48 protein-coding genes, 2 tRNA genes and 1 pseudogene (1 of these 51 running past the window's edge) are annotated in these 57,671 nt (G+C 54.4%); 24 read left to right on the forward strand and 27 right to left on the reverse strand.

Going from position 1 to position 57,671, the window contains the following annotated elements; translation table 11 throughout:
- Positions 1–240: 240 nt before the first annotated feature.
- Entirely contained in the window at positions 241–894 is a 654-nt protein-coding gene (locus NTX59_09135) for a TetR/AcrR family transcriptional regulator (protein ID MCX5785843.1), read from the forward strand.
- A gap of 250 nt (positions 895–1,144) precedes the next feature.
- Here NTX59_09135 and NTX59_09140 read toward each other — a convergent pair whose 3' ends face one another.
- On the reverse strand, positions 1,145–2,080 hold the full coding sequence (locus NTX59_09140; protein MCX5785844.1) for a cation diffusion facilitator family transporter: 936 nt from the start codon (positions 2,078–2,080) through the stop codon (positions 1,145–1,147).
- 191 nt (positions 2,081–2,271) lie between these two features.
- On the opposite strand from NTX59_09140, the gene ispH reads away from it, so the two are divergent.
- The 5 genes from ispH to NTX59_09165 all read left to right on the forward strand — a co-directional run bounded on the left by ispH (position 2,272) and on the right by NTX59_09165 (position 9,814).
- A complete protein-coding gene (ispH, locus tag NTX59_09145) occupies positions 2,272–3,987 on the forward strand; it encodes a 4-hydroxy-3-methylbut-2-enyl diphosphate reductase (protein MCX5785845.1) in 1,716 nt (571 codons plus the stop codon).
- Positions 3,988–4,050: 63 nt separating this feature from the next.
- A complete protein-coding gene (locus NTX59_09150) occupies positions 4,051–5,328 on the forward strand; it encodes an NAD(P)/FAD-dependent oxidoreductase (protein MCX5785846.1) in 1,278 nt (425 codons plus the stop codon).
- A gap of 257 nt (positions 5,329–5,585) precedes the next feature.
- Positions 5,586–5,660: transfer RNA gene (locus NTX59_09155), tRNA-Val, on the forward strand.
- A 328-nt stretch (positions 5,661–5,988) separates the two neighbouring features.
- On the forward strand, positions 5,989–7,944 hold the full coding sequence (locus NTX59_09160; protein MCX5785847.1) for an OPT/YSL family transporter: 1,956 nt from the start codon (positions 5,989–5,991) through the stop codon (positions 7,942–7,944).
- 64 nt (positions 7,945–8,008) lie between these two features.
- Positions 8,009–9,814 (forward strand): hypothetical protein, encoded by a 1,806-nt coding sequence (locus NTX59_09165; GenBank protein MCX5785848.1) that lies wholly within the window; start codon positions 8,009–8,011, stop codon positions 9,812–9,814.
- A gap of 680 nt (positions 9,815–10,494) precedes the next feature.
- Here NTX59_09165 and NTX59_09170 read toward each other — a convergent pair.
- The 4 genes from NTX59_09170 to fabG form a co-directional block, all read right to left on the reverse strand.
- The gene (locus NTX59_09170) at positions 10,495–11,751 is read right to left on the reverse strand and encodes an alpha/beta fold hydrolase (GenBank protein ID MCX5785849.1); all 1,257 of its coding nucleotides are present in this window, start codon (positions 11,749–11,751) and stop codon (positions 10,495–10,497) included.
- Between the two features lie 181 nt (positions 11,752–11,932).
- The gene (locus tag NTX59_09175) at positions 11,933–12,907 is read right to left on the reverse strand and encodes a ketoacyl-ACP synthase III (protein ID MCX5785850.1); all 975 of its coding nucleotides are present in this window, start codon (positions 12,905–12,907) and stop codon (positions 11,933–11,935) included.
- An 11-nt stretch (positions 12,908–12,918) separates the two neighbouring features.
- Positions 12,919–14,085, reverse strand: coding sequence for a TetR/AcrR family transcriptional regulator (locus NTX59_09180; GenBank protein MCX5785851.1), 1,167 nt, complete (start codon positions 14,083–14,085; stop codon positions 12,919–12,921).
- Between the two features lie 175 nt (positions 14,086–14,260).
- The gene (gene fabG, locus NTX59_09185) at positions 14,261–15,004 is read right to left on the reverse strand and encodes a 3-oxoacyl-ACP reductase FabG (protein MCX5785852.1); all 744 of its coding nucleotides are present in this window, start codon (positions 15,002–15,004) and stop codon (positions 14,261–14,263) included.
- 298 nt (positions 15,005–15,302) lie between these two features.
- Here fabG and NTX59_09190 point away from each other — a divergent pair.
- Positions 15,303–15,381 (forward strand) — tRNA-Asp (locus NTX59_09190).
- 65 nt (positions 15,382–15,446) lie between these two features.
- Here the strand turns inward: NTX59_09190 and NTX59_09195 are convergent.
- From NTX59_09195 to NTX59_09205, 3 genes are read right to left on the reverse strand one after another with little or no spacing between them, the layout of a single operon-like run.
- Positions 15,447–16,238: a GTP cyclohydrolase, FolE2/MptA family gene (locus NTX59_09195; protein ID MCX5785853.1), complete on the reverse strand. Its 792-nt coding sequence runs from the start codon at positions 16,236–16,238 to the stop codon at positions 15,447–15,449.
- A complete protein-coding gene (locus NTX59_09200) occupies positions 16,235–17,308 on the reverse strand; it encodes a hypothetical protein (GenBank protein MCX5785854.1) in 1,074 nt (357 codons plus the stop codon). The genes NTX59_09195 and NTX59_09200 overlap by 4 nt, the downstream gene beginning before the upstream one ends.
- The gene (locus tag NTX59_09205) at positions 17,292–18,521 is read right to left on the reverse strand and encodes an acetate/propionate family kinase (GenBank protein MCX5785855.1); all 1,230 of its coding nucleotides are present in this window, start codon (positions 18,519–18,521) and stop codon (positions 17,292–17,294) included. Before NTX59_09205 ends, NTX59_09200 begins: the two co-directional genes overlap by 17 nt.
- 109 nt (positions 18,522–18,630) lie before the next feature.
- On the opposite strand from NTX59_09205, the gene NTX59_09210 reads away from it, so the two are divergent.
- Positions 18,631–19,539 carry a LysR family transcriptional regulator gene (locus tag NTX59_09210; protein MCX5785856.1) on the forward strand — a complete coding sequence of 303 codons (909 nt, stop codon included), beginning with the start codon at positions 18,631–18,633 and terminating at the stop codon, positions 19,537–19,539.
- Between the two features lie 131 nt (positions 19,540–19,670).
- Entirely contained in the window at positions 19,671–19,994 is a 324-nt protein-coding gene (locus tag NTX59_09215; GenBank protein ID MCX5785857.1) for a hypothetical protein, read from the forward strand.
- 155 nt (positions 19,995–20,149) lie between these two features.
- On the opposite strand, the gene msrB is transcribed toward NTX59_09215, so the two are convergent.
- From msrB to NTX59_09240, 5 genes and pseudogenes are all read right to left on the reverse strand, one after another.
- Positions 20,150–20,659 (reverse strand): peptide-methionine (R)-S-oxide reductase MsrB, encoded by a 510-nt coding sequence (gene msrB, locus NTX59_09220; protein ID MCX5785858.1) that lies wholly within the window; start codon positions 20,657–20,659, stop codon positions 20,150–20,152.
- Positions 20,660–20,817: 158 nt separating this feature from the next.
- Positions 20,818–21,297, reverse strand: a pseudogene (gene msrA / locus NTX59_09225) (peptide-methionine (S)-S-oxide reductase MsrA).
- A 137-nt stretch (positions 21,298–21,434) separates the two neighbouring features.
- On the reverse strand, positions 21,435–22,100 hold the full coding sequence (locus tag NTX59_09230) for a ferric reductase-like transmembrane domain-containing protein (GenBank protein MCX5785859.1): 666 nt from the start codon (positions 22,098–22,100) through the stop codon (positions 21,435–21,437).
- 54 nt (positions 22,101–22,154) lie between these two features.
- Positions 22,155–22,790: a rubrerythrin gene (locus NTX59_09235; GenBank protein ID MCX5785860.1), complete on the reverse strand. Its 636-nt coding sequence runs from the start codon at positions 22,788–22,790 to the stop codon at positions 22,155–22,157.
- Positions 22,791–22,845: 55 nt separating this feature from the next.
- Positions 22,846–23,247 (reverse strand): OsmC family protein, encoded by a 402-nt coding sequence (locus NTX59_09240; protein MCX5785861.1) that lies wholly within the window; start codon positions 23,245–23,247, stop codon positions 22,846–22,848.
- A 58-nt stretch (positions 23,248–23,305) separates the two neighbouring features.
- Here NTX59_09240 and NTX59_09245 point away from each other — a divergent pair, with 58 nt between their 5' ends.
- The gene (locus NTX59_09245; GenBank protein ID MCX5785862.1) at positions 23,306–24,007 is read left to right on the forward strand and encodes a peptidylprolyl isomerase; all 702 of its coding nucleotides are present in this window, start codon (positions 23,306–23,308) and stop codon (positions 24,005–24,007) included.
- A 65-nt stretch (positions 24,008–24,072) separates the two neighbouring features.
- Here the strand turns inward: NTX59_09245 and NTX59_09250 are convergent, their stop codons facing one another.
- The 4 genes from NTX59_09250 to htpX are packed head-to-tail and all read right to left on the reverse strand — an operon-like array spanning position 24,073 to position 28,128.
- A complete protein-coding gene (locus NTX59_09250; GenBank protein MCX5785863.1) occupies positions 24,073–26,022 on the reverse strand; it encodes a sulfatase-like hydrolase/transferase in 1,950 nt (649 codons plus the stop codon).
- A gap of 52 nt (positions 26,023–26,074) precedes the next feature.
- A complete protein-coding gene (locus NTX59_09255) occupies positions 26,075–26,827 on the reverse strand; it encodes an SOS response-associated peptidase (GenBank protein ID MCX5785864.1) in 753 nt (250 codons plus the stop codon).
- A complete protein-coding gene (locus NTX59_09260; protein MCX5785865.1) occupies positions 26,799–27,200 on the reverse strand; it encodes a response regulator in 402 nt (133 codons plus the stop codon). Before NTX59_09260 ends, NTX59_09255 begins: the two co-directional genes overlap by 29 nt.
- 40 nt (positions 27,201–27,240) lie before the next feature.
- Positions 27,241–28,128, reverse strand: a complete 888-nt coding sequence (gene htpX, locus NTX59_09265; protein ID MCX5785866.1) for a protease HtpX — start codon at positions 28,126–28,128, stop codon at positions 27,241–27,243.
- Between the two features lie 117 nt (positions 28,129–28,245).
- Between htpX and NTX59_09270 the strand changes: the two genes are divergently transcribed.
- The 3 genes from NTX59_09270 to NTX59_09280 all read left to right on the forward strand — a co-directional run bounded on the left by NTX59_09270 (position 28,246) and on the right by NTX59_09280 (position 30,896).
- A complete protein-coding gene (locus tag NTX59_09270) occupies positions 28,246–29,172 on the forward strand; it encodes a hypothetical protein (protein ID MCX5785867.1) in 927 nt (308 codons plus the stop codon).
- A 162-nt stretch (positions 29,173–29,334) separates the two neighbouring features.
- Positions 29,335–30,069, forward strand: coding sequence for a lytic transglycosylase domain-containing protein (locus tag NTX59_09275; protein ID MCX5785868.1), 735 nt, complete (start codon positions 29,335–29,337; stop codon positions 30,067–30,069).
- A 191-nt stretch (positions 30,070–30,260) separates the two neighbouring features.
- Positions 30,261–30,896: a hypothetical protein gene (locus tag NTX59_09280; protein MCX5785869.1), complete on the forward strand. Its 636-nt coding sequence runs from the start codon at positions 30,261–30,263 to the stop codon at positions 30,894–30,896.
- A 95-nt stretch (positions 30,897–30,991) separates the two neighbouring features.
- Here the strand turns inward: NTX59_09280 and NTX59_09285 are convergent, their stop codons facing one another.
- Positions 30,992–31,435 (reverse strand): thioesterase family protein, encoded by a 444-nt coding sequence (locus NTX59_09285; GenBank protein MCX5785870.1) that lies wholly within the window; start codon positions 31,433–31,435, stop codon positions 30,992–30,994.
- Between the two features lie 149 nt (positions 31,436–31,584).
- On the opposite strand from NTX59_09285, the gene NTX59_09290 reads away from it, so the two are divergent.
- Positions 31,585–32,034: a response regulator gene (locus tag NTX59_09290; protein MCX5785871.1), complete on the forward strand. Its 450-nt coding sequence runs from the start codon at positions 31,585–31,587 to the stop codon at positions 32,032–32,034.
- 96 nt (positions 32,035–32,130) lie between these two features.
- On the opposite strand, the gene dinB is transcribed toward NTX59_09290, so the two are convergent.
- Positions 32,131–33,339, reverse strand: coding sequence for a DNA polymerase IV (gene dinB / locus NTX59_09295; GenBank protein MCX5785872.1), 1,209 nt, complete (start codon positions 33,337–33,339; stop codon positions 32,131–32,133).
- 266 nt (positions 33,340–33,605) lie between these two features.
- On the opposite strand from dinB, the gene NTX59_09300 reads away from it, so the two are divergent.
- A complete protein-coding gene (locus tag NTX59_09300) occupies positions 33,606–35,459 on the forward strand; it encodes a TonB-dependent receptor (protein MCX5785873.1) in 1,854 nt (617 codons plus the stop codon).
- A gap of 117 nt (positions 35,460–35,576) precedes the next feature.
- On the opposite strand, the gene NTX59_09305 is transcribed toward NTX59_09300, so the two are convergent.
- The 4 genes from NTX59_09305 to NTX59_09320 all read right to left on the reverse strand — a co-directional run bounded on the left by NTX59_09305 (position 35,577) and on the right by NTX59_09320 (position 46,093).
- Positions 35,577–36,608: a hypothetical protein gene (locus NTX59_09305; GenBank protein MCX5785874.1), complete on the reverse strand. Its 1,032-nt coding sequence runs from the start codon at positions 36,606–36,608 to the stop codon at positions 35,577–35,579.
- A gap of 581 nt (positions 36,609–37,189) precedes the next feature.
- A complete protein-coding gene (locus NTX59_09310) occupies positions 37,190–43,162 on the reverse strand; it encodes an MG2 domain-containing protein (GenBank protein ID MCX5785875.1) in 5,973 nt (1,990 codons plus the stop codon).
- 202 nt (positions 43,163–43,364) lie between these two features.
- Positions 43,365–44,336, reverse strand: coding sequence for an OmpA family protein (locus NTX59_09315; GenBank protein MCX5785876.1), 972 nt, complete (start codon positions 44,334–44,336; stop codon positions 43,365–43,367).
- 248 nt (positions 44,337–44,584) lie between these two features.
- On the reverse strand, positions 44,585–46,093 hold the full coding sequence (locus NTX59_09320) for a hypothetical protein (GenBank protein ID MCX5785877.1): 1,509 nt from the start codon (positions 46,091–46,093) through the stop codon (positions 44,585–44,587).
- 284 nt (positions 46,094–46,377) lie between these two features.
- Here NTX59_09320 and NTX59_09325 point away from each other — a divergent pair, with 284 nt between their 5' ends.
- Genes NTX59_09325 through NTX59_09335 form a run of 3 tightly spaced genes read left to right on the forward strand, consistent with a single transcriptional unit; the run spans position 46,378 to position 49,109 of the window.
- Positions 46,378–47,094, forward strand: a complete 717-nt coding sequence (locus NTX59_09325) for a phosphatase PAP2 family protein (protein MCX5785878.1) — start codon at positions 46,378–46,380, stop codon at positions 47,092–47,094.
- A 14-nt stretch (positions 47,095–47,108) separates the two neighbouring features.
- Positions 47,109–47,912 carry a phosphodiester glycosidase family protein gene (locus tag NTX59_09330; protein MCX5785879.1) on the forward strand — a complete coding sequence of 268 codons (804 nt, stop codon included), beginning with the start codon at positions 47,109–47,111 and terminating at the stop codon, positions 47,910–47,912.
- A gap of 6 nt (positions 47,913–47,918) precedes the next feature.
- Positions 47,919–49,109, forward strand: a complete 1,191-nt coding sequence (locus NTX59_09335; GenBank protein ID MCX5785880.1) for a family 10 glycosylhydrolase — start codon at positions 47,919–47,921, stop codon at positions 49,107–49,109.
- Between the two features lie 229 nt (positions 49,110–49,338).
- Here NTX59_09335 and NTX59_09340 read toward each other — a convergent pair whose 3' ends face one another.
- Complete coding sequence (locus NTX59_09340) at positions 49,339–50,253, reverse strand: class A beta-lactamase-related serine hydrolase (GenBank protein MCX5785881.1); 915 nt, start codon at positions 50,251–50,253, stop codon at positions 49,339–49,341.
- A gap of 201 nt (positions 50,254–50,454) precedes the next feature.
- Between NTX59_09340 and NTX59_09345 the strand changes: the two genes are divergently transcribed.
- Positions 50,455–50,826 (forward strand): tetratricopeptide repeat protein, encoded by a 372-nt coding sequence (locus NTX59_09345; GenBank protein MCX5785882.1) that lies wholly within the window; start codon positions 50,455–50,457, stop codon positions 50,824–50,826.
- An 8-nt stretch (positions 50,827–50,834) separates the two neighbouring features.
- Positions 50,835–51,476, forward strand: a complete 642-nt coding sequence (locus tag NTX59_09350; protein ID MCX5785883.1) for a hypothetical protein — start codon at positions 50,835–50,837, stop codon at positions 51,474–51,476.
- 104 nt (positions 51,477–51,580) lie between these two features.
- Here the strand turns inward: NTX59_09350 and NTX59_09355 are convergent, their stop codons facing one another.
- Positions 51,581–52,444: a polysaccharide deacetylase family protein gene (locus NTX59_09355; protein ID MCX5785884.1), complete on the reverse strand. Its 864-nt coding sequence runs from the start codon at positions 52,442–52,444 to the stop codon at positions 51,581–51,583.
- A complete protein-coding gene (locus tag NTX59_09360) occupies positions 52,432–52,563 on the reverse strand; it encodes a hypothetical protein (GenBank protein ID MCX5785885.1) in 132 nt (43 codons plus the stop codon). The genes NTX59_09355 and NTX59_09360 overlap by 13 nt, the downstream gene beginning before the upstream one ends.
- A gap of 204 nt (positions 52,564–52,767) precedes the next feature.
- Between NTX59_09360 and NTX59_09365 the strand changes: the two genes are divergently transcribed.
- The 4 genes from NTX59_09365 to NTX59_09380 all read left to right on the forward strand — a co-directional run bounded on the left by NTX59_09365 (position 52,768) and on the right by NTX59_09380 (position 56,827).
- Positions 52,768–53,622, forward strand: coding sequence for a hypothetical protein (locus NTX59_09365; protein MCX5785886.1), 855 nt, complete (start codon positions 52,768–52,770; stop codon positions 53,620–53,622).
- A gap of 713 nt (positions 53,623–54,335) precedes the next feature.
- Positions 54,336–54,821: a hypothetical protein gene (locus NTX59_09370; GenBank protein ID MCX5785887.1), complete on the forward strand. Its 486-nt coding sequence runs from the start codon at positions 54,336–54,338 to the stop codon at positions 54,819–54,821.
- 172 nt (positions 54,822–54,993) lie between these two features.
- Positions 54,994–55,962: a hypothetical protein gene (locus tag NTX59_09375; GenBank protein ID MCX5785888.1), complete on the forward strand. Its 969-nt coding sequence runs from the start codon at positions 54,994–54,996 to the stop codon at positions 55,960–55,962.
- A 133-nt stretch (positions 55,963–56,095) separates the two neighbouring features.
- Positions 56,096–56,827, forward strand: a complete 732-nt coding sequence (locus NTX59_09380; protein MCX5785889.1) for a hypothetical protein — start codon at positions 56,096–56,098, stop codon at positions 56,825–56,827.
- A 422-nt stretch (positions 56,828–57,249) separates the two neighbouring features.
- On the opposite strand, the gene NTX59_09385 is transcribed toward NTX59_09380, so the two are convergent.
- Positions 57,250–57,671 carry the final stretch of a hybrid sensor histidine kinase/response regulator gene (locus NTX59_09385; protein MCX5785890.1) on the reverse strand. The gene runs 1,507 nt beyond the window's last position, so only the last 422 of its 1,929 coding nucleotides appear in the window; the start codon falls outside the window, past its right edge — the gene reads right to left on this strand; it ends in the stop codon at positions 57,250–57,252.

Here is a 57,671-nt window from a genome sequence, read left to right on the forward strand (position 1 = left end):
GGGGTCGTCTACCAAGGGCCTATGGCCATCAGACGGCCTCCCGTGGTCCCCCTCCACCCCGTATTGAGGGGTGGAGCCTCCTCTCCGCTACTGGGGCGCAGCGGGCAAACCCGCCGTCACCCCCTCCAATTATTCCCACGATACAATGGTATCCTTACTAACCTTGTTGCACTAGCACCTTGAATGTACCCTCTATCGTCCCCAGGTTAACGGCGCGCCAAATAAGGTAAAATCCTGATTATGAAGCCCCGCCACGAAACGACCAAAGGCGATAACACCCGGAGCAGGATAGTGCTGTCGGCCATCAAGTTGTCGGCGCGGCACGGTTTCGCCGACGCGAGTTTTCAGATGATAGCCGACGACATCGGCCTCAGCCAGTCGGCCGTGATGTACCATTTCCCCGACAAGAATTCCCTTTTCGAGGAAATGGTCAGGACGATAATCGGCCATAACCATGAAGTGGTCAGCAGGCTTATAGACATCAACGACGGCGCCGGGCGAAGGCTGCTGAAGCATTGCCTTGGCAATGTGGTCTGGGCGCTGCGCTCTAGAAAACAGGACGGCCAGATACTGCTGCTGCTCTATTATCTGGCCGGCAGGGGCGGGCGTTTCGCCGAAGTTTTTAACGGTATGATAGCCAAAGGCCGCGAAAGAATACTGGCGCATTTGCTGGCCGGGACCAGGGAAGGGATTTTCAAGCTGAAGGGCGACCCGGCTGCCGTGACGGAAACGATACAGGACGCCCTTTTCGGCGCTATGCTTTACGCGGCTTCCACCCCGGAAGGGACGGTCAGCGCCGAAGAACTGGAAAAGAAATGGGGCGATTTCGTCCGCGCCCTCACCGGCTGGAAGAACGACGACCCGGCCCCCCTGCTCCCCTGGAACAAATTTTAGTCCGTATTCCGCATTTTTCCATCCGCCTTAGCCCGAATCCTGCAGTTCACTAGGGTTTCCATTGGTAAATCGGGTGAACAAAAAAATGCAGGATTCCCCGCGGTAGCGGGTTGCTGACCAAGCGCTATGCGCGCCAGGTCGGCGAGGGCGTATGCCGCGCGAAGCGCACCTTGAGCTCTGCGAAAGGGAAAGTTTCAACTGAAACTTTCAGGCTAGTTAATGTAAAACACTTTCAAATGCAGGATTCGGGTTAATGCGCGCAGATGTCGCAGGAAGAGTTGTCCGCGGGCTCGGCTTCCACCTGAAAGACCGAGTGGCGGATACCGAAACCGGCAGCCACGCCGCAGGTGGCGGCCTTAAGGGCGGCCTGCTGTTTAGCCGGGTCTTTTACCACCAGGTGGGCGCTCAAAGCGTTGAAGCCTGAGGAAAGGCTCCAGGCGTGCAGTTCGTGCACGTCAGAAACCCCGTCTATGGAGCGCAGCTCCCTCTCAAGGACTTTAAGGGAAAGCCCCCTGGGCGCGCCTTCCATAAGTATATGGAAGGCTTCGCGCAGCAGCCGGGTGGAGCTGAAGAGTATCAGTACTATTATAAGCAGGGAAACTATGGTATCGGCGCGGTACCAGCCGGTGAAGTAAATAATGGCGCCGGCGCCTATGGCCGCCACGGAACCGGCGAGGTCGCTCATTACGTGCAGGAAAGCGCCCCGGATATTTATATTTTCCCCGCTATGGGCGTGCAGTATTAAAGCGCAGACGATATTGGCGCACAGTCCCAGCAGCGCCACCGCCAGCATGGGCCCCGCAATAACCGGCACCGGGGAATAAAACCTCTCGTACACCGCGCGCAGCATGTAGCCGGAAAGCAGCCACAGCAACATGACGTTGCCCAGCGCCGCCACTACCTCCGCCCTGCGGTAGCCGTAGGTGCGGGCGGAATCCGGCCTAAGGGAGGCCAGGCGCGAAGCGAAAAAGCTCATGCCGAGCGCGGCCGCGTCCGCAAGCATGTGCATTGAGTCGCTCAGCAGGGCCATGCTGCCCGTCAAGAAACCACCCGCCGCTTCTACCAGCATGAAGCCCGCGGTTATAAAAAAAGCCGCCGTTATAGCCTTGCGCTGCGAGTTTGCCCCGCGATGGCGGTGTTCCTCCTGGCAGGAATGATCACTATCATGCTCATGTTCATGTCCCATATTGCAATTATATAATTTTGGCGCGCCGATAACTCCCGGCGCTGAATGGTAAAGTATTGCACTTTTATACTGACTTCACCCGCGCCCTTGAAGATTCACGGCGCAAAATCCCGAAAGAGTGTGCCGGGGAATAATTCTCTGTGACCTGTGACCTGCCGCCTGCCGCCTTGCCAAAATGTTAAAATCTCTTCATGCCGAAACGAGTACAGATAACTGTGGCCAGAACAGCCGGTTTCTGCCCCGGCGTGAAAAATGCCATAGACAAAACGCTGGAACTGGCGAAGCACGGTAAAAAACCGATCTATACTCTCGGGCCCCTCATCCATAACAAACAGGTTATAGAAATGCTCCGTGAAAAGGGAGTTTACGCGGTAAATGACGTCTCGGAAATTAAAAACAAAAACGCCATACTTGTTATCAGGGCCCACGGCATCCCCCCTGAGACCGAAAAAGCCATAAGGGCCTCCGGGCTGGAGGTCGTGGACGCCACCTGCCCGCTTGTCAAGCATGTGCAGGAAAATATTAAAAAGCACGCGGCGCGGGGATATTCCACTATAATCGTCGGCGATAAGGACCACGCTGAAGTTGCCGGCCTTATGGGCTGCGCGCAGGGCCGGGGACTTGTGGTGAACGGCCCGGAAGAAATAAAAAATCTGCCGGGCCTGGACAAGGTTAACATTGTCGCTCAGACAACCCAGGAAGAGGAAATTTTTCTAAAAACCGCGGAAGCGGCCTGCTCTAAAGCGATCGAACTTACGGTTTCAAACACCATCTGCAACCCGACCAGGCAGCGCCAGAAGGAAACAGTTGAATTTTCCAAAAAATCAGATCTGGTAATAGTGGTGGGCGGTAAAAATTCCGCCAATACCGCAAGGCTCTTCCAGATCTGCGCGAAACTCGCGAAAGAAGCCGTGCACATAGAAAAAGAAGACGAACTGCAAAAGGAGCTTTTTGCCGGCAAGAAAAGAATTTTTATAACGGCCGGAGCCTCAACGCCCACCTGGATGGTGGAAAAAGCGCTTGAGCGGGCGCGGCAGCTTACCGGCGAGCGGCAGGGCCCGCTTGCCGAGCGGCTTTTTTTTGCGTGGGAGCTGTTCGTGACCAGCGGCGCTTACACGGCTATGGCCGCGGCGGCGCTTACCTTTGTGTGCATGCGCCTTGAGGGCGTGCCGGTTTCAAAAAGACTTTTATTGATGGCCGGGCTTTTCGTGCTCAGCCTGCATATGGTAAACCGCGCCGAGGAAAAGGGCGCCTCTGAGCCTGACAGGGCGAAGCGCCTGCTTTTTATCCGCTTCAAGACCCTGTCAAAATTCGCGGCGTTTTTAGCCGGAACGCTGGCGTTGCTTCTGTCATCCGCGCTTGGGATCAAAGTATTTTTCACCGCCGCTTTTTTCTGGTTCGTGGGCATGCTCTACCCTTACAAACTGCCGCCTGGTTCCAGAAAATTCGCCAATTTTCCCGCCTCAAAAGACATTGTAACGGCCCTGGGCTGGGGGTTTATGTGCGCTTATGTGCCGGGGCTCTGGTACGGAACAGGTCTTTACCATTCCACGCACCTGGCCGTGGTATTTGCCGCGCTTCTGGTTTTCACGCGCTCGGTGCTTTTCGGCGTGAGCCACGCGCACAGCGACATGATAGTCGGCAAGGAAAATTTTTATAAGGCGGCCGGGCCGCAGTTCACCTATCTGACGGTGTTCGCCATATTTATGTTCCTTGAAAGCATATTGCTGATACTTAAAAGCATGGCCTGGAAGCCGGAACTGGCTTCGGCTCTTGCCACAGGTTTATTCTATTACCTGGCCCTGATAATATTTTTCTACTTCAGCAAGATCCCTGAACGCATAACCTCGGAAACTCTCATCGATACGCAGTTCATAGTGCTGGCGCTGCTGGCGGGAAGCAAGTGAAGGAAGTGTATCAAAGGCCCATCCCGTAAAACGGCCAAAAAGTTCGTGCGCTTTTATGAAATAATGAATACAAAAATCCGTCACGCGGGCCAGGACAGCTCCGATATAATCGTCATCGGCGGCGGACCCGCCGGCATTATGGCGGCGGGCCGCGCGGGGGAACTGGGCGCGAAAACGACGCTTATTGAAAAAAACACGCGCCTGGGAATAAAGCTGCTGCTTACCGGCGGGGGCAGGTGCAATGTCACCAACAGCGCCGGAGTAAAAGAATTTATTGAAGCTTTCGGCAAAAACGGAAAATTCCTGTACAGGGCGCTAAGCGTGTTCTCGAACGAAAATTTAACAGCCTTTTTGAATTCGCGCGGGGTTCCCACCCGCGTTGATCCGGACGGGAAGATATTCCCTTCGGATGACAAAGCGCAAAGCGTTCTGTCCGCGCTGAACGGCTACCTGAGGCACGGCAAAGTTAATGTAGCCTGCGGTCTGGGGGCTGCGGGAATTTTATTGCGCGGCGGCGAAGAAATAGAGGGCGTTGAACTTTCAGACGGCGGCATTGTCCGCGCAAAAAAAATAATTATCGCGACCGGCGGAATGTCTTACCCGAAAACAGGCTCCACGGGCGACGGCTACGCCCTGGCAAAAAAATGCGGGCACACCATTGTCCCGCTCAGGCCGGGACTTACGGCCCTTGAATCGGATGAACCGTTCATAAAAGACCTGCAGGGGCTGACGCTTCAAAACATAACAATTAAGATCCTGGTCAACGGCAGGAAAGCGGCGGCGGAAAAAGGCGACCTGCTGTTCACGCATTTCGGCGTATCGGGACCGAAGCTGCTCGTTTTGAGCGCGATCGCGGTGGATGCGCTTGCCGACCCCGGCAACAAGGTGGAGCTTTCCCTGAATCTGAAGCCGGAACTGACGGCTGCCGGATTAACAGGAGCTATCCAAAATTATTTTTCGGGTAACGGCGCCAGGCTATTTGCGAGTTATCTCAAAGCGGCTTTGCCGAATTCGCTTGCGCCCGTGTTTGAGCGCCGGTGCGCCATTGACCACACCAGGCAGTGCGCTTCCATTACCGGCGCGGAACGGAAAAAAATAGCGGAGATGTTCAGCGATTTCAGATTACATATAACCAGACCGCGCCCCATCCAGGAGGCTACCGTCACACGCGGGGGCGTGAATTTAGCCGAAATAAACCCCCTTACAATGGAGTCGCGTATCGTGCGCGGGCTTTATTTTTGCGGCGAGGTGATGGATCTTGACGGGATTACCGGCGGCTATAATTTGCAGGAAGCGTTTTCCACCGGCTATCTGGCCGGCCAGTCGGCAAGCGCGGTGTAAGAACCGCTCTGTAACTGATCCCCCCGTATTCAGGAACTGAACCCGCACAGTAAGCTGTCGCCAGACAGCCACAGAAATACGGGACGCTGCACGATAACTCGCTAACTTTAAACCTCTTGTAAACCCAAAACATTACAGCGAGGCAAGAATAATCAAGTTGTCGTGCAGCGTCCCCAAATCCACAAATCCATACAGACAGCCAGATTTAAAACATTTGGAGCCCTCCCCTTTCTATTGGTAGAATATCTACGGTTAATGCGCGGTTAGCTCAGCGGTAGAGCGCCTCTCTTACACAGAGGATGCCACAGGTTCAAATCCTGTACCGCGCACCAATTTTTATCAGGCGGTAAGCAAGCCAACTGCTTGGCTTGCGCAGGATTTGAAGGCCGGATCGTTGGCGAGCGAGCACGCGAAGCCCGGGAGGCGGGGTCGCAGGGCCGGTTGAGCGGCGGCGAAACAGGAACCTGTGACCTAATCCTGTACCGCGCAAACAATTTACAGACGCCATAGGCCATAAGCCGTATGCCATACGCTTTTCTAAGGAGTTCCTTACAAGCCTATAGCTTAAGGCATATGGCCTATGGCATTTGTTTTGCCTACGGCATATGACTTATGGCAGTTTAGACTTACAACCTTCAATAGAAATAGGGGACTAATTAAATGACCGAAGAAAACCGCGACGATCTGCCGGTGGAAGAAATAAGAAGCGAAGAAGGCGTGGAATTAATTGTAGAACCCAAAGCCGAGCCGCACATAGCCGGAAAAAGCCCGGAACAGATTGAACTGGACTGGTACAAAAATGTTTACCGGGGAGACACTATGCCCCAATTGACTTTGAGAGCCGTTATAATGGGCTCTTTTCTCGGCGGGTTCATGTCTTTGTCCAACCTTTATGTCGGCTTAAAAACCGGCTGGGGCCTCGGCGTCGCAATTACCTCCTGTATACTTTCCTACGCGCTGTGGAAAACCCTCATGACCATTTTCCCCGGCATGTTCAAAACCGAAATGACCATTCTGGAAAACAACTGCATGCAGTCCACGGCGTCATCGGCCGGCTACTCCACCGGCGGCACCATGGTTTCGGCCATCTCGGCTTACCTGCTGGTGGCCGGCCACCATATCCCCTGGCCCGTGCTTGCCTGGTGGACTTTCTTTCTGGCCGCTTTGGGCGTATTCATCGCCATACCGATGAAGCGGCAGATGATAAATATCGAGCAGTTGAGATTTCCAAGCGGCATCGCGGCGGCGGAAACCCTTAAAAGCCTGCACTCGACGGGCGGAGAGGCCGCGCAAAAAGCCCGGGCTTTGGGCATAGCGGGCGTTATCGGAGGCGCGGTGGCCTGGTTCAGGGACGACGGTTTTCCATTTATAACCCCCCCGGTTCCCTCTATGATGGAATTTAAGGGGCTTTTGTACGGTCAGCCCTGGAGCAAGTGGACGATAAGCATTGAGGGCAGCGCGATAATGATAGCCGCCGGCGCCATCATGGGTTGGAAGGTGGCCTGGTCTATGATGCTTGGCGCATTCATAAACTACGGCTACCTGGCCCCGAAAATGGTAGCACTGGGCGCTATTGACCCGGCCAAGCTGGGATACCGGGCCATAGTGGCCTGGAGCACCTGGGCGGGCGCGGCGATTATGGTAACCTCGGGGCTTTTTATGTTCGCCCTGCAGTGGAAAACCGTGGTACGCGCGCTTAAAGGCATCACGGGGATTTTTGAAACAAGGACGGGTTCGGAGGCCGACCCTCTTGAGCATATAGAAGTGCCGGGCTCCTGGTTCCTTTCCGGCACCATACTTTCAGGCCTTGGCTGTATCACGGTGCTTTATTACGCTTTCGGCACCACCTGGTATATGGGCATTATCGCGGTAGCGCTCACTTTCTTCCTGGCCATAGTGGCGGCTCGCGCCACAGGCGAGTCGGACATAACGCCCATAGGAGCCATGGGCAAGATCACCCAGCTCACGTTCGGAATACTGGCGCCTTCCAACATGACTACCAATCTTATGACCGCCTCGGTGACAGCGGGCGCGGCCGGCTCAAGCGCCGACCTGTTGACTGATTTAAAAAGCGGCTATCTGCTGGGCGCGAACCCGAGAAAGCAGTTCCTGGCGCAGTTCTTCGGGATTTTCGCCGGAACGCTTGTGGTGGTGCCCGCTTTCTACATACTGGTGCCGAACGCCTCCGTGCTGGGCTCCGACAAATGGCCCGCTCCGTCGGCGCAGGTCTGGGCCGCCGTGGCAAGGCTCCTTTCGAACGGCGTACATTCGCTGCATCCCACGGCACAAATTGGGCTTGTGGTGGGCGGGATCATAGGAATAATAATCCCTTCGCTTGAACTTATATTCCCGAAACATAAAAAATACATCCCCTCGGCCATAGGCCTCGGGCTTTCCATGGTTATACCGTTCTGGAATTCGCTGTCCATGTTCATAGGCGCGGGCATCGCCCTTCTGATAGAAAAAAACGACAAGAAATTAGCCGAGAAATACATCATACCGGTAAGCTCAGGCGTGATAGCCGGAGAGTCGATAGTCGGAGTTTTCATAGCCCTCATGCCCATGATGACGGCCGCCTTCGGCACTTTGATGATCTATATCATGGCGCATATCTGACAGACCGGTCAGTGTCACGACTGAAGGATCCAGATAAAAGAGCGCACCGCTCTTTCCGCCCGGCATGAGCAAAAAAATAAAAAAATCAGCCGCTGTTGAACGGCGCCCGCCCTCTTTAACCGACAAGGTCGCCGGGCTTGCGGCGTCGCGAGGCTTTAACGCCTTTGTCTGCGTTTTAACCCTCGCGGCGCTCTATCTTATTCTGGCCAAGCCTCTGATAGACCTTGATATATGGTGGCATCTCAAAACCGGGCAGGTCATCTCGGAAACCGGCAAGGTTCCCGGCGTTGATATTTTTTCCTACGTGATATCCGGCAAACCCTGGGTGACCTTTGAATGGCTTTCGCAGCTGATCTTTTACAAATGCTGGCAGCTAGGAGCGGAAAAAGGGATATATCTCCTGCGGCAGGCCCTGGCGGCGGTAACTTTCGGCCTGCTGCTTGCGCGCGGCTTCCCGGCGGCGATGGTTGCGTCGGCTGTTATCTTTTTCGGCCTGACGTTCATGGGCGGCTCCGTCCTTGAGCGACCGCAGATGTTCACCTATTTATTCGCCCTGGGCTGCCGGCTTCTGGCGCCGCAGATAATCAACGCCCGGCCCGGCGCAACACTGTGCGCGGCGGCTCTTATAGCCGTTCATATTTTGTGGGCCAACATGCACGGCGGAGCGAGCGCGGTCGGAATTCTGATAATCTCCTGTTACGCCGCCGTGGCCGCCGCGCGGGGCGACAGACCGGCGTTCAAAAGAAGCGCGTGGCTTTTGGGCGCGGTCTTTTGCGCGACCCTGGTGAACATACACGGCATAAAGATATACACCCATCTTTTCCTGACCTGGTTTGACCCGGCCCAGCGCTGGGTGCTGGAATGGAAGCCTCTGACCTCGTCCTCGCCCGGATTCCTGCCGTACTGCCTGTACCTTCTTTTGCTGGGAGCCGCGAGCCTGCGCCTGGCCGGCGCCGAACGCGCCGCGGCCCTGTTTATAGGCGCGCTGTTCGGCGGTTTTTTCGGCTTTCGCAGCTCCCGCAACGTCGCGCTGGCTTTTTTCATCACCGCTCCGGATGCTATCTCAGGCCTGAGGATTTATTTTTCCGAAAAAAGAAAATTATACGCGTTCATGGCGGTTCCCTTTTTTGTTTGCCTGTGCCTGAGCCCGCGGTTCATGCCGGAAGAGCTTCGAGCCGGAAAGCTTTTCCCTGAGCCGCTCAGCCGGCAGTGGCTCTCCGGGGTATGTGATTTTATTTTGGCGCGCGATATACCGGGCCGGATGTACAACGACTATGTGGCGGGAGGCTATCTTATCTGGCGGCTGGGTCCGGCGCGGCAGATCTTTGTGGACGGCAGGAGCCTTGAATACGGCGCGACGCTTATGGAACGGCTGGCGCGCATCTCCGGCAAAGAAGGATTCGAGGACCTGGATCGGGAATTTAAATTTGACTATCTTGTCTTCCAGCAGAGAAAGGACGACCGGCTTTTATATCTGGATAAAGACCCGGATTGGCGCTGCGTTTATTTTGACGACGGCGGCCTTATCTACGCGCACCGCGCGAGAGCCGCCGCAAAGACAGCCGCCGGCTACGGCTACCGGTATTTGCGGCCGAATGAACAGAGCTTCGCCTACCTGCGGGAATACGCGGAGGACGCGCAAAAAGCCAAAGAGACAATAAGGGAACTGGACCGGGCTATCGCGCAAACCCCGCCCTGGCTTTCCGCTAACGCCTGCCTGATGAAAAGCGCATTTTTACGAATGACAACAAATGAGATAACCTGGGCCCGCTGGATAACGGGGGTGGGCGGGCGGTTCCGGTATCCTGAATGGCTCCGCCAGCTTGACGAAGCGAAGAATGTCCTGCAGGCGGATACCCGGAATCCTTAACTATACAAAAACAGTAAATTAAAACCCGGCCATATTCAGCCGGGTTTTTATTATTTTAGAATCGTTTCGGCTATTTCCTGACTTCCGCAATGAGACACCCTGCTGTTTAAGCGCGATTTGTTTCAAACCTGGCGGGTGGGTGTTATATCGGGGGCAACGGCGGGCTCCCTGTCCGCTCCGAGACCGGATTTTCCGGGGAAGAAGCGCACGGTCTTGCGCCGGCTCCGGAACTCGGGCAAAAGGCAAAGCTTTTGCCCTCAGACATCCTCGCCGTTCCAGTGGAATTCGCTCCAGACCATGCGCTTAAATCCTAAATGGAGCGGACAGGGAGCCCGCCGCCGCCCAAGCGGTTGGTGTTAAATAAGTCGCAATTCACTATTTGGAGCGGGTGGCGGGGGAGCTGGGTTAGCAAAACCGTCCGGAGGCCGAGACTTGCATAGCGGCGAGGCCGAGGAACGGAAGGGCGGGCACGGTGTGTCCCGACCCTGGTTTTGCGTTCCAGTCCCCCGACAGGCCCCGCGAACCCTAACTTTTGGCTGCAAGGCACCTAAAACCTGGCGTGCTCTCGTCGTGAGAATCTTAGATTTTTGATGAGTTGCGGAAGTCAAGACTATACAAAACCACCAAATTAAAACCCGGCCATATTCAGCCGGGTTTTCTTTATTTTAAAATAGTTTTGGTTATTTGATCAGCGAGAGAATAAGCTTCACCGATTCCGGGGCGTAGGCAATGGTCAGGTGGTTCTCGTTCACCACCATCACCTTTATCGGCTCTTTTCGGGCGGGATGTATAAGGTCGTTGGTGTGGCTCGCGCTCTCAAGGAACACCAGGCCGTCGGACGGGCCGTCATTTTCGGTGACCGGGATATTGTCTATCTTGCTGTTATTGCCGGCTATCAAAGCCACGGAGATATCGGGCGGCACCGGATAAGCCCTGAAGCCGTTTATAAAATTCCCGCCTTTCATTATGGCGTTGGATATGCCCATGGAATGGCTTACAAAACCCTGGCCGCCCTGCATTGTGGTATAGGAATCCGGCTCCGAAAGGTTCACAGGGTATTTCCCGGTCCAGTCGTAGAGGACCTGCTGCTGCATCGGGAAGTTGTCGCTGTATATGCTGAACTCCAGCGTATCTTTCCACTGGCCGTAGTAAAGCATCTTGTCCCAGCTCATCGGCGCGTCCGCCGCCATATCGTCCTTAACGAAAAAATAATTAAATTGGGGATGCCGGAAGGCGAAATCCTGGCCGCGGTGCGGCGTGGCCAGAGTGATAAGCTGGTCAACGTCGCCCCTGTAGGCGGTCCAACTGCCGTTCAGGCGGTAACTGGAAACATAAGCCCTGGCCGCAAGCCCGCCGGCGCTATGGCCTATCAGTGTAACTTTACCCGCCCCTGTGGCCCGCCTGGCCATGTCTATCGCGTCGGCCAGGTACTGCGCCTCATAAAAGATATTTCCGTGTTTGTGCGGGAAGGTGACGGCGAAAACCCTGTAATCTTTTGCCTCGAGGGCCTGCATAAGGCCGGTTGTACCGGGGTTCCCCACCATCATTTCAGGAGCGGCCCAGGCGCGGGTGGCGTTGTCGGAAGCGCCGTGCGCCAGCACGATCACCTTACCCTTGTTGGTTTTCCATCTGGGTCCGTAATGAAGCAGGAAGGTACCCGAGGGCGGCAGGTTTGAACCGAACGCGGCCACTACCTCGGAGTTCTCGTGGCGCGACTTATTAAGCGCGCTCTCAATGGCAAAGGGACGGGCCGTATCCTGGTAGCACTCAATGCGCTCCCAGTATTTGGACTGCGCGGTGCGCACAAGGGATAAACCGGCGCCATACCTGGGTGTTGCCGGTTCCGGCACGGCGGCAACGGACTGAAGCGCCGCGGGGGCGGCTTCGGAAAGCTGGGCAAGAGGGCCGGGCTGTCCGGCTTCGGTTTTTGTGGTCATTAAAGCGGCTAAAAGAAATAAAAAGGGCGTGATCTTCACCATGGGCTCCATTACCGGTTCCAGTAAATATAATATACTGCTTTTAAATCCGCCCCTCAAGGGCCAAAGGGCACCGGGTCTATGGGCCACTTGGCCTAAACCAAGCGGCCCTTCTCCCGTTTTTAGCTTTCAACCTTCAGCCTTAATAGATGAACGTCATGCAGGCCATGGCATAACCTCCGCCTGAGGCGCATAACACCACTCTGTCGCCCCTTTTCACCTTGCCCTGCCCGGCCATGTCGTGGAAAGCCATGGGCACGCAGGCGGAGCCTGTATAACCCCACTTTTCCATTATGGTGTGCGTTCGCTCCATGGGCAGGTTGAACCCGGCCATAACTTCCTCTATGGTGGGTTTTCGTATCTGCGTGAACACATAGGCTTGGGCGTCCTGCGGCTGCATGCCGAGCTTGGCCAGCGTCTTCCTGATAAGCGGCGGCCACTCTTCGCTGTTGAGCGTGGCCGGGAATTTTTTGGGGATCTTAACCTTATGCGTCCGGTTGGCCAGCACCTCTTCGGTTACGGGGCTGCGCGTGCCGCCGCCGTAAATGCCCATAAAATCCCAGAAAGAACCGTCGGCCTTTAGCGTGGAAGCCATCGGCCCCTGGTTGGGGGCGTATTCCAGCACAAAAGCGCCCGCCCCGTCTCCGAACAGGATCGAGGCCGAGCTGTCGTCGGGGTCAAGATGCTTGCTCATGGCGTAGGTGCCTATCACCATGGCTTTTTTGTAATCCTTGCCGTCCAGATATTTGGAGGCCATGTCTATCGCCGTCACAAAACCGGCGCAGGCGCAGTTAATGTCAAAGGCGCCCGCGTTTTTCAGGCCCAGCTTGTGCTGCACTTCCGCGGCGGTGGCCGGGGAAAGCTGCGAGGGCGTGTCGGTGGAAATTATCAGCAACTGTATGTCGTCCGGGTTCACGCCGGAGTTCTTCAGCGCTTCCCGCCCCGCATTTATAGCCAGGTCCGCGGAGGACTCGTCCGGGTCGGAATAATACCGGGCCCCGTGGCCTATGCGGTCAAATATCTTTTTAAGCGGGTCCGGGCCGAATTTTTGTATGAAAGACTCGTTTGTAACCAGGTTCTTGGGAAGGTACATCCCCGTGCCTTTTATTTTAAACATTTTTATTCTCCTTATACACCTTCCAGGCCGCCGAAAACGGCCTTAAGCAATTCAGTTTCAGTGATTTTCCGAAAGTCACCCCACAGCACGCGCTTCATCCCGATCATATGCCCCATGCCCATAAGCGCCAGCGCCAGCAGTTCCGGATCTTTCAGCGTAAACTCGCCGGGCCGCGCGCTTTTTTTGATCTGAGCCGAATAATTCCTGAGGATATAACCATAGTACATATCCGCCAGCGCAGCGTCCGCGAATTCCGCCTCGCGCATAATACGGTAGCCGTAAGGATGCTCTTTTATAAAGTCGAACAAAGCCCTGAAAGCCAAAACCTCAACCTCCAGGCGGCTGCCGGCCCCGGCCGAGTAGGCCGCGGCCTTTTTCACCAGCGCGTCGCGAAGGCCCATCACGACTTTTTCAATAGCTTCCCGCTTGGACGCGAAGAAAAGGTAGAAAGTGCCGGACGCAAAACCCGCCCGCTTCGCTATCTCCGCCACCCGCGCCCCGCTGTAGCCGCTGCGCCCGAACACTTCTTCCGCGGCCGAGATCATGGCCATACCTGTGTCGTTTCTGTTTGACTTAGGCTGCGCTATGCCCAAAAGCGCCGGCTCCCGCCACGGCAAAGGCCGCCTGCTGACTCCGGCGGCGCAAAGCTGTACGGCGGCTTCAAGCGCTTCAGGGGGCACCCCGCCTTTTTCCCATATAAGGAACTTTACCGCATAGAAATACAGTGTTCCAAGCAGGGCCCAGGCATGCGCTTCGGCAAGTGTACCGCCAGAGAAACGCGCAAGCCGCGCGACTATGGCCCCGGCTAGAGCCCCATAGAATTCCCTGGCCAAAGCCTCCCTTGAAGCCTCCGCTTCCCTTATGGCCTTGAAAGAGTCAAGCCGCCGTCCGGCCACGGTAAAAAAGGCGCCGGCTATGGCGCGCGCCTCACCGCGCGGGTCTGAGGCCTTTGGAAGCGAAGTTATAGCGGCGACAAAATCTTCCTTCAGTTCGCGGGCCAGCGTATCTATCACCTCGTCCTTGGTGGCGAAGTAGCGGTAGAACCCTCCTACGGCAAGGCCCGCGCGCGCGCAGATGTCGGACACCCCGGATCGCGCAAAGCCTTTCCGGGCGAACACAGCGCCTGACGCCGTGATCAGGCGTCCACGCGTGCGGGAGCCTTTGTCTGTGATCGGCATATTCATTTATCTCGAAAGTTGCAATTAGAAACGTTTTTCATTGAGAAGTTTTTGAATAAATTTTCCATTGCTATTTTCGGGGTAAGAACCTCATTCCCTATTCGCTATTCGCTATCTTGCTATTCGCTGCTGTTGTGCTATTCTCTGCCGAAAACTTCAATTGAAGTTTTCGGGTTTATATTACCAATCCTCCGTCCACCGAGATCACCTGCCCGGTGATGAAAGAGGACTCGTCATTGGCCAGGAAAAAATAGGAATTGGCTATATCTTCCGGCTTGCCCAGGCGCTTCAGCGGGGTCTTTTCGCTTATGGAAGTAAGCACTTTTTCCGGCACGGTTTCCAGCATTTCGGTCATGGTAAATCCCGGCGCCACGGCGTTCACGCGTATGCCGTCGCGGCCCATTTCCTTGGCCCAGGTTTTTGTCAGGCCGATTATGCCGAACTTTGAGGCGGCATAGTTGCTCTGGCCCATATTGCCATAAATGCCCACCACGGAAGAGGTGTTAATGATAGTTCCGCTCTTGCGCGCTTTCATATGGGGCGCCACCGCCTTGGTGCAGAGGAAGGCTCCTTTAAGATTCACGTTCAGCACCAGGTCCCAGTCCTTTTCCTCCATTTTGTGGAGCATGGCGTCGCGTGTGATGCCGGCGTTGTTTATAAGCGCATCCACGCTGCCCATTTTTTCTATGACCTGTTTTATCGCGGCGTCCACCGATTCGCCCGAAGTAACGTCAACCTTGAAGTAAGCCACATTCTCCGCGCCGTATTTTTCACCCAATTCGCGCGCGGTGTTCGCGAGCATCTGCTCATTTACGTCGAACAAAGCCACTTTCCATTCCCCGGATCTAAGGAACCTCTCAGCGCCCGCGCGCCCCAGCCCCCTGGCTCCGCCCGTTATAACAGCGTTTTTCTTTTCCATTTTATTTTTCCTTTTTCCCCCCGCGGGCCGCGCCGACCGCCGCAGAACGCTTCCGGGAGAACCGTAATTTTATTTTACCGGCCACAACCGCCCAAGACATCCGCGGATAAAAGTGAATTGTGGTTCAGTATTCATTTTTTAGCATAAAAGCATAAAACCTGTCAACAGTTATTTTTAATTTCTTCAAGACCGGGGCTTGCCCGCCTATATAGAAGGAACAGGACAGGCCGGCGGCGCCGCGCTGACGGCGGTTTGGAATTTTTATTATTTTTTGCTATCCTAATGATACTTACACTGCGGGGTCGTGGTGTAGCCTGGTTTAACACGTCGCCCTGTCAAGGCGAAGACCGCGGGTTCGAATCCCGTCGACCCCGCCATTAAAAAAGCCCCTTTCGGGGCTTTTTTAATTTACATATACATTTTACTGCGGCATATTCGCTGTTTACACTTCATCATCCACACCGCTGAACGGGACCCACCAGCTTTTTTCCGTCCCTATCATTGTGCTGTATGAATGCAGCATACCGAAATTGCTGCAGCGGATAGAATAGGAACTCAGGCCCCTGTCGGCGGCAAGCTCTTTTTTTATCTCATCTATCATCACCACGCTGCTTTTTTTCTCGGAGTGGATCTTTTTGATGACGAATTGCTGGTCCTCCTTGGTCAGGAACGAGTAAACCGGCGATAAGGCGTACTTGTCCACAAGCTTGACCAGGTCCTCCGGATATACGTCCTTGGTCGCCTCGGTTTCAATATCCACTACGCTCAGCTGGCCAAAAAGCCCCAGGGTATCTGCCGGGTCGGAGGCCGGATAAGTCGTAATGCACGGGATGGATATCCTGAAGAAGACCTTCACTTTATCGTCAATGGAGGGGACCTTGGCGACATAGGCGCAGTCGTACTTGACCAGGCATTTCTCCTTTGATACCGGCGTGAGCTTCTCTATAAAGAACGGATATTCAAAGGTCGCTTTCACGGTCGTGGCGTTCAATTCTTTGAAGTAATCCGCGATGTTGCGCCTGAGCGTGGAGGTGCCGATATTATCCCTGTGCCTGTGCACTATCTTTATGAAGTTGTCTATCCAGCCGGCTTCGAATTCATGCATGATGCGCGCGTCAATGGAAATGAGCGCCACCGTTCTCTGCCCTTCCGGATCCGCTTTCGACAGCACTTTTATGGGAAAGGGCAGGCCTTTCATCCCCACATCCACAAGGAACCTTTTTTCTTCGTTCATATAACTTCCTCCTGTACCGCGATTTTACTGTAGTAGTCCATAGTGCGCCAGATATCGTCCTTCAGGACCAGAACTTTGACTTCGGAATTCTGGCCCGAAATTACCGCGCCGCCCGTCCGGCTCGATACCGGGAACCGGCAGCGCAATCCCAAAAATGCAAGCCCCTCGCATATGTCCGCGATAAATGCGGAGCATCTGGCCGGCATTTCCGTGATGAACACGATAGCATCCACCCCGCCCAGCAGCGCGGCAAAAGCGCCGGCGTTCCTTATTATGTCGTACAGCAGGATCTTCCTGGCCAGTGCCTTTGTGGCGTCGGAACCCGCGGCCATCAGGTCGAGGAAGCCGCAGGGATGCCCGGTCAGCCCCCGGAAGCCGCTCCTTGCCGAGAGAAGTTCGTTTATTTCGCCGAGTGAAAACCCGGAAGCCTGCAGCTCAAAAACGATAGAAGCGTCTATATCGCCGCAGCCGGTATGCGAAGGAAGCCCCTCCACCGGCGTAAAGCCTATCGTTGTGTCCAGGGGTTTGCCGTTGTGGATAACCGCCATGTTCGGATGGTCGCCCAGGTGGATGGATATAACTTTAGGCACGGCCGTTCCGGAAAGTTTTTGTGCCTCCGTGAAAGCCCACTGGTGTGTCAGGCCGTAGTCGCCATAGCGTCTTATACCCCTGGCGCGCAGCAAGGGAGGCAGCGCGTAGGCGCTGGCCTCCACCGGCATCTCCGTAAAAAAAGCGGTGTCGCAGAGCAGGATGTGTTCCGCCGCCGGCATCAGGCGCATCATACGGCGCAGGGCCGTATAGGTCAGTTCGTTGTATTCAGGCAGGTAGCGTATCGCGTCGCGCACCGACTTCAGCAGCTCGGGCGTAACACGCTGCGCCGGACGCCGTATCAGTTCGCCTCCGTGGCGCAGCCTGTAAGCTACGGACGCTATGCGCGGCCCGCGGACGGCGCCCGTGCCCGTTATATCCGGCAGACCCGAGTCCGCGGAGCATTCTCCGGACACAAAACCTTTGGCCGAGCGTCTGCACCATCTCAGCACAGGTGGAGCGGGATCAATTAGAAGTTGCATTTTTATCACCCCTTAGTTTAAGACCTTCCCGGCAGATGACCAGCTCTTCTTCCGTGGGAACGGCCAGAATTTTTACTTTGGAACCAGGAGAACTTATGATAGAGACGTTGTCGCCGGTGGCCTGCCGGTTGGCCCGAAGGTCCAGCTCGACTCCGCACCATTCCATGTTCGAACACACCTTTTCGCGCAGCAGCCAGTTGTGCACCCCTATATCGTCAGTGAACACCAGAATATCCATGCCGCCCAGGACAGCCGCATACCCCCCGATGTATTTCTTAAGCCTGTGCACGTACATATCAAATGCCAGTTTAGCTTTTGGATCGCTTTCAAGCCGCGCGATGATATCCCGCATGTCGCTCGAAAAGACCGACACGCCCAGAAGCCCGCTTTTTTTGTTGAGCATATCCACCATGTCGTCGCCGCGCTCCCCGTACACGCCCATCAGATAAGTGGCGAGCATGGGGTCCACATCGCCGCTGCGGGTGCTCATGACCAGCCCCCCAAGCCCGGTATAACCCATTGAGGTGTCCAGCGACTTTCCGTTCAGGACGGCCACCGCGCTTGAGCCCCCCGTCCCCAGATGACAGGCCACCATGCGGGTGTCTTCCGGCCGCACCCCCAGATGTTCGGCGGCCTTTCCGGTGACGTACTGGTACGACAGCCCGTGAAAACCGTATTTTCTGAACCCGAATTTTTTTACGATATTTTCCGGCAGGGGATAGGTGTATACGTGCGGGGGTATGGTCGAGTGAAAAGCTCCGTCCGCGGTGATGTATTGGGCGGTGCCGGGCAGGGAGCGCCTGCATTGCATGATAACGCTGAACATGGCCGGATGATGTATAGGCATCATAGGTATCAGGACCTTGAGTTTTGAAAGCAGCTGCTTGTCCACCCAGGCCGTTTTAAAACAGCCGGCGGCATGGCCCCAGCGGTGCCCTATATAGTCGATGGCTATACCCCGCGCCTTGAGCGCGTTCAATGTCAACAGCGCCGCTGCCTCATGCGACTCTATCGGAACTTCGGACTTTTCGCTTTCCGGCCCCTGCCGATATTCTATATAGGAAGGCCGGGTGCCTTTTACCCCCACGCGATGCGCCTTGCCGCTCAGAACGGTCCTTACTTCACCGCCCGCGGCCGCCGCGAACACCTTGAAAGTCAGCGAAGAGCTTCCGCAGTTGAAAACCAGCACGTTAACTTCGTTTTGCAGCGTCATACCTCGTTCTCCTCAGGCAGGCGGTTTGCGCGCCCTGCTGTATATAGGATAGTAGAGGACATTACATTTGTAAAGCCGATAAAAGTGATATATACTATCGGTATTATCTATGTTGCCAATGAATTTCAACCAGTTGTACTATTTCTGGATAATCACGAAAGCCGGGAGCATCTCCGCCGCCACGCGGCAATTGCTGCTGAACCAGTCCACCCTCAGCCAACAGCTTAAAGATATGGAAAATTCGATTGGCCGGCGGCTGCTTACGCGTTCCAGGCACGGGGTCGCGCTCACCGAGGAAGGCAAGGTGGTTTTTGAGTACTGCGACCGGATGTTCCTTCAGGCGGAAGAGCTGGCGGCGCGGCTGCACGGCGGCAGCGTGGCCGGGGCGGCTCTTCTGCGCCTGGGTTTCTGCCGTTCGGTCACCAGGGACAAGGTGCTCGGCGTGGAAAGGGCCGTCAAAGCCGTGGACGCGGGGGTCATAGTTAAAATATTTTCCGGCACCGGCGAGGAGCTTGAAGACAAACTGCGCCGGCGGGCCTGCGACATGGTCCTGTCGAACGTCGACTTTTCGGCGGGGCTCGGAACGGATTTCCGCGCGCGCCTGGCGGCAAGCATCCCCCACTATTTTGTGGCGGCTCCGCAGTTCAAAAAGCAGGGAAAGACCTTCGCCCAGATGGTGTCCGGCATGCCCCTGATGGTACATTCCCCGGAAGACCCGCTCAGGCGGGCGGGCGAGGATTATCTGCGCCGCAACGGGGTGGTACTTAATATCCACGCGGAGGTGGAGGATTCGGACCTTATCCTGACCATGGTCCTGCGCGGCGAGGGGATCGGCTTTCTGGCGCCGGCCGCTATAAAAAAACATCTGGAAAACGGCCGCCTGGTCAAACTTCATGACCGCCCTATCGGCATCAGCGAGAATCTCTGGCTGCTTTGCAGCAAGCACCACTACGCCAACGAACGCGTGCAAAAAGCCATCAACACCCTGATGGAGAAGTTCCGGTTCGAGTACCCCTGACAAGACGCACAATACTTCAACACTATACCGATCCAAACGGCAGATACGGATATTATCCCTTCTGTTTTCGGTCAGCCGGGACGCGGCTTTATTTTGTATTATTGCTGTATAGAAAAAAGCGGGGAGGCATTATGAAAAAATCGACCAAACTGGCAGGAGCGGGACTGATTCTGGCGGCTATAGCCGCGGCGGGAACATATTTTCTCACTGGGAAGCGCGGAGAGAAGAACAGGAAGAAGATAGCCGCCTGGACGCTTAAAATGAAAGGTGATGTGCTGGAAAAGATGAAAGAGATGAAAGAAGTGAACAAGGAAGCCTATTTTGCCCTGGTGGAAGATGTTGCCGGACGTTATGAGAGACTGGGACAAGTGGGTTCCGCGGAAATAAAGCACCTGACAAAAGAACTAAAAGAGGCCTGGGCGCATATCGCCAAGCAAACCAAAAAGCCGGCCTGACAGCACGCCGTTTTTTGTGCTGGACTATTGCCAGGCATAAGTGCAGTATTCGGGTTAAGGCTGCCCGGGCAAAGCCGGTTATTCAGGAGCCGCTGACTTTTTCAATACCTGCGTAAGTGCCGTAGCAGGGGCTATGGCTTTCATACGAACGGCTCCTATTTATTGAAAAGCGCTAAATACTCGCCGTAGCCTTCTTTTTGCAGGTCTTCTTTAGGTATGAACCTGAGCGCGGCCGAGTTAATGCAATAGCGGAGTCCGCCGGGTTTCGGGCCGTCTTCAAACACATGGCCAAGATGGGAATCCGATCTTTTGCCGCGCACTTCCACGCGCTCCATAGAAAGGCTTTTGTCCGGCTTCGCGGCCACGGTATCATCTTTTATCGGTTTTGTGAAGCTGGGCCAGCCGGTGCCGGAGTCAAATTTATCCGCGGATGAAAAAAGCGGCTCCCCCGAAATAATGTCCACATAGATCCCCTCTTTTTTATTGTTCCAGTATTCATTGTTGAAAGCGGGTTCGGTGCCGCATTTCTGAGTGACATCATACTGCAACGGCGTGAGTTTTTTCACTGGGTCTCCTTTTTTCCATTCAGCGCTTTCGCCGGACGGCGCCGGTTTTGTTCCGGCGTCGGGACCGCCGCAGGCAAACAGAAAAAGAAAGGCAGCCATAAGCTTTAAGCCATAGGCCATAAAGTGCCTTATGCCATCTGCCGTATGCCATATGTTTTTTAAGGAGTTCCTTATAAGCTTACAGCTTATGGCTTCTGGCATATGGCAGTGGTTTTGCATATGGCGTTTATTACGCATACGGCTTTATGACCGGTGGCTTATCCCCTGATGTAATGACAGGTATAGCCGCCCGGATGCTTCTTTAGATAGTCCTGATGATATTCCTCCGCTGGCCAGAATTTTTTGGCCGGGGAGATTTCCGTGGTGACGGGTCTTTTCCAAAGTCCCGAAGACTGCGCCCTTTTAACAGCTGCGGCAGCTTCTTTTTGCTGTTCAGCGCTTAAGTAAAAAATGGCGGAGCGGTACTGTGCGCCTATGTCGTTGCCCTGGCGGTTCGGCGTGGTGGGATCGTGCATTCTAAAGAAAAGGTCCAGCAACGCCCCATACGAAAGTTTTACAGGGTCAAACTGTATCTCTATTGACTCGGCGTGACCGGTTTTTCCGGTTTTCACATCCTCATATTTTGGGTTCTCAAAATTCCCGCCGGTATAACCCACCCGCGCGCCGGTTACACCCGGTATTTTGCGGATTACCTCTTCCATGCCCCAGAAACAGCCGCCCGCAAGTATTGCCGTTTCAGGTTTAAGATTTTCTTTTTCCATCGCTGTCCCCTCCGGTTTAACGGATTTTCTAGCTGGCCCGGATACTGAAATCAAAACCGCCGCCACGCCAACAAGAACCGCAGTAATAGTAACCGTCTTTAAAGTGACAAACCTCATAACGCGCCCGGCTGGCCGCGTTTTCGGGCAAGCCAGAACGGCTTGATAAAACGGCACCAGGCAAGTGTCGCCAGGACGAAACCGTATAAGGAGTACCAGACCATGGCAAAATAAAAATTGCCGTTGACATCCCCTCCCAGTTCCAGCTGATGGCCGACAAAAAGGCCGAGCGCCGCATAAAGCAGCAGATGGGAGCCGCGCCAGACCTTGTAATTAAGCCGTTTTTTTACCGCCGGCAGAGACAGGAAAACGGCAGTGAAAACAATCAGCATCCCGGCCGCCGCGGCCAAAATTCCTTCCCAGCCGAGCATATTCCGGCACTGGGCAAAAAAAGACAGGTCGTTTTGAACGGCAGAAGACATGATCACAAGGATGGGATGCAGAACAAGAACAAGGGGGATCAGCAGGCCCTCCAAATGATGCGCGTTTATGCGCCGTCCGGGGCGGAAAAGCGGCTCAACCCATTTCACGCGCGAAATAAGCAGCAGCTGGGCCAGTATGCCCAGAGCGGCCAATATCCCTGCCAGACGCCCGAAAGCCAGCAGGCGGCCGGCGGAATCCTCGAACAGGCTGCCTACGGGGGAATTAAGAGAATTAAAAAGCCAAAGACCTATGGCCGCGATTACGCCGGCCGGGAAAATAAATAGGGGAATTTTTTTCATGGGAAGAAAAACCGGCGCCGCCCGCGATGAACGGCGCCGGCTATCAAAACACTTTTACTCCACTTCCGTAAACTGCTCGCGCGGCTGGGCGCAGACGGGACAAAGCTTAATGTTGAGGTCGCCTGTGGTGTAACCGCAGGTCCGGCAGACAATAAATTTCCTTTTAGCCTTCCAGTTACCAATTTTAGCCAAAGCCTGCGAGACAAGTTTGGCGTGGCTGGCCTCTGTGGCCATCGCGCCTTTAAAGCTCATGGCGGCTTTATCGTTCTTATCGGCCATGGCCCGCTTCGCGAAAGCCGGGTACATTTTCTTGCCTTCGTTGTTCTCGCTCTTAAGCGCCTCTTTCAGATTCATTATCGTGGACTTTACCGCGGGCGGCTTTATCTCCGCCGTGGCTGTCACCCCAAGCGCTTCCAGGGCTTTGGCGTGCTTAACGGCGTGTATGCCTTCGGACAGCGCCTCGGCGCGGAAGAGGCTTGCCACCCCGGCGTAGCCTTCCGCGTCCGCCTTAACGGCAAAGGCCTCGTAGCGGGCTTTGGCGTTGGACTCGGCTTTAAAAGCCGTTTGCAGGTTCTCAAGCGTAGTGGCCTCCGGCTTTTTGGGAGCTTCTTTCTTCTCCGCGGCCCAAACGGACCCGGCAAGCATTGCCAGCGCCGCCGCGGCGAACAGCGGTTTCTTTATATCGATCATTTTATCCTCCGATATTTTAAGTTTCCTGACATCGTAATTATACAAGTATTGAACCTCAGCGGAACTCCAGCTCGATTTTTATATCCGGGTGCAGGCTGCGGCTTACGGGACACGCCTTCACGCAGGCCAGCAGTTTTTCCCTTTGCGCGGGCTTAAGCCCGGCCGGCAGGGTTATGGCGCCGGTAAGCTTTGCTATGCGGCGCGGGTTCTCCTGCATGTGCTTTTCTATTTCAAAGGACGCGCCTTCAAATTTTATTCCCTCCCGCGCGGCCACCCTGCTCATTATGGTAAGCACGCAGGAAGCCATGGACGCCGCCGCCAGGTCCGTGGGAGAAAAAGTCCGCCCGCGTCCGCCGTTATCAACCGGCAAATCGGTAATCAGGTTAGTGCCGCTCGGGCCGTGGGTGAGTTCGACTTTGTCGTCGCCAATGTAAGAAGCCGTAATTTTTACCGCCATAATTCCTCCCTAACCGTATTTATTTATTATAATATTTATGCACGACAGGAGGTAAGATATGAGAACCGCACACTTGACGCTTGTTTTCGCGGCAGTTTTCGCCGCGTCATGCGCGCCCAAAGCGCAGGAAACCGCGCAGTCCCGGGAAACAGCCCCGGAAACAAAAACACAGGAGACAAAACCCGACATGGCAAACCTTAAAAACCCGGCGCTCGCTAACGCCAAAGCACCCGAAACCTTTAAAGTAAAGTTCACCACCACCAAGGGAGATTTCACGCTGGAAGTAACCCGTTCCTGGTCGCCGCTGGGCGCGGACAGGTTCTACAACCTGGTAAAGATCGGCTATTTCACCGATATCGCCTTTTTCCGTGTTATTGAAGGCTTCATGGTGCAATTCGGCATACACGGCGACCCGGCCCTTAACACGGTGTGGCATGCCGCGAATATTCCGGATGACCCGGTGGTGGAATCCAACAGGAAGGGCTATATCTCTTACGCAATGGCCGGACCGAACACCCGCACCACCCAGTTCTTCATAAACTACGGCAATAACGCAAATCTGGACCGGTCGGGTTTCTCGCCGTTCGGCAAGGTTACGGACGGCATGAATGTGGTTGAAAGCATTTACTCCGGCTACGGCGAGGGCGCCCCGTCCGGCATGGGCCCCTACCAGGGCCGCGTGCAGACGGAAGGCAACGTCTACCTGAAAAAGGATTTCCCGAAACTGGACTATATCCTGAGCGCGCAGCTGCTGAACTGAAACTTCCGCGCATTTAACCCCGCACTTTTCCCCCAAGAGGGCCGAAGTGCGGGGTTTTATTTTGGTCAGGGCAGGCGGTTAAGGCGGTTTTTGTAAATGTAATTGGCGGCCTGGTAGAAAGCGACGGCTTCGTTTTCAAGTTCCGCGTCGCTTTTTACGGTTAAAGCCTGGGCGGGCTCGTCCCAGGAGTAAGATTTAAGATATTTTTTAGGTCCCAGCACGGCCAGCCTGCCGTCCTTAAGGTAACCCAATTTTTGGTAAGTGGACAGAAAAGCCCTGCCCTCCGGCCCGTCCAGCTCTTTTGGATTTACATTGGAACCAAAATGGCGGGGCCTGCCGCGCATAATATCCCTACCGAAAAAAACGCTTTCATAACTGAAACCCAGCAGCCCGAGCACCGTGGGGGCTATGTCTATCTGGCTTGCCAGAGTATTTATCCGGGCGGGTTTTATATTGGCCGGCGAATAAATCAAAAGCGGTATGTGGTAATTTCCCACCGGGATTTCGGCCCTGCCGGCGGAATTGGCGCAGTGGTCGCCGGTAATAACAAAAACCGTATCCTTAAACCAGGGCTTTTTAACGGCTTCACTTAAAAACCCGCCTATCGCGTAATCGGAATATTTAAGCGCCCCGCGTCTGCTGTGCGCGGATGGCGGTATGTCTATTTTCCCTTCCGGATAGGTGAAGGGCCGGTGGTTCGAAGTGGTCATCACCATATAATAGAACGGCTTGCGCGCGCTATAGCTTTTATCGGCTTCCTTCAGCGTTTTGGCCAGCAGGTCGCCGTCGCAGACGCCCCAGATATTGGCAAAGGTTATTTCATCTTTGGAGAAATCCACGCGGTCAACTATGCCAAAACCATTTTTTGAGAAGAACGCGTTCATGTTGTCAAAATAGCCGTGGCCGCCGTAAATAAATTTATTCTCGTAGCCCCGGGCCGACATCACCGAACCCCATGAAAAAAAACCCCCGTTGTCAGGCCGCTTTATTATGGAAGTGCCGGGCAGCGGCGGAATGGAAAGCGTGATGGCCTCCAGCCCCCGCACCGTGCGCGTACCGGCGGCGTAGAACCTGTTAAAAAACAGCGACCTGCCGGCCAGCGCGTCCAGATTGGCCAGGGTATCCTCCCCTTTGGCCGCGCCGAAAGCCCTGAAATATTCCGCGCTCAGACTCTCCTCAATAAGCACTATCACATTCAGTTTTTTAAAGGGCCGCGCGGCTTGCACCGGCCTTTTTATGTCTCTCGGCCCGGCCGTAAAAACATCTCCGGGAACGCTTATCGCGCGGCGCACTTTCACAAATGCCCCGTCGACATCGGCAGTCGCGTAAAACTTGTCATATGACAGTTCGTTATTGATAAAAGCCGAGCCGAAAGCGTAAAGGCCGTTTAAAGCCAGCTCATTCGCGTATTCGTTGGCGGATATTCGGGAAAACCGCGCGTCCACGGCAAAAAAAACAAGCGCGGGCGCGGCAAGCAGCATAAGGACCGGGGCCAGCCGCTTTTTAAAGGGCGTTACCGCCTGAAGAGAACGCTCAAGCGCGCCGCGCCATAAAAACAAGGCTCCGGCTGAAACGGCCGCCAGCGACGGCAGTATAAGCGCGAGATCATACGACTCCCTGATATTACCCGACACCTCATGGGTGTAAACCAGGTAATCCACGGCTATAAAATTGTAACGAACTCCGAATTCGTAAAAAAATAGATACTCGGCCGCGCCGTTGAAGGCGAGCAGCCAGGCGGCGGCAAAAAACAGGGAGTAAATGAAATACTTGTGATATTTGTGCGCGTAAATATTCTGCGGCACGAAAAGCAGGTAAAGAGCAAGCGGAACGCCGGCGTAAGAGGCGGCGGCCAGGTCATAGAAAAAACCGGCGGCGAATATTTTAAAAAGCCCGAAAAGGCCCCCGTTCAATTCACCCCGGACCAGGACGGTAAGCGCGACGCGAGTGAGAAATGAAAAAAGCAGGAAAATTTCCAAGAAAACCAAAAGCAGGCGGCACCGGTTTTTTGCCATAAGAGAGAAGCATATTCTACAAAATCAGGCCGGGCGGGATTTTAGCGTCCATTTAAAAAGGCTTCAGGCAGTCCGGCGAATCGTTCTTCGGATCGTTTATCAGGTCGGACACGCGATAGCCGTGCATAAGGGAGGAGTCGTAACCGCGCAGGAGGGGCAGCAGGGTTTCAGTGTCTTTCATCTTCGGGTCAAGCCAGAGCGCCTCGTGCCTTTTTTCAATAATCACCGGCATACGGTGATGAATGGCGCGCACCAGAGCGTTGGCCGCGGCCGTTATCACCGCGTAAGTGCCGGTGGCTTCTTCATAAACTCCGGCCATGGCGAACAGGCCCTTATCGCGCATTTCAAAACGATAGGGTATTTTGGCGCCGGCGGAGCTGTGCCACTCGTAGAAGCCGTCGCACGGCACAAGGCAGCGGCTTTTATAAAACGCATTTCTGAAAACGGGCCGCGAGGCTATGCCCTCCGCGCGCGCGTTTATAAAACCTTCCCTGTCAGGCCCGTTTTCAGGAGGCCCGGCGGTTTCGGAGGCGGCAAATTTACTTTCAAGCGGATTACCGGCGGAAAAAAGCGGCAGGCGGGCGGGGTTGTTTGGCGCGCTGACGGAACCGGAAGAGTTTTTTGGAGCCGCCCAGGAGGGGACAAAGCCCCATTTAAGCAGTTTCATCCCGCCAACGCAGACAACAGGGGACATCGCGCCGGGAGCAATGTTATAGCTGGGCTTGCAGTTGAATGGCGGAGGTTTCAGGGAAAAGCGCTTTATAGCTTCGGCAAGCTCAAAAGTTTGGGAATATCTTCCGCACATACTGATTTCCGCCTAGCTTTTGAACCACTTTGTTTATTTCGGCCGCCAGTTGGTCGAAATCCACCGGCTTTGCGATGATCGGGATCCCTTTGGATATGCCGGAGTCAGCCAATTCGCTCTTTGTGGCGCCGGTCACTATTATGATCGGTATGCCGGAAAGGGGAGAGTACATTTCTATCATGGATATCATGGAATCGCAGGTCATCCCCGGCATGTGCATGTCGGTGACTATCAGGTCCGGCCGTTCGGCCATGGCCAGTTTAACCAGTTCCTGGCCGTTTTCGGTCGGGGTAACCTCGTGGCCCAGCTCGGAAATAAAAGCGCAAAGCATTTCGCGAACCGGTGCGTCGTCTTCGGCAATAAGTATTTTCATGCGTCCACGCCCCCTGCCCTGTTTTTAAGATTATATCATTTCAGAACCCGGCTTTCAGGCGTTCAATGCGCGCCTCAAGCGGCGGATGCGTGGCAAATAGCCCGAAAAACCGTTTCGGCTTGCCGGCGATTTTCATTGAGGCCACGGAGGCGTTGCCGGTAAGGTCCGCGTACTGGGTGGTTCTGCGAAGGGCTTCAAGAGCGTTGATCATTTTCTCCCTGCCCGCCAGGCGCGCGCTGCCCGCGTCGGCGCGGAATTCCCTCCACCTTGAGAACGCGGCCACGGCTATCATGCCGAAAGCGCTTAACACTATTTCAAGGACCATGACTATAAGGAAATTCATCCAGGGGCTTGACCGCTCTCCGTCCTTTGAGCGGGTGATAAAAAAGGCTATAACACGCGCGAGGAACATTACAAAAGCGTTTATCACGCCCTGAAGGAGCGTCATGGTTACCATGTCGCCGTTAGAGACATGGGAAATTTCATGGCCCAGCACCCCTTCCAGCTGCTCGCGGTCCATACTTTGAAGAAGTCCCGCGGAAACGGCGACCAGCGCGCGGCTTTTGGTCGGCCCGGTGGCGAAGGCGTTTATTTCGGGGCTGTTGTAATACCCCACTTCCGGCATTTTCGGCAGGCCCGCCGCCTTTGCCAGGTTATGCACCGTCTGCACCAGCGAGGAGAGAACGGGGTCGGAGGTATTCGGGTCAATAACCTTAACGCCCATCATCCACTTGGCCATGATCCTTGAGAGGCCGAGCGAAATGAAAGCTCCGCCCATGCCCCACACAAGACAGAAGATCATGAGCGAACCGTAGTCTATGCCCTGTGCGCTGAGGTAGGGCCGCACGCCCAGAATATTCAGCGTGAAAGACAGCGTCACAAGGATAAGGACATTGACCGCCATGAACAGAAAAATTCTTTTCGCCATTTTCATATTTCCACGCTCCTTTTTACTGTGTCTATATTTTACCAAAACGCAGCGCCCGCCGATTTAAAAAAGCGCGGCTATTTGCTAATATAGAAACACCGTTTAACTGGAGGTTTTATGAACAAATCATGCCTGAAGGCGTTCGCTGCCGCGCTGCTGCTGGCGGGGCTTGCTTCCGCCGGCTTCTGCGGCGGGAAAAAGATAATCTGCGTTATGGACCTTACGGATAAATCCAACAATCACTATAACTGGCGCAATATAGGCACGGGGCTCTCCGACATGCTGGTTACGGCGCTGGCGGAAACGAAGAAATACACTTTAATAGAACGCGAGAAGCTTGAAATGGTAATGGAAGAGCAGAAACTGGGAGCTTCCGGAGCCGTTACCGCCCAGACTGCCGCGAAAATAGGCCGGCTGCTGGGGGCAAGTTACATCGTGACGGGCAGCGTTACGGAGTTCGGCATAAAAGACTCGAAGATAGGCGTGGGCGGGCTTGAAAAAGTGCTGCCCTTCGGCGGCGGGGCGAAAATTTCAAAGAGCAAGGCCCGCGTGGTCATAGACGCGCGCGCCATAGACACCACCTCCGGCCAGATAGCCGCGTCGGCCTCGGGCGAAGGTGAAAAATCAAGCTCTGAGATTTCCGGGAATGTAAGCATCGCTCCCAGTTTTGATTTCGGTAAAGAAGGCTTCGACGAAACCATACTCGGCAAGGCCGCCCGCAAGGCCGTAGACACCGTGGCAGGTGAGCTCGGCAAAAAATTCGACGAGGCCGGCGGCGGGGCGGTTAAAATAATAAAAATAACCGGCAACCGGCTGTATATAAACTCAGGCGCGGCCGACGGCGAGGAGGTCGGCGCCGTTTATTCCATTTACCGCCCGAGCGAGGAAATGACCGACCCAGACACAGGCGAATCGCTGGGCTCGGAACAGGAAAAGGTGGGCACGGCCACTGTGATAAAAGTTAACCCCAAATTCTCCATAGCCGCGACCAAAGCGAAAGGCATAACTAAAACCGACATACTTAAAGCGGAAAAAGAGGAATAACCGGCACCGTTTTAACCCGAATCCTGCAATTGGAGTCGTCCGCCCAGGGCGGACAACTGAAGAATTCGGATTAAAAGTCCCTTATTTATCCTTCCGCCGGCCTGCGGCCCATAGACCCTTGACAAGTCAAGCCCTTCTCCATATACTATGCAGAGGGGGATTATGCCCGCGACATTAAAGTTATTATTATTGGCCGTTATAGCCGTTCCGGTTCCGGCGCAAGCCCAGGCTATTGACGAATTATTTGGATCGGCCCCCGAAACGCGCATACAGGCGCCAGCCCCCGTGCCGCGCTCTGTTGAGCAGTCTGATGTTAATGACGCGGGATTGCCCGCCGAAGACGCTTTTCTGGTAAAGCCGGACGCGGAACATGACGCCGGCGCCGAACTTTTCAATCCGTTTAATGAGCGCCTCTCAAAAAGCGCGCAGCCGGCTCAATCACAAAAGATACCCTACTTTGAAATGGCAAAAAAAGAGGCGGCAGCCCAAGACGTGGACATCAACCTGATACTCGCCGTCATCCAGAAAGAATCCTCATTTGACCCCAAAGCGTACAATCCTTCGGGAGCCGTGGGCCTGATGCAGGTGCTGCCGAGCACAGCCAGATGCCTGGGCCTGAAAAACGCCAAAACGCTATGGGAACCCGAAGTGAACATAAAATACGGGGTAAAATATCTTAAAACTCTTTGGAGTGAATTCGGCGCGGATGATACTTTAAGTCTTGCCCAGTGCCATCCGGGCGGCGCCGGCTTCGCAAATACTCTGGCCGCCTACAACGCAGGCCCCGGCAATGTGAGAAAATACCATGGCGTCCCCCCTTTCAAAGAAACAAAGAGATATGTCGCGCTGGTAACGGAATATTTCAACAAATTCAAACAACTTCTTGCCGGTTTCTAAATCCCCTGCCGCAAAACCTTCGTTTAAGCCCCCGATAATCCTGGTTTTCCACGGAATAATATAACGGGAAATATCTCCCATTCCTCGACATTCCGCCATTTAAAAATTGGGCCGAAAGGCCTACCGCCGGATGGGTATTTTATCGCTTGTTGTCACAAAGGGTATGCATTAGACTATGTTCAGAGGTTAATATGAAAAAACCAATTCTGGCGGCGGGCTGCGCGGTGCTGCTGTTTCAAGTCTGCGGGCTGAGGGCTGAGGATTTTGATTTCAGCCAGGAGAACTGGATAGGGTCTTTTCAGGCGGCCGAAGCGGCGCAGGCCGATATGAAATTTGAGCCTCCCACGCCTTCCAAAATCGATGAGATTTCCGCGCCTGAAGATTATGACGCTGAAATGGCCAATAAGCTCGCCAAAGCCGCCGCAAAGGGCAACCTTGGATATTTCAGCCACCGCTGTTATGAATATGTGACCTACCACATGCAGAACGCCGGCGTAATAAAGCCCGCACAATGGGGCCAGTTGGGAATAGGTTCAGCGCGCGCGGTAAATTTCGCCCAGTGGGCGGTTAAAAATCCCCAGACGATGCGTAAAGAGCTTAAACTGGCCAGAATACCCACGCCTTCGGACACGGCAGAAATTCCTCTCGGCAGCATAATCGTTTATGGAAGAGGGATATGCGGATTCAGCCCGACCAGCGGCCATATAGAAGTCCTTGTAAGGCCGAACCGGGCCTGCAGCGACGGCTGTGAAACCCTGACCCAAAGCTGCTTCAAGAATGCCGCCCAACGCGAATATATCTACGTCATAGTGCCGGTTAAAAGCTGAAAATCCCGCTTGATATAAGAGCAGCGGTTTAGTCGTCTTACACCCTTCAGCCTTCAGCCTTCAGCCTTCAGCCTTCAGCCTTCAGCCTTCAGCCTTCAGCCTTCAGCCTTCAGCCTTTCCCCCGGTTCCCAGGCGCTGAAAGCCTGTACAACTTCCTGCGGTATGCGGCTTGGCCGGCCCGTACTATAATTTATCCACACCCATACTGTGCGCCCGCAGCAGACCATTTTGCCGTCGGAACGCCTGTAAATTTCATAACGACGCTCGGATGAGGCGCGTTCAGCCGTTTCCACCCAGGTGCGCATGATCACCGTTTCCTCCGGTTTTACCGGCAGCAGGTAGTCTATTTCGTGGCGGCGTATCACCCAGCCCGAACCCATGGCGAGCATGCGCTCCACACCCCAGCCCGCGGCTTTGGAATGCGCGGTCGCCGCGTCCAGGCACCAGAGCAGATAGACCATATTGTTCACATGCCCCAGCCCGTCTATCTCATCGGGCGTTACTTTACGCTCAAATTCCAGCACTTTTGAAATAGCCATATTCAGGTATCCTATGAAAACAACAAACTTTATTAGAAATGTACTCCGGGCCCTATTTATAGGGGGCGCTGAAAAAACGAACTTATGCCCTTTAGGCTTTTCAGTTCCCGCTATTTTATAGACTGGTAAGATATTATATAATTACCGTTATGCCTATGCCCAAATCGGTGTTGATAATCGATGACAACGAGGACATATCCACTCTCTTAAAAGACCATCTTATACACCAGGGTTTCGTAGTCACCACCGCCTTAGAGGGAAAATCCGGCGTGGAAAAAGCCCGCAAATTGCATATTGACGTGATAACGATAGACTTCAACATGCCGGGCGCCAACGGAGTGGAGGTTTATGAGGAACTGCGCAAGCACCCGGAAACAGCCACTATCCCCGTTATCTTCTTTTCTTCCATAGTGACCGGCCTGATACGCAGGATGGTGCCGGCAAGCCCGCGGGTGCGTTTCATCAGGAAGCCCTGCACCATTGCCGAGATAGAACAGTCTATCACCGAAATGGCGGCCCTCCCGAAGCTGGCGCCGCCGCCTCTTCCGCCAGACACCCCGGGGCGCTCCCCCGACGATAGCACAACCAATCGGCGGTGACGCGCCCGCATTTCCCCGTATCGCGGGATTTCTCTTCTTCGCTCCCGGTAACTATCCCCTGTTCCCTATTCGCCATTCGCTATTGGATATTCGCTCTCATATCTCCTTCTTGCCTCCGGCGCGGTAAATGGCTCCGCGGCCGAATTTTTTCCTTATCGCTTCAATTGCTTTATGTGTATTTTCCCGGCGCGTGTCATATTTATCCTCAAAAAGGGATTCCTTTAAATCCGCCGGCATAAGAGCCGAAACTTTAACGCCCAATAGTCTTATTTTTTTATTGCCCTTTTTCCTGCCAAACAGTCCGGCGGGTCCGCCTTCGGCGGAAAAAGCCCGGAAAAGTTTCAGCGCGTGTTCGTTTATTACATCCGTGAAATTGGTGGCGAAGGCAAGCGTTACGGCCCTGGTATAGGTTAAAAAGCCCTCCAGCCTTATTTTCAGGGTTATGGTCCGGCCCTTCAGGCCCTGAGCGCGCAGGCGGGAAGAGACTTTATCGCAAAGGGCAAGCAGGGACTCTTTAACCACTCTCTCGTCCGAGGTGTCGGTTTCAAAAGTTATTTCATTGCCGACCGATTTTACCCCGCCTTCCTCTTTTACCTCGCGCGAATCGCTCCCCCGGGCCAGAGCCTGCAATTCGGGTCCGGCTTTGCCAAGGAAGGAGAGTTCCTGTGCCTGACAGAGCGCCAGCTCGCCTATGGTATTTATGCCGCGCTCGCGCAGAGCCTGCGCGGTTTTAGGACCAAGGCCCCATATCTTTAAAATATCCAGCGGACCCAGGAAAGCGTTCAGTTCCCCGGCTTTAACGACCACCAGGCCGTCCGGCTTCTTCAGATCCGAGGCTATTTTGGCGGCCAGCTTCGTGGGCGCCATGCCGAGAGAACAGGTAAGGCCGGTAACAGCCTTTACCCTGGCTTTTATTTTGTTGCAGGTTTCAAGCGGCCCGCCGAACAGATGGGAGCTGTGAGTAATGTCCAGAAAAGCCTCGTCTATGCTTACCTGCTCGATGTCCGGGGTGAACTCGTAGAAAACGGACCTTATAGCTTCGGAAGCGGCCTCGTATTTCTTAAAATCAGGGTGCAGGAAAACGCCGGTCGGGCAGTGCCGCCAGGCCTCGGAGATGGGCATGGCCGATTTAACGCCGAATTTTCTGGCCTCGTAAGAGCAGGTGGAAACCACCCCGCGCCCCCGGCCGTCTTTGGGGTCGGCGCCCACAATAACGGGCTTGCCTTTAAGCGCCGGATTATCTCGCTGCTCAATAGCCGCGAAAAACGCGTCCATATCAACGTGCACGATGCTTTTTTCCGGCATGTTGTTATCCTATTAAACAAACGCGACCGTGAGCAATATTTGCAATGCTGTTTAGTAAGCGTTATACTAGTAACGATCTGGCGGAGGAATTCCGGTAATTAGCGATATATCCCGGAGCTGCCCCGCAACGGTGAAGCCCCGCGCCCAGCGCGCAGGGGATAAGCCCGGTCTACCGCCGGATTGCCGCAGCTTTCGCGGGAAGGCGTCTTTCCTAAAGAGGAATGTCGTTCTCCGCCATAGCGCGGCGATACCTCGACGGAGGAAAGATGAAAAAGCGCCTGCCGCATTGCCTTGCCCTGCTGTTACTGTTACCCCTAAATGCCGTATCCGAAGAAAACCGCGGAGTTTTCTTCTCTCTCACACGATATATTCTGAAAGACTTTATCCGGCCCCAGGACTTTACCGTCCTGGACAAAAACGAAGTGGCGGAACAGAGACCCGCCACCGCCGCGGACCTGCTGAACTATATCCCGTCGGTGCTGCTCAGATCCGCCGGTAAAAATTCCGTCGGCACGGTTTCAATGCGCGGGTTTTCTTCGCGGCGCGTGGCGATAGTGCTGGACGACGTTAAGATACCTGCCGATATCACCGGCACGGTGGACGTGACGAACCTGCCTTCCGAGAATATACAGAAAGTGGAAGTGATGCCGGGCGCGTGGTCCTCGGTGTACGGGGCCAATGCGGAGGGCGGGGTGATACACCTGCTCAGCGGCAGGCTGAACCCCGGCACAAAAACGGCCGAGGCGGGCGACGAATGGGAAAGCTACGGAGGCAGGGCATCCTTCGTTAAGACCGGCGCGGCCTCGGGTCCCGCGGAGGTCTTTTTTACCGGGCGCAGCGCCTATTCTTCCGGCTTCCAGCAGAACTCGGCTTCCAACAAAAACTCCTTTACCGGCCGCGCTTCTTACGATTTTGGCGGCGCCGGAAAGATCTCCTTAAAAGGCTTTGATACCGTTTCCTATAACGGCCTGCCGACCGGCACACCCGTGCCGATATCCGGCTGGGACGGCAAAAAAGAACGGGAGGCGAATTCCCTGACCGATTTTCAGACCGGCGAGGTCAACCTGCTTAGCGCAGGCTACGATGTGTCGCTGGGCGGCGGCGTAAGATTGTCAGTGAACTCCTCGCTCGGGAACAACATCCTGGACGCCAGGCAGTGGTATTACGGCTTTCTGTCGCGCACGCTCATAAAGACGCGCAATCGCGCGGCCTCGGCCAAACTGTCGCTGCCGTGGGACTCCGTTCTGGGCGCGGAATACGGACGCGACATGCTTACCTCACCCACCTACGGCGGCCACAGCATGAAAACCTGGGGCTTTTACGCGCAGAACATAATACGCCCGGCGCCGGGGCTGGAAATAATGCCCGGGCTGCGCTATGATGCTAACGAGCATTACTCGAACCAGCTCAGCCCCAAGCTGGCGCTGGTATATTCACCGTCGTTCAACTGGAAATTTTCCGCCCAGTCCGGAAAGGCCTGGCAGGCGCCCACGTTCGCCGACCTGTACGACCCGTACGTGCCGGCCTCCGACAGGTCCCCCGGCCTGAAGCCGGAGAGCTCCATACATTCGCAGGCCGGAGCGCAGTGGAATTCGGACTGCGGGTTTTACATCTCAGCCACAGAGTTCTATTCCGACGTAAAGAACCGTATAGCGCTGAACCCGGTCAAAAACTGGGCTGCCTATAACCTGGATTCGGCGTTTAACCTCGGCTCAGAGAGCGAGGCCGGCTATAAAAGCGGAGCCTTCAGGGCAACGCTTGCCTATTCATGGCTGCTGAGCAAAGGCAGGGAATCCTCCGGCGCGTACAAGCTGCTGCAGTTCAGCCCGAAACGCCGGTTCACCGCGCTGGCCGGCTTTAAGACCGGCCCGGCGGATATTTTTGCGCGGGCTAAATATGTGAGCAGGCAGTACACCGGACTGGACGGGACGGGCATAAAACTGCCCCCTTACTTCACCGCGGATATCTATGTCACGCGCAGTTTCGGCGCGGTGGAACTGGGCGCAGGCGCCGACAACATCTTAGACAGGCATTACGCCGAGACAGCGGATAGTTACAACGGCTATTTCCCCCAGCCCGGCCGCACCCTGAAGGCTTCCCTGAAGATAAGCTTTATTTAAAATCACAACGGAGAAAAATTCCAGAAAGACAGCGAAAAACAAAACCCTCTCCTTTTATCCATAAAAAGGAGAGGGTTTCTAATCTTTAAGTCTTTAAGCAACGTCCCCTATTACCGCCTATTTTGCTACCGGAGCCGGCCTCTGCTGGTCAAGCTTTATTTTAAGCGAGATCAGGTCGGCGATGTCGTGATAAACAAGGACGAGGTCGGGAGCGACCAGGCCCAGGTCATAATCCTGGGGCTTAAAGATTCCGCCCTTCGGCGATTTTACTTTAGTGGGCACCTCTATTTTTTTTACTATTTCAGCACTCCAGATAGGCTTTATTTCGTCGGCGAACAGCATGTCCACCGCCACTCCCGAGCCGCCGTCCCGGAACCCGTAGTGAAGTTTGTATGTTTTAGACACGCCGAAATTCATGCCGATATTATTCTTCACCAAAATTACCGCGTCCACGCCTAATGCTCTGGCGGCGTTTTGCAGATGTTTGCCCCTTTCAACCTGTTTGTCCGCGCCGCTTATAGACCGCATCGCCCCTTTGAGGCCGCCCGATGCTTTTGCCTTATCGACTCTTGCGTCGCCGTATATTTTTCTTTCCTCCCGTTCCCAGTACAATCCCGTCATTTTAGCCGCATCGATTTGCTTTAAGCCGTAGGCTTCAGTTGTACCGTTCCACCAGTCCGCCGCTCCCTGTTTGAGTTCCACCTCTTCCACTTCTTTATAATCCAGCGCCTGATAATCGGTATTATTCTTAACCAGTTCGTCGGAAATTACCGCTATCCCCTGCCGTTCCAGACCCGCTTTCATTTCATCATACATCGTGTTAGCAAACGGTTGCAACGCCGACATATCAATAGCGCCATAGTGGGTTGTCTCCACAGTAACATAACCTGCGTCGCTCGTGCTTGTTCTTTTCTGCTGCTTAGCGTCCACACGCACGTCAAAACTGAGAATTGCCACTTTTTTCACCTTTTTCAACGGTTCCACGCTGATTTCCGGTTTCACGAACATGTAGGTGAATATTTTCCAGTATTTTTTATCAGCCCATCCCTTCATTGTTTCCATACTCTGCGCCCAACTTCTGTGCGCGCCGCTAAATTTTAGGTTCTTCTGCACGAAATCGCTCTTTTCCTGTTCCGCGGCTTTAGCCATATCCGGCAATTTCGCCGTCGGCTTGACTAACATATCAATTGTCGAGCAACCAGTCAGAAACAGGCTGCACGTTAGAATTACATGTGACCATTTCATTTGTTGGCCTCCCTAAGGTATATGATGTTTTTCAGTCCCAGCATATTATATGGAACCGATATCCATATTGTCAACTATTTTTTTACTGTCAACTTTCTTGCAATAAAAAAGGCGCTTGTCGGCGAAGGATTTATCAAAACAATGGAAAGGAGTTTTGGCGCAAAGAACACAAAAAAGGAACCCGGCAAACCAAAATGATAGAACCGTTCTATTTTACTTAGGGGAAATAAAAGTATTGAGATATCGTGCAGCGTCCCCTCTGCCTTTTAAAAAGGGAGACGGCGGATTTTCTGCGCGCTCCTTTTGAGGGTTTACGGCCGGGGTCTGGAGCGAATCCCTCTCATTAGGGGCGGCGAGGACCGTTCAAGCCGGACCGCTGTGCGGGCCGGCGCGTTCCGGAGCCGGCGGAAGACCCCGGACATCTTCTTAGAAAACCCGGTCTTGGAGCGCGCAGAGAATTTGCCGGCTCCCTTATAAGGGACTCTTTATTTCACACTCAGCATGAAACCGTCCGAGTGCGCCGCGAATTCCGGTGCGTACATGGACTGCATCACCGCCGAGCCTATCCTGTATGTGCCCGGCGTCGTGGGCCTGACCCGGTATTTAAGAATGTATTCACCATGCGGCAGCCATGACACAAAGAAGTTGGTCAGAGAATCCCTCGGCTCCTCATAACGCGATAACTGGTCCCACTTCCAGCCGCTCAGCAGCTCTTCCGCCTCAAAACCCGCCCCGCGCGGGTCCTTAATGTGCACATACTCGAATTGGCTCCTGGTGGTTACCCCCAGTTGCACCTCTATCTGGTCCCCCACCGCCACCGTGCAGCCCGAAGTGAGCGGCCTCAGAATATAGTTGTCCCCTTCCTTCGCGCGCAGATAATATTTACGCGAAATGTTCATCATCCCTGACGGTGACTCGGCGGCAAGCTTGTTGGTCGTATATATGCCGGTAAGCGAAGCGAAGGCGAGCCCCGGCCCGGTCTTCTCTATTGTGGCCGAAACATCGCGCGCGGTTATATCCTTTCCGTATTTGGACCAGCGCAGCGGCTTGCCCGCCCAGTCAAACGGCTGCAGCGTAACGGAATCCTGGGTATCAGCCCAGTTTATTTTGAACGATTCCTCTTTATCGAACGCGCCCTTGGACTTCATCACGTCCAGCAGCGAATATATAGCCGCGGCGGAAGCCTTGGTGGACTTCCACTCGCTGGTCTTGCGGCTGAAAAGCAGCCACTGAACCATGCCGCCGATGCGCGGGTCTTTGGGCTTCAGCGCGAGCAGCGTCCGCAGTATGAAAGCGTGCTTTTCCACGGAGTCGTTGTACCAGAGCCAGGATATTTTCTCGGGCGTCCAGTAAAGCCCGGCTATCGCGTCTGCGCGCGAGCCGTCCATGGCACGGGCCAGGTAACTTTCCGCTTTAACATGCTCGCCCAGACGGTGATAAACATACGCCGCGTAAGCCTTGCCGAACGGAGTCAGGGCATTAGCGTGCTTATCCGCGAAATCCACCCAGAGCTTGGCATAGGAAAGCGCGGTTTTATGCTCAGGCCATTTTTCCGGGAAAGAAGTGACGACATAAGCGGCATAGAGTATGAACGAGGTTTCGCCTTCCTCGGCTTTCATATGGCGCGGGATCTCGGCGAACACATAATTCAGCGCTCTTTTCGCCACGTCTTCGGGTATAGCCACATTGTAGCGGGCGGCCTCGGCCAGTCCCTCAAGCGCGTAGAGCGTCATGTAAAGGTCGGGTCGCCCGCCGGGAAACCACGGGAACGAGCCGTCAAAATTCTGATAAGCCTTAAGCTTTGTGATAGCGTCCTCTTTTTCCCCGGCCACCACTTTCGGGTCCAGCATATCTATGGTCGGCCAGTATGATTTCATGCCTTTGGAAGCTTCTTCCCACGGAGTTTCCATCAGGGTCATCATCCTGACCGGGTTATCCCGCTCCCAGGCCGGCGTTATAGTGGTGCGTTTGGGGATTTTTGCGACCGCGGCTTTAAGCTCGGGATAGCGGTTGTAAAAACTATTTGTTATGGCAAGCGGCACATAGCGGTTCAGCAGCTGTTCGGTGCACTCATAGGGATAATGCACCAGGGAAGGCAGGCTGTTCAACACCGTAAGTATAAGCTGCGGCTGAACTTCCAGATGCATGGACTCCATTATCCTGCTGTCGTCGGCCTCCGCAAGTTCGCTCAGCTTCAGCTCTTTGGAAACCTTGCCGTCAAGCATGGCCACCAGCGTGGCGATAAGGCGCTCCCTTGAGGGAAGCACGGGCAGGTCGTTTTCCTGCGCGTCCGAAAGCGCGCCCGAGCGCGCGATGGCGCGTACTTTATATGCGCCTGTGCCAAGCGGAGCCGCGATATCCCAGTAAACCGGGGTGGTGCCGTGCGCCTTTACGGTGAACGGTTTTGAAAGCTCCGTCAGCGCGAAACTGCTTTCGGCTGAGTCCCCTTCCTTGGTAACTGAGAGGGCCACTTCTCCCGACAGCTCGGCGTCGGTCTCGTTATTTATGACCGCCGTAAGAACGGATCTATCACCCTCCCTGAAGAAGCGCGGTATATCCAGCCTGACCATAAGGTCTTTTTTCGTGACCGTCAAAGCCTCTGCTTTCCCGCGCTTTATATCCTTTGTTATCATGTAGGAACTCACCTTCCAGCTTGTGAGCCGCTCGGGGATGGTAAAAGAGAATTTTCCAGTCCCTTTTAACACCTTAAGCTGGGGGTTGAAATAAGCCGTCTCGGAAAAGTCCTTCCTTACCTGCACCGGAGCAAGTTCCTCGCGCGGATAAGCGGGCGCGGCCTCAGCTTTGTCGCTTTTCCTCATTTTCATCTCCGCCATCTGCGGGGCCGCATTGCCTCTGGCCGCAAGCCCGGCGCCGCCGCTCATAGACGCGGCGGCGGGACTTGGCATTATTTCACCGTCAGCTTCTCCCATGTCAAGCATGCCCTTCATCCTGCCGAATCTTCCTCTTGAAGCGTAAATCCTTGAGGAATTTATCCTGAAAGCCGCCAGACGCTCCTCTTCATACGCTTTGCTGAAAGCGTCAAACATGCGCCGTATGAGACCGGTGGTTATAGGCAGGGCAATGGGATAAGGAGTGAACAGCGAGCCGCGGCCGTCCGAATCAGAACGGCGTTTCTCGTACAGCCCGTCGCTCCAGAAGCCGGCGTCCTTCTGGTAATATTCAAGCGAGCGGTCGAATATCCGCACCGTCCCCTCGCCGCCGACAGGCTTTCCAAAAGAGTCCTTAGCCTTAAGCGCCCACTCGGCCTTCTGGCCGGGCAGCAGGGTTTTGTCGTAGTCAAGCGAAAGCGATAATTCCCTGTCGCGCATAGGCACCTCGGCCTCCGCCATCGCGGAATACACTTTAAAATCGCCCGCGCCGAACCAGCGCAGGCCGAAACCGCCGCGATGCTCCGGCCCGACCTTGATCTCCACCACGGACAAACCGCCGGAAGGTATCATTTTTTTATCAAGCAGGAAATTACCGGCCAGCGTTTCCGTGTACTTTACGCCTTTAAGAGCGGACGCGCCTATAAGTATCCGGGCCTTTTCGCCCGGCTGGTACGAGGAATGCTCGAACAGCGCCACCGGCGGAAGCTTAAGCCCCGGGCTTTTGTCTCCCGGGTCCGCCGAAATAAGTATTATCCAGGATTCGCACTCGCCGCCCCACGGGTCTTTGGTTTTCAGCCTGAGCCTGTAAACGCCTTCGGGGAGCGCTTTTAGTTTGACCGTGGACCGGGCTTTTTTGGTGAATTCAATACTGCCGCTTGCCGCAAGCTTCCCGTCCGGCGCCTGCGCGAATTCCTGCTCAAGGGAAGGATTACGGCCGAAAGAACCCCACATGCCGTCTCCTCCGGCGAATTCAGGCGTCTTTTCTATTTTAAAAACGCTGTAAGAACCGGAGCCCGGGACTTGAGCGTCGTTTAAATTCATCAGCCGGGCCTTGAACACAGCCGGCTTGTCGCTTGTAAAGAAACCGGCGGCGGGCGAGATGTCGAATATATATGCCTTTGAACCGGCGTTATACGAACGCGAATCGGTGATGGTGCGCCCGCCGGCGTCGCGCGCCTCGACCGCAACCTGGAAAGAGGACGGATAATCGCCGTAAGTTTCGCTTTCAGGGGAAGGCGTGAAATTTATGGAGAATTTACCGCTGTCGTCGGTGCGGGTTTCGCCAGAAGCCGTTTCCACCGAGCCTGACTCGCCGTAGAACCAGCCCCACCACCAGGCGTACCAGGGGATATAGCGCGACCTTGTCACGCGGTAAGTCACCTGCGCGTTCGGCACCGGCGAGCCGAAATAATATTTTACCGTGCCCTCAACTTTGGCGTTCTGACCGTATTTGAAAGCGGACTCCGCGTCTTCAAGCTTCACCTCAAATTCCGGGCGCTTGTATTCCTCGGTCCTGAATGACCGGCTGCCGCTGAAATTATGATTATACTCCTGAAGTTCCGCCGTTATGGTGTATCGCCCGAGCAGCCGTCCCTGCGGTATCGTAAAAGAGCCGGCCGCGCTGCCCAGGCCGGTGAACGGTATGGTTTTGTTGAACACTTCCTGCCAGTTCTGGTCCCTGGCCGTCACTTTAAGTTTGCTTTGCCCGTCATAAGCCCGGAACCCGCGTGGCTCTCTTAACAGCGCCGTGACTTTGAATTTAACTTCCTGGGCGGGGCGATAGATAGGCCGGTCCGTTTCTATGAATATGTTCACCGGTTCCGGCACGTTAAGCCCGGCGCCCTGGCCGCCGTTCCAGTAAGCGTAACTCTCGTCAAATGACAGCAGCGGGTCTATGGAAAAACTTTCCTCGGAAGGGTATGTGACGCGCAGCGGGAACCCCATCGCGGCATAGCCGTCGGCCCCGGTGGCAAGGGTCGTGCGCTCCCAGTTGCCGTAGCGTCTGGTATAAAACGCGTCTATAACGCCGTCCTGAACAGGCATGCCGCTGAGAGCGTTTACGGCGTATAAATGGAAGACATCTGTATTCTCCCCGCTCTGCGGCCGGGCCGGATCATACACAAAATCCTCGGGATCGCCCTTTATGCCGGAAGTTCCTAACAGGAAGATATCGGTTATATTCACCGTTACGGCCTTTATTAAGGATGAGCCTACTTCAAAACCGGAATCTCCCGAAGCCACTATCACATATATGCCTTTTTTGAATTCGGGGGATTCTATTTCCCTGTTAAGGTACTGGTACCGGGCCGGATACGCTATTTTTGTTTCCCACGAGATATCGGCTCTGCGGGCGATGAAATGCTCAACCGCCTCGCTTTGGAGAGAACGCACCCTGCCCCAGGCTCTTTCCGCGTATCTGCCGAACGTGAGAAGTTCCGCCGGGTCGGTTTTGTAAGCGCGGAAATATATTACCGGCAGGTTGCGCGCGTTCGCGGTCAGTATTTTTTTGCCGCCGGGCGGGACGAATTTAGCGGAGATGTCCAACTGAGGCACCTCTATCTGCGCGCGGAGTTTAGCGCATTCTATTCCCGGCTTTGAGCGGGGAGCCAGATTTTCCGCCTTTTTGCACAGGTCAACGGCTCCTTTATAGTCCTGTTTCTCGTTAAGCAGGTTCGCGGCTTCATAGGCGGCGGAAGCGCGCGAGAACGGCATGGACATGGCGTCCGACCATCTTTTCAGTATAAAAACGGCCAGGTCCTTGAGCTTTTGCATGTCCCGCACCGAGACCTTGTCGCCATGGCTGAACGGGAGGAGGAGCCTTTTGATCTTCCATTGCTCCGCGGCGAATTCCCTGCCTTTGGCGGAGATACCGGCGGCATCTTCATAAATGGCTCCCGCTTTTTCCGCGGCCTGCGCGGAAGGGCTGTAATCGCCCTTGTAGGTTTCAGAAACGAATTTCATCGCGTCGGGCAATGTTTTCCCATGGTCCTCGGATTCGTCCAGAAGATAATCCCCCCACTGCAGTACCGCAAAATCCCATAATGTCGGGGTATATTCCAGCGCGGCTTTTTTTATGTCGATAAAATAGGCTTCAGTATGTATGCCGGACCCGGCGAGCGCGCTACGCAAGTCCCAAAGCCCGTCATAATCGGCCTCAATGCGTTTTCGCCATTCATCGCCGGTAAGCCTGGTTACATCAGTGGTCCCCTGCTGAATATCGGCCGGCAGGTCGCCGCCGTATTGTCTCAGGAATTCCCTGCCCAGCTCAGCCCGGAGCAGCAGGAAGCGGCCGCGCCAAAGAGGATCGTTCGGCAGTTTAAGAGCTGAAAAGCGCTGGGCGGCTTCTCCGTAGCGGAATAAAAGGCCTTCGCATTCGGCCGCGCGGTACATGGCTTTCAAGCCGGTTTCACCCGGCAGTCCGGCCGCTTTATCATAAAGGCCGAGAGCCTCCTGGTAAAGCGACTTTTCAAAAAGTTCATCGGCTTTTTGAAGGTCGACCGGGCCCCGGCCGGGAAGACCGGCGAAGGAAAACGAAGACATTGAAAGCAGCAGTAAAAGAATTTTCATGTTAAACCCCCTCTTGAAATGCGAATGAAGAACGAATAACAAAAGCGCGAATGGAAGCGAATGTTTATGTTATACGCGGTCTTTTACGGAACATGTGACTTTATGTTACAAAATCTCTTGGACGGTGCGTGTACGCCGGAAAAGAAACAGGGCGCCGGTCAAGGAACACCGGCCCCGATGTTGATAGAAAATTAAGCGGATGTTACTCTCTCGGAACCAGCACTATCTCGATGCGCCGGTTAAGGGCTTTGTGCTCCGGCGTGTCATTGGGCGCAATGGGCTTGTATTCGCCGTAGCCCGCCGCAACAAGCCGCTGGGGATCGACCTTGGCGACATCCTGAAGGTAACGGGCCACGGCCGTGGCCCGTGCGGTTGAAAGTTCCCAGTTGGTCGGATATTTGTTTTTCAGATCGGAGCTTATGGGAACATTGTCGGTATGGCCTTCTATGCGGATGTACTTGTCCTTGACGCTGTTTAAAACGGAACCGATCCGCTCAAGGACCTTCTTACCGTCGGCTTTGACCACCGCAAGGCCCGAGGCGAAAAGTATGCGGTCCACCATATTGACGGTGAGCTTGCCCTTGAGCTGGGTTATAGTTATTTCTCCGTTCGCTATCTCGGACTTCAGGTTTGCGGCGAGGTCCTCGTAGTTCTTTTTTACCTGGGCCAGTTCGGTTTCTTTGGCGGCCTCAGCCGCTTTCTTTTCCTCCAGCGCTTTATCCCGGGCCTGGGCCAGAGCGAGCGCCTCCTGGTCCTTGGTTTGTGTTACCCGGGCCAGTTCGGCCTCCTTGGCCAGTTCCACCGTTTTCCTTTCCTCCAGCGCCTTATCCCGGGCCTGGGTCAGAGCGAGCGCTTCCTGTTCCTTGGCGGAGAGTTTCTGCGAAAGGTCGTCCCTTTCTTGTATAAGTTCGGAGACTTTCTTTGACAGCTCGCCTTTTTTGGCGTCCAGGGAGTCCTGGAAGTCTTTGTTGGATTTATGAAGCGCGTCTATCTGCGCGCGGAGGTCCTGATCGGTTTTTTGCGACGTATCCTTAAAAGCGTTGTAATCGTCTTTCAGGCCGGCTATTTCTTTGTGCGCGGAAGAAAGCTCGCTCTCTTTTACCTTATATTTATTGGCTGATACGCATCCCGACAAAAGGATCAAACCGGAAAAGGCAACAATATGTTTTTTCATTTCATTCTCCTCCTGAATAACCATTACCTTTATATCTTATTACCCGGCGTGGTTTCAACTCTACGGCTGCATCCCTAAACACAGGAGCGGTCGGATGTCAGCCTCGGATTCAGGCAGCAGCATTTTTTCGGCAGTGCAGGAGCGGAAAAGCACGAACTCAGCGGAAAGGACGGAAACCAATGGCATAGGGATCGCGCATACGGGCTCCGGGCGGACGCCGGCTCCCGAAGCGGGCAAGCGGTAAAGCGTTATTGGTTTTGACCGGTATCGTCTATGGTATTATTCGAAGCAGGCTGATCAGAGCCGGAAGCCGGGGCTTTAAAATCTATAGTATACCTCCGCCATTTGCCCGTCACATACTTGACTCCCATGACCAGCGTAGCGCCTTTGGCGGTTTTCATGGTCAGGTAGTTCGCGGTCAGCCCGTGAGCCTTGCACACGTCCGGGTTGGAGTTGCAGGAAGAATAATTAATATCCTGCATCGCTCCATATTTTTTCTCCACCTGTTTCAAAAAGACATGCATCTCTTTTTTCAGCGCCGCCTTGCGCTCCGGCGCAAGGCTGGAGAAATCTTCGGGGTCGGGTTCGGTGATAGCCTTGTCATCTACGCCGCCGGCTATTGCGCCGGAAGCCAGCAGCGTTTCTTCCGGATCGGCCGCGGCGTCATTCTCTGAAACATAATTTGTATCCTTTCCGTTAAGTTTCTCCGTAACCACTGATTTAACAAGGTCCGGATCCTCACCCGGAACGACGGGGTCCGGAGTATTGTTAGAGTAGGACTGATCGGTGGTTCTATCAGTGCCTGTTTTCCCTGATGTTTTGTCGGACTTGCCGCCCGCCGCCGCTTTACCCGGTTTGGAGGCCGCCGGCGCTGAGGCGCCGGAAGAGCCGGACTTGATGGCGGACGCTCCGCCGGACATTTTGGAATTATAATTGCTTTGCGCACCCGTCCTCATGCTTTCAGAAGCGCCGTCAAGAGCGCCGGCGGAACCTTTTCCCGGAAAACCGGACAAGCCGCCGTCTTTCTGAAGCTTCCTGTTTCCATAGCCCGCGGAGCCGCCTGCGGTATTGGTCTGAGCTCCGGAATTGGAGCCATCATTTAAAGGATTGCCTCTCCCCGGCAAGGAGGCGTACATCCGCGGAGCGGCCGCTGTTCCGCCTGAAGCCGGCCCGCCGGGAACCGCGCGCGGCCCTGAAGCGGACCCGTTAGCCCCTGAAGGCTCGTTTCCCGCCGCCTCGCCTTTCTTCGGAACCTTACGAAATGAAGTTTGTACCGGAGTTTCATAGCTGCCGGAACCGCCGCCGCCTTCCGCGGCCGGTCCTCCGCCGTACAAGTCAGCTAATGAGCCGGGAGCGGACTCAAGGCCCCTGCCGGAACGCTTTCCGTAATTTTTTTCAAAATATTTCTCGAACGCGTCCCCCTCCGGCTCCCCGGAACTGGCGGTCCGTCCGGCATGCCCGGGCCGCTGCCGCGCGGTTTCGGTCCGGCCGGAGGCGGGAGGAGTTCTTCCGACTCCTGAAACAAGATCGTCCAGAAGAGTTGCGGCCTTCTTTTTTATCACTTCCCCGCCCTTTTCAAAATCCCCGAAATACGTGGAGGCGGCAAGCGACGCTCCGTGGAGGCTGAAATCATAATGCATACGCGCGGTTGTCCGCGAGTTCGTCCCGACATTCATCACAAGGAGGAAACCGCCCACAAAGAAGACAGCGATAGCCACAGCGAAAACAATAACAGGTTTTCCGGAATCATTTGCCATAACCACCTCTCCTAAAAAACGCTTCGGGACTATTTAAAAAGCAAGAGCGACAGTCCGCAACAGCACACTCAGCCGGCAAAAAAGTTACGCATATAGTATAGATGGTTTTTTATTCCATTGCCAGTCCCTGTGGGAAAAACAGGCAAGCCGGCCTATGCCGGACACAGAGATCGCGGCGTCCGGCCGGCCCCCCCCGTACTTCGGCCTTTTTTAGGAAAAAGTGCGGGGCCTGCGCAATTGCGCCGGAAAGACATTAAAAGCCTGTCTTTTGATAAAATCTGAGCATGTCCGTAAAGAAATTTATCGCGCTGATGATTTTGGCAGCCGCGGCAGCCTGCTCCGCGCAGCGCCCGGTCCGGTCCGTTTACAAACCGCCCACGCAGTTATTTTACGCGCAGGAAGCGGCCATACAGGCCATCGATCTTACCCCGCCGCCCGCGGACGGTTCGGAAGCCGACAAAAAAGATCTCTCCGAGGTGCTGCGTATGCAGAATGACAGAACTCCGCAGGACTGCGCGCGCGTAAAGCGCGAGGCTGCCTCCGGCTACGAATCCTTCTTTGGCGACATCGGCCCCTTCCCGCTGCCGGTGCCGCCGGAGGCGGCAGCCTTCCTGAAGCGCGTGCGCGCGGACGCGGCCCGCTCCACCTATGTTTTTCAAAAGCGCTTCGCCCGCAAAAGGCCTTTTCTGCGCGACCCGGAAATAAAGCCCTGTTTGCCGCTTGAAGACGGCTACGCCTACCCCAGCGGCCACTCAACGCTGGCCATGACATTCGCCTTGGTGCTGGCGGACCTGCGCCCGGACCTGCGCGAACAGCTGCTGGCCCGGGCTTCATCCGTGGCCAGGGGCAGGGCGCTCGGCGGCGTGCACCACCCTTCGGACACGGAAGCCGGCAAGGAACTGGCAATCGCCCTGTACGCCGAAATAGCGAAATCCCCCTCCTACAACGAGGACCTTGCGAAAATTGTAAAATACATCAAACCCGCGGAAAACGCGCGTTAAATTCGGAGCATATTATGAAAAAACAAATTTATACGGCCTTGATGACGGCCATGGCCGTTCTGCCGGCGCAATTATCGGCCCTGGACGCCGCGGCCGGCCTCCGGATAATAAGGTCCTTCGAGCCGGTGCCGGAATTTTCGATAACCAACGCCAATGTAATAGAAGTCGACCCGGCTTTTTTCAAATTCGCCGCGCTCAGCGCGCGCAAAACCGCCGGCAAAAGCAAGATGAATATGCTGGCGCTCAGGAACCTGCTGCCCGAGCCGGCTTTGATAACGAACGCCGGCTTCTTTAATCCGCCGGATGGCGCGCTTATAGGAGAGTTCGTTGAGGACGGGGTCAGGCCCGGCGGCATAATATACGCGGGAAAAGAGAACATAGACAGGATATTCGTGGTAAGAAAAAACGGCGCTGTGGACGTGATCGACGGCAAAGAGAAAATAACCGACGAAGAACTGGCCGAAACCGCGTACGCGGTGGCCGGCAAGTCCGCCTGGCCGGGCCACTCCGACGCCACCAACAGGACCGCCATATGCATTACCGGCTCCGGCAAGGTGCTGCTGGCGGCCGTTTACCCGGTCAGAACGCTGGACGATCTTTTCTCCTACATGAAATACGAAGGCTGCGTGCCGGAGAAGACGATAGATCTCGACGGAGGCGGTTCCACGCAGATGTCATATAATTACGGCGGCAGTTCCTGGACCCTGGGCTGGGAGCGCAAAGGGAATTCCGTGCCGGAATGCCACATGGCGCAGGACAACGACGATCAGCGCTGCTACAGGCCAGTGGCCACGTTTATAACGGCGGAGCCGCGCTGACGCAAAATGGACAGAAAACTTTTTTTTTCAACGGTGTTAACGCTGGCCCTGGCCGCGGCACCCGCCGGTTGCGAAGAATGGATTTACACGGCCGGAGCCGCCGGCATCCTGCCGCCGGAAATATCCGCGGCGAAGAAAATGGCCGTTGAGTCGCGCGGCGTGTGGGTGGACAAAAGCGACCTGTACAAGGGCATGAATTTCATGCTGTCCGCGCTGGACAGCCTTAAAAACGCCAACTTCAACACTATATATCTGCCGGTATGGTACAAGGGCCGGGTCGCTTACCCGGGCAGCGCCTACGCGCCTATAGACCCTGACATAGAAAAAATAGACCCGCGGATGCTCGCCAGGCTTATAGCCGCGGCGCATGAGCGCGGCTTCATGGTGCAGGCCTGGACGGAGTACGGCTTCGGCGCCTACCATACCACGGATGCGGCGGCGGATCCCAGCCGCGGAGCGATACTGGACAAGAACCCGGAACTGACCGCCCTGGACAAGGACGGCCTCCCTTACGAGCATATAAAGGAATGGGGATATTTTTACCACCTTTGCCCGGCCAACCCGGCCTCGCATAAAATACTGGCCGCGCTTTTCACCGAGATAGTCGCCAAACTTCCCTTCGACGCGCTGAACCTCGACAGGATACGTTTCCCCAACGAGAATTTTTGTTTCTGCGAATACTGCAAAAAGAAATTCCTGGAGGATACCGGCTACCGCCTGACCCCGGATATATTCTCGGACCCGCAGCGCCTGGCGGCTTTCCGCAGATGGCGCAAGATCCAGGTGACGGACTTTATGGCGAAGCTCAGGGAAATGGTGAAAGCGGCGCGCCCCGGCATGCCTGTTACGGCCGCGGTCTGGTACGACTCCGAGCTTGAGAACAAAGGGCAGGACTGGCCCGCCTGGATAAAGAAAGGCTACCTGGACCTGGCCCTGCCGATGATATACTGGCCGGGCAACGACGCCACCATAAATTCCAGCGCCGCTCTTGTTAAGGACAAGAAAAAAATGGCTGTGGGGATATCCGCCGAGATCTGCACCAGGGAGGAGCTTAAGCGGCAGGTGGAATATATACGCTCTAAAAAGCTTTCAGGCGCGGCTTTCTGGTATTTAAGCCCGCTGCTGGGAATGACGGATTATCTGCGCGACACCGTGTTCCAGGAACCGGCGCTGCCTTACGCCGGAGAAAAGGAATAACCTAACTTTCACGGGGTCCTCTATCCTTAACCCGAAAGTTGCAGTTGACTGCAACTTTCGCCCCAGAGGGGCCGGTGCAAACAAATGCGGAACGAACAAAAATATGCATTCAATAGTTGCACTATGGCCGTAAAAGGGCGGGGCAACCCAGCTCTTTTGCCCAATGATTTACGAATCATTGGGCAAAAGAGCTGCCCTTCGGGCGAATCCTTCAACTGAAGGATTCGGGTTAAATATCGCCGGCAACCGGGGGATGATGCGCTTTTATGAAAGCGTCCACTTCTTTGGTGATGGCGTGAATTATCGGTTTGGCTCCCGAATTCGGCAGCCTGACGAATATAACAAGAATATATGTCCTGCCGGGGGCTTTTATTATCGCGGCATCGTTCCTTGCCGCCGAGAGTTCCCCCGTTTTACCGGCATAAGACGCTTCCGCCGGAAGCGCTTCTTTTATCAGCTCGGTGTCCATTTGCCCTGAAAGGGTGGCGTACATGACTTTTGACGCGTTGGCGCTTACCAGCTTTTCAGAGGCTATAAGGCTGAGTATGGTCGCCGCGTCGTACGGCGGCATTGAATTCCAGCCCGTGGCTTCAGGATCCTGAACATCCGCCCCGCTTGATAATTTATGGCGTATCCCGGTATTTTCCAGCCCGAGTTTTTTCATAAAGTCGTTTACCACGTTCCGGTTCAGCAGGTCTATGAGGGTATTGGTGGCTATGTTGTCGCTGCGCCGCACCATTACTTCCACGACATCACGGACTTTCCACTGCTGTCCGGGTTTCATAGAGGGATACGGATCGTTGTCCGGGAACCAGGTGCCGGTGTAATTTTTTTTGTTTATGGTGATCAGCTGATCAAAAGACAATCCGTCTTCCTTCGCGGCCCGGTATGCGCCGGCAAGCAGGGTAAGTTTTATCACGCTGGCAACCGGAACAATGTCGCGGTCGAAGTATCCCCCCCTCACCGGATCAGCCTGGTCCGTCAGATCCACCAGGGATACGTTGGCTTTTGTCATATCCACTTTCACCGCCAGTTTTTTTAAAAAAGAATCTATTTCTTCTCCGGTAAGCGCGGAGGCGGAGGCCGCCATACTCAAACTTAAGGAAACACATGTAAACAAAACCAGTGAACGTATTCTTTTCATAATAAATTCTCCAATTGCCTCGTCTGAGTAAAAGTATACATGTTTTGTGAACCTGACGCTTAGGCCCAAGGTCCTATTCTAAATCCGGGCCTCACAATATTTATCCCGAAATATTTATCCTTGATAAAGATCTCCATACTGGCCGTCTGGCTGGCAGGATAAAGCTACCCAAGAGCGTTAAAATTTTATACCGTATTCAGTATGAAGAGCCTACTTATAATTCTTTTTGCGGCGGCCCCGGCTTTCTGCGAGCCGCAGGCCCAGGAAAACACCTTGTCGGCGGAGCAGCTGGAGCAGGCCGTAAAACAGGAGCCGGGCAACGCCTCCCTTTACCTGCGTTTGGGGTTTGCGTACAGCAAACTGCAAAAGGCTGACGAGGCCCAGGCCGCTTTTGAAACGGTGATCCGCCTTGACCCTTCAAAAGACGCGGCTTATTTTATGCTGGGGCTTATATACGAGAAGAAAGGCCTTAAGGAAAAAGCCATAGCGGCCTGGAAAGCATATCTTGAGCGGGAACCGGACGCCCATATGCGGAGAAAGGCGTTTAAACACCTGCATAACCTGCAAGACTGATAAACACCATGACTATAAAATTTAAATTCATTTTACCGGCTTTGTGCGCCTTTCTGGCCGCGTGCGCCACGCCGCGGGTGGCGCTTAACCCGCACGCCGACTTCACCTCCATACACCGCGTGGCCGTAATGACTTTCTCCGGCAACAAAGGCGACGTGGCCGCCGACCTGATGACGCAAAGCCTGGTGGCCAGCGGAGCCAATGTGGTGGAACGCCAGCAGTTGAGCGCCGTTATGAACGAACTGCAGCTTTCTGTGTCCGGCAGTCTTGATCCGGCCACGATAAAACACATCGGGAAACTGCTGGGCGTGGATGCCATATTCATGGGCTCCGTGGCCGAAAGCTCGCCCGCGTCCAATTACATCGTCAACACTTCGCAGGTATCCCTTGCAGGGAACGTGACGCCGGTTTCCGGCGGGAACATATACTCCAACGGCTCGGTGCCGGGGCTCGACAACTCACAGCTGCTCAGCACTACCGCCAGCGTTTCGCTGGTGTCCCGCATGGTGGAAGTGGAAACGGGCTCGATTTTCTGGTCGGGCTTCATGAGCTACGAGGGCTTTGATCTTCCTTCGGCCATGTCAGGCATAACGGATGCCTTCGCAAAATCGCTTTCCCCCATCTGGCCTGACCTGATAGTAAAAAAGTAACTCCCCTATAAAACAAAAAGCGCCCGGCTGCCAACTAAAGCAGCCGGGCGCTTTTTAATGGCTTATAACATCTATTCGCCATTCGCTCTTCGCTATTCACTGCTTTATTCTATCCCTTTCGTGTAGCGGGCAAAATCCTCAAGCCGGCCGAAGGAAAAGCCCTTTGCCCTGAGCGCCGGCACGGCTTTTTCAAGCGCTTCAAGCTCGTGCCATTCGGGGTGGTTGAAATGCATTATTACGATCGCGCCGTGCCTGGCCTGTTTGAGTATGGAGCTTTTCATATATTTAGCCGAGGCAAAAGGTATATAGTCGCCTGAAACTATATCGTAGCTTACCACTTCCATGCCCAGGTGCTGCGCCACCAGGGCGCTTGCCTCGTCGGTGTAGGCCGTGGCCGAACGGAAAAAAACGGGGCGGCGGCCGGTCAAAGCCGCTATCTTGCGGGAATTGAGTTCCATTTCGTCTATGACATCGCCGATGCCGCGGGTCGCCACCATACCGAACTTGCTTTGTCCGGTTATGGAACATACCCTGTGCAAAAGCCCGTGATTTTCTATTTCAAAGAGCGGGTCTTTTGCCAGGTTTTTGAAAATTTCAGGATTTCTGTCTATCCAGAGGCCGGTGACAAAAAGCGTGGCGGATATTTTCTCGCGGCGCAGATAATCTATAAGCTTCGCGTTGTAGCCGCTGTGGCGTCCGCCGCAGGCGTCAAAGGTAAGAGCGATGACTTTCTGGCCCGTATCCAGTTTGTTTCGCGTGCCGCGCACGGACTCCCCGAACCGTCCAGGGGTATGATCTTTTAACTGTGCAATGAGCCGGTTTTTCAGCGCCAGATAATCCGGCGTATACAGGGATTGAAGGGCATTGCCCGCATGTCCGACCGTTTTTTTCGCTTCAGCCGTGATAGGCGCCGTCAAAGAGGCGCTTAAAGCCGCGATTAAAAAAAATTTTATATCTATATTAAACATAAGCCCTTAGCAGGCGCTTCATTTGTGTCTAAAGTTTCCGAACGCCATAAAAAAGTTGCAAAGAAAACCTCTATCGCTATAATAACAAAAAGCGGCGGTATTTTTATCAATTTTTCCATAGTTCCCCCACCGGGCGGGCGGGAACTTTTCTAAATTTCAGAAAAACGCTCTCTTTTTGTTATTATAGCGGTAGGGCTGTGTTTTAGCGACTTTCAAGCGAAGAAATGGGGGGAGTCTTCTCGGCGGATACACGCGGTAAGCGTTCTTATATTTACCACAGATAGACTGCAAATTCGATAACCTTAAAAAAAACAGGATAACTTATGGCAACTATATTTTCCGATGTGCTGACCCAGTTAAGGAAGGATAACGGATTTTCCACGGCTTACAGCTTTTACCACGATAACGGCGGGGCGCCGGTGCTGATGGTCTCCTACCGCAAATATCTCCTGATGGAACAGGGAAAGATCCTGCCTGTTATAGACAGGTTAAGGCGACTTTTTTTCGCCTTGCGGCTGCACCCGCAGAGTCCTCAGGCCAACAGCCTGGTAGTCGCCTGGCTTAAAACCATGGCCGGGGAGGATAATTATCGGGATATATTGGAGCCGATCGTTTCATCGAAGGCTGAAGTAAAAGGGGTATCCCCGCTTCATACGGCGTTGAAAAAGAGCATGGCTGATAATAAATATTTCATGTCCCCGGACCAACTGGCCGTAGTAGTTTCCAGCTTTGATACATACCTTTGTTATCTGGCCATGTCCAGCGAAACGGGGGTTTGTACGGTTGATGCACTGGCCAAGAGCCTCAGTATTAATAAAACAGCCGTGACAAAAGCGGTAAAGTCCCTTGCTGGGGCCAAAATATTGAAAGAGGTTAAAAAGGGGGCTTACAAATGCCCTCTGTCATCATATTCTTCCGTTGACTTCCCTCATATGGATCTCATGGCTGCGGATGTGAGGGGTAAGCTGAAGGAGTATATGCGTCAACTGGCCGCCTCCGGCAATACCGAATGGTTCAGCGCCTGCACCATCCGCGCTGACGCCGCGGTCTTTAAGGGTTATATTCCGCTGCTGCAAATGAGTGTGCACGCGGCCAAAACCTATGAGATTTCACAGAAAACAAATAAGTCCGCCCTCTTCATGGTAGAGGGACGAGTAACCAAACTGCGGGATTTTTAATTCCTTAACCTGAATCCTGCAGTTCAAGGTTATTCTCATTTGAAAACATAAGGAACAAAAATATGCAATACCTGCGTAGGTGCCGTATAGGGGCCTATGGCCATCAGACGGCCAGGATTCCCCGCTTTGCGGGTCGCAAATCAAGCGCATTGCGCGCAGAATTTGCGAGGGTGTATGCCGCGCGCAGCGCACCTGAGCTCCGCGAAGGGAAAAATTCAATTGAATTTTTCAGGTTAAGCGTGCCCGCCGCCTTTCCGCTAAACTCTATTCAGAAAGAACACCGGTCGTTTTGAGGGAGTGAGGTCGTGAACACCGCTCCCCACTATTGATTTGTGTCGCCGGATATTTTTTCCACAAATTTTAAAATTCCAAAACAGGATCGAAAGGCTAAATTTTTAATGGTTTAGTCCATGTCCCACCTCCGACGGACGTCAGCGCAATGCTGGCGTTCCCGCCCTCCTGATGATGACCCTGGCGGTCACTGAAACTGTTTTTTCAACATAAATTTAACGTAAACCGAACGGGCAATACGTATGAGAAGGAATACGGCGTCCGCGTGAGCATTCCGCCTCATGTGGAAACACCGTCTACTCGCTAGAATATATATGCAGCCAAACCCGGGAAGAAAAACAACAGCGTTCACTAGCACTTCCGGGACCGGTAATTAAGGAGAATAATAAAGCATGAAAAAGTCAATAAAGGAGAAAAATAAAATGGAACATAAAAACGTAGGTCGTTTCTTAGCGCTGGCTTTGCTGATCGGGGCCGGCTTTGTGTCGGGCGCTGTGGCTTCGCCGCCCCAGGCTCCGGTGTCGGCGGCAAACTGTCAGAAAATTACCCGGGGCAATGGCGCCTGGATAGGTTCGGTCTGCCCCGTTGCCGGCCAGCTCGGTAACAATGTGGTTGGCGTTGATGTGTTTTACTGGGGATACCTAGCCAACCAGGAACTGCCTTTCGGCGGCGCCACGCCGACTGTGCAGGTCTACATCAAGAATGACGCCGGCCGGTTCATAAATACGCCTCTTCACAGGGACAGCAACTCTTACCTCACCAGCCCTGCCAACGGGTCTTTTTTCTACGGCAGGTATCTCACTGCCTTACCCCGGGACGGCGCAGTGAATTTGGAGATGTATTTCCAATTCAACGGACAGGAAGACAGCGATTACGGCCTGAATTACCTGGCCCGGCTTAGTTTCTAAAACCTAACTGGTATTGATAGTTGTTGATGAAAATAGTTGGACAGCAGGTCTTTTGGCGCTGTTAGGCTTGTCTGATAACCCCGCCGTTCATCCCCGAGGTTGTAAAACCCGGGGATGGGCGGGCGTCAGGGGAATGGATTCAATTGTAAAGCGATATAAGGAGAAAAACACAATGAACAAGATAATACTTTCGGTAATAGCGGTCGCGGTAAGTTCAAGTTTTGTCAACGCATTCGAGCTGGAGAATGTAAGCGCGAAAGATATAGTTAAACTGACGCAGACCGGACAAATAGTTGTTCCCGCCGCCCAGCCCTTGCGGGGAGCGGTGGGCATTGATCAGGACTGGCAAAATCAGGACTGGGAACATGCTGTTCTTAAGGCGACCGACGGGACTCAAATAAACATTGATTACCTGGCCCGCGGGCTTGATTCGGACCCGAATTTCGGCGATACCGCGTATGTGTTTGCGGATCCGGTATGGGTAAGCGTTTCAAATCCGCGCTTCAGCGGGGGTGAAACGGTCATAGTGGAGCTTAGCGGCAACCCTGATGAATCGCTCAGGCTGGTATATGCGGGCGGCGGACGTTTTATCGGCAAGACTGCGCGCAGCGTCACGCTGCTTTTCCACCACCATGGCGTTGATTATCCCCAGAAACAGAAACTTTCCGTGAAGGTTTTCGGGGAACCGCTTACGGACCCGGTCAGCGGAACGGACACTTTTACGCTCAGTCTGCCGGCACACAACAATACTTCCAAGGTTGTTTCTGAAGCCGCGCTCTCGGACGTCAAAGCGGCCGAAAGTTTTAGCTACCAATGTGCCAGTCTGGACAACAACGGGCCTTACGGAATAAGAGAAATAAAACTTGAGGTCAATGGTCGTAATAAACCGCTATTGTTCACTTTTAAGGCCAATAAAGAAGTGACCGAAAAGTACTTAATTGACGCCGCATACACCCCAAAACCGGGCAGTTCATTGGAGGGCTTTCTTAAGGCTAATGGAAAAGATCCGGATCATACGGCTTATACCGAGGGCACGATAACTCCGTTCTATATAGAGGGCCAGCTTCTGCTCGGGAAAGGCGGAGTTATAAAGACTTCCGGCGCGGGATATTCCTGGGCCAGATATTCCTGTGTGCGTTGAGTGCACCGACTACCCATGAGTTTAGGAAGCCGGAGCAGATTGGAATTGCCGTGCCGCAGCCCGCAAAGGAGTTGTATCTCAAAATACGGGTGCGGCCGGTAAAATTGAAAAATTAAAATAAAAGGAGAAAATAATGCGGAAATTAATAGTTGTACTCAGTATCGCGGCGATGGTAAATCCGGCCTGGTCATTCGCTCTTGAACTTGAGCGGACAGGCTTAGAGACGATGAAAAGCATTGAGATAACCGTTCCGGAGGCCACTAAAGCTTCTGAAGCGGCCCCTTTTCAGTCAGGCTCGAAGTTCGCCTGCATGAGCGCCGGGTCCAATGTGCTTTTCGATCTAAAGGTCACTGATGTGGGCGACGAATCCGGCGAAGTAGTTGTAAACTCCGGCGGCGCCCCCAAAACATTTAAGGCCAACTATAAGAACGGCCGTTTTGTTTTTGGGGACACCATGGACTCGGTCATTGAACTGCCTGCCCCCGGTTACTTTGAGTGGGTTATCGGTACTGTTCAGCATGACGGCTCAAATGGAAAGCTCATATGCCAGTACGGCAAAGCTGTAAATCAGACCATTCCCGCTACGTTAGAATCTCGCAGCGCGTTTTCCTGCATAGGGACCCGTTCCGAAAAAATGTACGACCTGGATATAGTCGATGTGGGAGATGAATCCGGCAAAGTTGTAATAAACGCCGGCGGAGCCCCTGAGACATTTAAGGCCAACTACAAGAACGGCCGTTTCATTTTCGGCAAATCGCTGATCGAACTTGACCAGCCTTACTGGTACGAATGGACGACCGGCAAAGCCGTGGATGTTAAAGGCTTGAGCGAGCCTCTTGTCTGCAAATCCAGGAAATACGAGTAATTATACGGAACTGTGTAAGCAAAAAACCCGGGCCTTAACAACCCGGGCTTTTTATTAGCTGCTAGTGACCCTGGCGGTCACTGAAACGGCTTTTTAACCTCCGGTCCTAACGTGAACCGAACGGGTGTCCCGCCAGTCGCGGACAACGCCATAGGTAGGGGAAACCGCAGTGCGGTGTCCCCTGTGACTAATTTCACGGAAGGGGTGCCGCCGCGACAGGCCCCGCACCTTGGCCCTTGGAAAAAGTGCGCGACAGGCCAGAGGCACTATGGGAAAATCCCCCGGAAAGGGTCCCGCCAAAAGTCGGGTCGTTTTTATGAAATTTTGCAAAGTCCCCCCGCGCCCTTAGGTTTTCCGGGTGTGTAAGAGGATGGAGAGTTGTTTGTTTTAGTCCGAATTCTTCAGTTGGCCGTCTGAGGCATTTATTTCTTTATCGGGATATGGAAGAAGAACCGGGAACCGACCCCGAGCTCGGACTCGATACCCATCTCGCCGCCGTGCCTCTGGACTATCTCCCGCGCGATCTTCAGGCCCAGGCCGAAACCGGCCTTGCGCATGCCCTTGGCCGCCTCTGTCTGGAAGAAGCGCTCCCACACGCGGGGCAGGTCTTCCTTGGAGATGCCGATGCCGGTGTCTATCACGCTGACGAAAACCTTGTCGGGGGCGGTTTCCACTTTTATGGTTATCCTGCCGCCTTCCTTGGTGTACTGGATGGCGTTGGTGCAGAGGTTCTGTACCACCTGGCCTATGCGGGCGTCGTCGCCGGCCAGCGGCGGAAGGACGGGCGGGATCTCCATGCCGAAGTGCAGGTTCCGTTTCTGGGCCGCTATCTCTACGCGTGCGC

The sequence above is a fragment of the Elusimicrobiota bacterium genome, from assembly GCA_026388155.1.
Taxonomy (GTDB): domain Bacteria; phylum Elusimicrobiota; class Elusimicrobia; order Elusimicrobiales; family UBA9959; genus UBA9634.

Bases quoted from the DNA above. Each gene is read 5' to 3' on its own strand.
- NTX59_09135 (MCX5785843.1), top strand. From the start codon at position 241: ATGAAGCCCCGCCACGAAACGACCAAAGGCGATAACACCCGGAGCAGG.
- NTX59_09140 (MCX5785844.1), bottom strand. From the start codon at position 2,080: ATGGGACATGAACATGAGCATGATAGTGATCATTCCTGCCAGGAGGAA.
- ispH (MCX5785845.1), top strand. From the start codon at position 2,272: ATGCCGAAACGAGTACAGATAACTGTGGCCAGAACAGCCGGTTTCTGC.
- NTX59_09150 (MCX5785846.1), top strand. From the start codon at position 4,051: ATGAATACAAAAATCCGTCACGCGGGCCAGGACAGCTCCGATATAATC.
- NTX59_09160 (MCX5785847.1), top strand. From the start codon at position 5,989: ATGACCGAAGAAAACCGCGACGATCTGCCGGTGGAAGAAATAAGAAGC.
- NTX59_09165 (MCX5785848.1), top strand. From the start codon at position 8,009: ATGAGCAAAAAAATAAAAAAATCAGCCGCTGTTGAACGGCGCCCGCCC.
- NTX59_09170 (MCX5785849.1), bottom strand. From the start codon at position 11,751: ATGACCACAAAAACCGAAGCCGGACAGCCCGGCCCTCTTGCCCAGCTT.
- NTX59_09175 (MCX5785850.1), bottom strand. From the start codon at position 12,907: ATGTTTAAAATAAAAGGCACGGGGATGTACCTTCCCAAGAACCTGGTT.
- NTX59_09180 (MCX5785851.1), bottom strand. From the start codon at position 14,085: ATGCCGATCACAGACAAAGGCTCCCGCACGCGTGGACGCCTGATCACG.
- fabG (MCX5785852.1), bottom strand. From the start codon at position 15,004: ATGGAAAAGAAAAACGCTGTTATAACGGGCGGAGCCAGGGGGCTGGGG.
- NTX59_09195 (MCX5785853.1), bottom strand. From the start codon at position 16,238: ATGAACGAAGAAAAAAGGTTCCTTGTGGATGTGGGGATGAAAGGCCTG.
- NTX59_09200 (MCX5785854.1), bottom strand. From the start codon at position 17,308: ATGCAACTTCTAATTGATCCCGCTCCACCTGTGCTGAGATGGTGCAGA.
- NTX59_09205 (MCX5785855.1), bottom strand. From the start codon at position 18,521: ATGACGCTGCAAAACGAAGTTAACGTGCTGGTTTTCAACTGCGGAAGC.
- NTX59_09210 (MCX5785856.1), top strand. From the start codon at position 18,631: ATGTTGCCAATGAATTTCAACCAGTTGTACTATTTCTGGATAATCACG.
- NTX59_09215 (MCX5785857.1), top strand. From the start codon at position 19,671: ATGAAAAAATCGACCAAACTGGCAGGAGCGGGACTGATTCTGGCGGCT.
- msrB (MCX5785858.1), bottom strand. From the start codon at position 20,659: ATGGCTGCCTTTCTTTTTCTGTTTGCCTGCGGCGGTCCCGACGCCGGA.
- NTX59_09230 (MCX5785859.1), bottom strand. From the start codon at position 22,100: ATGAAAAAAATTCCCCTATTTATTTTCCCGGCCGGCGTAATCGCGGCC.
- NTX59_09235 (MCX5785860.1), bottom strand. From the start codon at position 22,790: ATGATCGATATAAAGAAACCGCTGTTCGCCGCGGCGGCGCTGGCAATG.
- NTX59_09240 (MCX5785861.1), bottom strand. From the start codon at position 23,247: ATGGCGGTAAAAATTACGGCTTCTTACATTGGCGACGACAAAGTCGAA.
- NTX59_09245 (MCX5785862.1), top strand. From the start codon at position 23,306: ATGAGAACCGCACACTTGACGCTTGTTTTCGCGGCAGTTTTCGCCGCG.
- NTX59_09250 (MCX5785863.1), bottom strand. From the start codon at position 26,022: ATGGCAAAAAACCGGTGCCGCCTGCTTTTGGTTTTCTTGGAAATTTTC.
- NTX59_09255 (MCX5785864.1), bottom strand. From the start codon at position 26,827: ATGTGCGGAAGATATTCCCAAACTTTTGAGCTTGCCGAAGCTATAAAG.
- NTX59_09260 (MCX5785865.1), bottom strand. From the start codon at position 27,200: ATGAAAATACTTATTGCCGAAGACGACGCACCGGTTCGCGAAATGCTT.
- htpX (MCX5785866.1), bottom strand. From the start codon at position 28,128: ATGGCGAAAAGAATTTTTCTGTTCATGGCGGTCAATGTCCTTATCCTT.
- NTX59_09270 (MCX5785867.1), top strand. From the start codon at position 28,246: ATGAACAAATCATGCCTGAAGGCGTTCGCTGCCGCGCTGCTGCTGGCG.
- NTX59_09275 (MCX5785868.1), top strand. From the start codon at position 29,335: ATGCCCGCGACATTAAAGTTATTATTATTGGCCGTTATAGCCGTTCCG.
- NTX59_09280 (MCX5785869.1), top strand. From the start codon at position 30,261: ATGAAAAAACCAATTCTGGCGGCGGGCTGCGCGGTGCTGCTGTTTCAA.
- NTX59_09285 (MCX5785870.1), bottom strand. From the start codon at position 31,435: ATGGCTATTTCAAAAGTGCTGGAATTTGAGCGTAAAGTAACGCCCGAT.
- NTX59_09290 (MCX5785871.1), top strand. From the start codon at position 31,585: ATGCCTATGCCCAAATCGGTGTTGATAATCGATGACAACGAGGACATA.
- dinB (MCX5785872.1), bottom strand. From the start codon at position 33,339: ATGCCGGAAAAAAGCATCGTGCACGTTGATATGGACGCGTTTTTCGCG.
- NTX59_09300 (MCX5785873.1), top strand. From the start codon at position 33,606: ATGAAAAAGCGCCTGCCGCATTGCCTTGCCCTGCTGTTACTGTTACCC.
- NTX59_09305 (MCX5785874.1), bottom strand. From the start codon at position 36,608: ATGGCTAAAGCCGCGGAACAGGAAAAGAGCGATTTCGTGCAGAAGAAC.
- NTX59_09310 (MCX5785875.1), bottom strand. From the start codon at position 43,162: ATGAAAATTCTTTTACTGCTGCTTTCAATGTCTTCGTTTTCCTTCGCC.
- NTX59_09315 (MCX5785876.1), bottom strand. From the start codon at position 44,336: ATGAAAAAACATATTGTTGCCTTTTCCGGTTTGATCCTTTTGTCGGGA.
- NTX59_09320 (MCX5785877.1), bottom strand. From the start codon at position 46,093: ATGGCAAATGATTCCGGAAAACCTGTTATTGTTTTCGCTGTGGCTATC.
- NTX59_09325 (MCX5785878.1), top strand. From the start codon at position 46,378: ATGTCCGTAAAGAAATTTATCGCGCTGATGATTTTGGCAGCCGCGGCA.
- NTX59_09330 (MCX5785879.1), top strand. From the start codon at position 47,109: ATGAAAAAACAAATTTATACGGCCTTGATGACGGCCATGGCCGTTCTG.
- NTX59_09335 (MCX5785880.1), top strand. From the start codon at position 47,919: ATGGACAGAAAACTTTTTTTTTCAACGGTGTTAACGCTGGCCCTGGCC.
- NTX59_09340 (MCX5785881.1), bottom strand. From the start codon at position 50,253: ATGAAAAGAATACGTTCACTGGTTTTGTTTACATGTGTTTCCTTAAGT.
- NTX59_09345 (MCX5785882.1), top strand. From the start codon at position 50,455: ATGAAGAGCCTACTTATAATTCTTTTTGCGGCGGCCCCGGCTTTCTGC.
- NTX59_09350 (MCX5785883.1), top strand. From the start codon at position 50,835: ATGACTATAAAATTTAAATTCATTTTACCGGCTTTGTGCGCCTTTCTG.
- NTX59_09355 (MCX5785884.1), bottom strand. From the start codon at position 52,444: ATGTTTAATATAGATATAAAATTTTTTTTAATCGCGGCTTTAAGCGCC.
- NTX59_09360 (MCX5785885.1), bottom strand. From the start codon at position 52,563: ATGGAAAAATTGATAAAAATACCGCCGCTTTTTGTTATTATAGCGATA.
- NTX59_09365 (MCX5785886.1), top strand. From the start codon at position 52,768: ATGGCAACTATATTTTCCGATGTGCTGACCCAGTTAAGGAAGGATAAC.
- NTX59_09370 (MCX5785887.1), top strand. From the start codon at position 54,336: ATGGAACATAAAAACGTAGGTCGTTTCTTAGCGCTGGCTTTGCTGATC.
- NTX59_09375 (MCX5785888.1), top strand. From the start codon at position 54,994: ATGAACAAGATAATACTTTCGGTAATAGCGGTCGCGGTAAGTTCAAGT.
- NTX59_09380 (MCX5785889.1), top strand. From the start codon at position 56,096: ATGCGGAAATTAATAGTTGTACTCAGTATCGCGGCGATGGTAAATCCG.